The 57354-nt window shown below is 72.0% G+C and carries 48 protein-coding genes (2 of these 48 cut by a window edge); 18 read left to right on the top strand and 30 right to left on the bottom strand.

Annotated features, from left to right (window positions below; translation table 11 throughout):
- From AC1RSJ_RS01950 to AC1RSJ_RS01935, 4 genes are all read left to right on the top strand, one after another.
- A protein-coding gene (locus AC1RSJ_RS01950) for a hypothetical protein (RefSeq protein WP_493116636.1) crosses the window boundary here: on the top strand, positions 1-883 show its 3' portion. The gene continues 107 nt to the left of window position 1, outside the view; the window shows 883 of its 990 coding nt (coding positions 108-990); its start codon lies off the left edge, out of view; it ends in the stop codon at positions 881-883.
- 88 nt (positions 884-971) lie between these two features.
- The gene (locus tag AC1RSJ_RS01945) at positions 972-1430 is read left to right on the top strand and encodes a MarR family winged helix-turn-helix transcriptional regulator (RefSeq protein ID WP_493116635.1); all 459 of its coding nucleotides are present in this window, start codon (positions 972-974) and stop codon (positions 1428-1430) included.
- A complete protein-coding gene (locus tag AC1RSJ_RS01940; RefSeq protein ID WP_493116634.1) occupies positions 1427-5242 on the top strand; it encodes an ABC transporter ATP-binding protein in 3816 nt (1271 codons plus the stop codon). The genes AC1RSJ_RS01945 and AC1RSJ_RS01940 overlap by 4 nt, the downstream gene beginning before the upstream one ends.
- 88 nt (positions 5243-5330) lie before the next feature.
- Entirely contained in the window at positions 5331-6122 is a 792-nt protein-coding gene (locus AC1RSJ_RS01935; RefSeq protein ID WP_493116633.1) for a sugar phosphate isomerase/epimerase family protein, read from the top strand.
- 12 nt (positions 6123-6134) lie between these two features.
- Here the strand turns inward: AC1RSJ_RS01935 and AC1RSJ_RS01930 are convergent, their stop codons facing one another.
- Positions 6135-8978, bottom strand: a complete 2844-nt coding sequence (locus tag AC1RSJ_RS01930; RefSeq protein WP_493116632.1) for a DUF8487 domain-containing protein — start codon at positions 8976-8978, stop codon at positions 6135-6137.
- Between the two features lie 189 nt (positions 8979-9167).
- On the opposite strand from AC1RSJ_RS01930, the gene AC1RSJ_RS01925 reads away from it, so the two are divergent.
- A complete protein-coding gene (locus tag AC1RSJ_RS01925; protein WP_493116631.1) occupies positions 9168-10991 on the top strand; it encodes a glycoside hydrolase family 32 protein in 1824 nt (607 codons plus the stop codon).
- Between the two features lie 6 nt (positions 10992-10997).
- On the opposite strand, the gene AC1RSJ_RS01920 is transcribed toward AC1RSJ_RS01925, so the two are convergent.
- Complete coding sequence (locus AC1RSJ_RS01920; protein ID WP_493116630.1) at positions 10998-11576, bottom strand: GNAT family N-acetyltransferase; 579 nt, start codon at positions 11574-11576, stop codon at positions 10998-11000.
- A 54-nt stretch (positions 11577-11630) separates the two neighbouring features.
- A complete protein-coding gene (locus AC1RSJ_RS01915) occupies positions 11631-12068 on the bottom strand; it encodes a BLUF domain-containing protein (protein WP_493116629.1) in 438 nt (145 codons plus the stop codon).
- A 156-nt stretch (positions 12069-12224) separates the two neighbouring features.
- Here AC1RSJ_RS01915 and AC1RSJ_RS01910 point away from each other — a divergent pair, with 156 nt between their 5' ends.
- Positions 12225-12821, top strand: coding sequence for a dihydrofolate reductase family protein (locus tag AC1RSJ_RS01910; protein ID WP_493116628.1), 597 nt, complete (start codon positions 12225-12227; stop codon positions 12819-12821).
- Positions 12822-12851: 30 nt separating this feature from the next.
- On the opposite strand, the gene AC1RSJ_RS01905 is transcribed toward AC1RSJ_RS01910, so the two are convergent.
- The gene (locus tag AC1RSJ_RS01905; protein ID WP_493116627.1) at positions 12852-13934 is read right to left on the bottom strand and encodes a DNA glycosylase AlkZ-like family protein; all 1083 of its coding nucleotides are present in this window, start codon (positions 13932-13934) and stop codon (positions 12852-12854) included.
- A 119-nt stretch (positions 13935-14053) separates the two neighbouring features.
- Between AC1RSJ_RS01905 and AC1RSJ_RS01900 the strand changes: the two genes are divergently transcribed.
- Positions 14054-14443: a hypothetical protein gene (locus tag AC1RSJ_RS01900; RefSeq protein ID WP_493116626.1), complete on the top strand. Its 390-nt coding sequence runs from the start codon at positions 14054-14056 to the stop codon at positions 14441-14443.
- 490 nt (positions 14444-14933) lie between these two features.
- On the opposite strand, the gene AC1RSJ_RS01895 is transcribed toward AC1RSJ_RS01900, so the two are convergent.
- From AC1RSJ_RS01895 to AC1RSJ_RS01885, 3 genes are all read right to left on the bottom strand, one after another.
- Positions 14934-16454 carry an alpha-N-arabinofuranosidase gene (locus tag AC1RSJ_RS01895; RefSeq protein ID WP_493116625.1) on the bottom strand — a complete coding sequence of 507 codons (1521 nt, stop codon included), beginning with the start codon at positions 16452-16454 and terminating at the stop codon, positions 14934-14936.
- Positions 16455-16493: 39 nt separating this feature from the next.
- Complete coding sequence (locus AC1RSJ_RS01890; protein WP_493116624.1) at positions 16494-18035, bottom strand: alpha-L-fucosidase; 1542 nt, start codon at positions 18033-18035, stop codon at positions 16494-16496.
- Between the two features lie 133 nt (positions 18036-18168).
- The gene (locus tag AC1RSJ_RS01885) at positions 18169-19011 is read right to left on the bottom strand and encodes a helix-turn-helix transcriptional regulator (RefSeq protein ID WP_493116623.1); all 843 of its coding nucleotides are present in this window, start codon (positions 19009-19011) and stop codon (positions 18169-18171) included.
- A gap of 154 nt (positions 19012-19165) precedes the next feature.
- Here AC1RSJ_RS01885 and AC1RSJ_RS01880 point away from each other — a divergent pair, with 154 nt between their 5' ends.
- A complete protein-coding gene (locus tag AC1RSJ_RS01880; RefSeq protein WP_493116622.1) occupies positions 19166-20101 on the top strand; it encodes an SDR family oxidoreductase in 936 nt (311 codons plus the stop codon).
- Positions 20102-20122: 21 nt separating this feature from the next.
- Here the strand turns inward: AC1RSJ_RS01880 and AC1RSJ_RS01875 are convergent, their stop codons facing one another.
- The 4 genes from AC1RSJ_RS01875 to AC1RSJ_RS01860 are packed head-to-tail and all read right to left on the bottom strand — an operon-like array spanning position 20123 to position 25588.
- Positions 20123-22408 carry a beta-xylosidase/alpha-l-arabinosidase gene (locus AC1RSJ_RS01875; RefSeq protein WP_493116621.1) on the bottom strand — a complete coding sequence of 762 codons (2286 nt, stop codon included), beginning with the start codon at positions 22406-22408 and terminating at the stop codon, positions 20123-20125.
- Positions 22405-23286, bottom strand: coding sequence for a carbohydrate ABC transporter permease (locus AC1RSJ_RS01870; protein WP_493116620.1), 882 nt, complete (start codon positions 23284-23286; stop codon positions 22405-22407). The genes AC1RSJ_RS01875 and AC1RSJ_RS01870 overlap by 4 nt, the downstream gene beginning before the upstream one ends.
- Positions 23286-24290, bottom strand: a complete 1005-nt coding sequence (locus tag AC1RSJ_RS01865) for a carbohydrate ABC transporter permease (protein ID WP_493116619.1) — start codon at positions 24288-24290, stop codon at positions 23286-23288. The genes AC1RSJ_RS01870 and AC1RSJ_RS01865 overlap by 1 nt, the downstream gene beginning before the upstream one ends.
- Before the next feature lie 14 nt (positions 24291-24304).
- The gene (locus AC1RSJ_RS01860; RefSeq protein ID WP_493116618.1) at positions 24305-25588 is read right to left on the bottom strand and encodes an ABC transporter substrate-binding protein; all 1284 of its coding nucleotides are present in this window, start codon (positions 25586-25588) and stop codon (positions 24305-24307) included.
- 181 nt (positions 25589-25769) lie between these two features.
- Between AC1RSJ_RS01860 and AC1RSJ_RS01855 the strand changes: the two genes are divergently transcribed.
- The gene (locus tag AC1RSJ_RS01855) at positions 25770-26771 is read left to right on the top strand and encodes a LacI family DNA-binding transcriptional regulator (RefSeq protein WP_493116617.1); all 1002 of its coding nucleotides are present in this window, start codon (positions 25770-25772) and stop codon (positions 26769-26771) included.
- Positions 26772-26807: 36 nt separating this feature from the next.
- Here AC1RSJ_RS01855 and AC1RSJ_RS01850 read toward each other — a convergent pair whose 3' ends face one another.
- Positions 26808-27434: a TetR/AcrR family transcriptional regulator gene (locus tag AC1RSJ_RS01850; protein ID WP_493116616.1), complete on the bottom strand. Its 627-nt coding sequence runs from the start codon at positions 27432-27434 to the stop codon at positions 26808-26810.
- An 81-nt stretch (positions 27435-27515) separates the two neighbouring features.
- On the opposite strand from AC1RSJ_RS01850, the gene AC1RSJ_RS01845 reads away from it, so the two are divergent.
- The 4 genes from AC1RSJ_RS01845 (at position 27516) to AC1RSJ_RS01830 (ending at position 31319) form a co-directional block, all read left to right on the top strand.
- Positions 27516-28763, top strand: a complete 1248-nt coding sequence (locus tag AC1RSJ_RS01845; protein ID WP_493116615.1) for an epoxide hydrolase family protein — start codon at positions 27516-27518, stop codon at positions 28761-28763.
- A 135-nt stretch (positions 28764-28898) separates the two neighbouring features.
- Positions 28899-29144 (top strand): BatC protein, encoded by a 246-nt coding sequence (locus AC1RSJ_RS01840; RefSeq protein ID WP_493116614.1) that lies wholly within the window; start codon positions 28899-28901, stop codon positions 29142-29144.
- Between the two features lie 7 nt (positions 29145-29151).
- Entirely contained in the window at positions 29152-30396 is a 1245-nt protein-coding gene (locus AC1RSJ_RS01835) for a cupin domain-containing protein (RefSeq protein ID WP_493116613.1), read from the top strand.
- Positions 30393-31319 (top strand): ferredoxin family protein, encoded by a 927-nt coding sequence (locus AC1RSJ_RS01830; protein WP_493116612.1) that lies wholly within the window; start codon positions 30393-30395, stop codon positions 31317-31319. The genes AC1RSJ_RS01835 and AC1RSJ_RS01830 overlap by 4 nt, the downstream gene beginning before the upstream one ends.
- On the opposite strand, the gene AC1RSJ_RS01825 is transcribed toward AC1RSJ_RS01830, so the two are convergent.
- A complete protein-coding gene (locus AC1RSJ_RS01825) occupies positions 31316-31963 on the bottom strand; it encodes a TetR/AcrR family transcriptional regulator C-terminal domain-containing protein (protein ID WP_493116611.1) in 648 nt (215 codons plus the stop codon). The genes AC1RSJ_RS01830 and AC1RSJ_RS01825 overlap by 4 nt on opposite strands.
- A 97-nt stretch (positions 31964-32060) precedes the next feature.
- Between AC1RSJ_RS01825 and AC1RSJ_RS01820 the strand changes: the two genes are divergently transcribed.
- Complete coding sequence (locus AC1RSJ_RS01820) at positions 32061-33542, top strand: MFS transporter (protein ID WP_493116610.1); 1482 nt, start codon at positions 32061-32063, stop codon at positions 33540-33542.
- 148 nt (positions 33543-33690) lie between these two features.
- Here the strand turns inward: AC1RSJ_RS01820 and AC1RSJ_RS01815 are convergent, their stop codons facing one another.
- The 5 genes from AC1RSJ_RS01815 to AC1RSJ_RS01795 all read right to left on the bottom strand — a co-directional run bounded on the left by AC1RSJ_RS01815 (position 33691) and on the right by AC1RSJ_RS01795 (position 35467).
- Entirely contained in the window at positions 33691-34152 is a 462-nt protein-coding gene (locus tag AC1RSJ_RS01815; RefSeq protein ID WP_493116609.1) for a BLUF domain-containing protein, read from the bottom strand.
- Positions 34149-34388 (bottom strand): hypothetical protein, encoded by a 240-nt coding sequence (locus AC1RSJ_RS01810; protein WP_493116608.1) that lies wholly within the window; start codon positions 34386-34388, stop codon positions 34149-34151. Before AC1RSJ_RS01810 ends, AC1RSJ_RS01815 begins: the two co-directional genes overlap by 4 nt.
- Before the next feature lie 19 nt (positions 34389-34407).
- Positions 34408-34683 (bottom strand): hypothetical protein, encoded by a 276-nt coding sequence (locus AC1RSJ_RS01805; RefSeq protein WP_493116607.1) that lies wholly within the window; start codon positions 34681-34683, stop codon positions 34408-34410.
- A gap of 95 nt (positions 34684-34778) precedes the next feature.
- On the bottom strand, positions 34779-35009 hold the full coding sequence (locus AC1RSJ_RS01800) for a hypothetical protein (protein ID WP_493116606.1): 231 nt from the start codon (positions 35007-35009) through the stop codon (positions 34779-34781).
- A 2-nt stretch (positions 35010-35011) separates the two neighbouring features.
- The gene (locus AC1RSJ_RS01795) at positions 35012-35467 is read right to left on the bottom strand and encodes an SRPBCC family protein (RefSeq protein WP_493116605.1); all 456 of its coding nucleotides are present in this window, start codon (positions 35465-35467) and stop codon (positions 35012-35014) included.
- Between the two features lie 256 nt (positions 35468-35723).
- Here AC1RSJ_RS01795 and AC1RSJ_RS01790 point away from each other — a divergent pair, with 256 nt between their 5' ends.
- Positions 35724-36671: an NAD(P)-dependent oxidoreductase gene (locus AC1RSJ_RS01790; protein WP_493116604.1), complete on the top strand. Its 948-nt coding sequence runs from the start codon at positions 35724-35726 to the stop codon at positions 36669-36671.
- A gap of 44 nt (positions 36672-36715) precedes the next feature.
- On the opposite strand, the gene AC1RSJ_RS01785 is transcribed toward AC1RSJ_RS01790, so the two are convergent.
- The 9 genes from AC1RSJ_RS01785 to AC1RSJ_RS01745 all read right to left on the bottom strand — a co-directional run bounded on the left by AC1RSJ_RS01785 (position 36716) and on the right by AC1RSJ_RS01745 (position 47899).
- On the bottom strand, positions 36716-37420 hold the full coding sequence (locus AC1RSJ_RS01785) for a response regulator (RefSeq protein ID WP_493116603.1): 705 nt from the start codon (positions 37418-37420) through the stop codon (positions 36716-36718).
- On the bottom strand, positions 37417-39951 hold the full coding sequence (locus tag AC1RSJ_RS01780) for a sensor histidine kinase (RefSeq protein WP_493116602.1): 2535 nt from the start codon (positions 39949-39951) through the stop codon (positions 37417-37419). The genes AC1RSJ_RS01785 and AC1RSJ_RS01780 overlap by 4 nt, the downstream gene beginning before the upstream one ends.
- Before the next feature lie 4 nt (positions 39952-39955).
- Positions 39956-40567 carry a potassium-transporting ATPase subunit KdpC gene (gene kdpC, locus AC1RSJ_RS01775; RefSeq protein WP_493116601.1) on the bottom strand — a complete coding sequence of 204 codons (612 nt, stop codon included), beginning with the start codon at positions 40565-40567 and terminating at the stop codon, positions 39956-39958.
- A 31-nt stretch (positions 40568-40598) separates the two neighbouring features.
- A complete protein-coding gene (kdpB, locus tag AC1RSJ_RS01770) occupies positions 40599-42755 on the bottom strand; it encodes a potassium-transporting ATPase subunit KdpB (protein ID WP_493116600.1) in 2157 nt (718 codons plus the stop codon).
- 2 nt (positions 42756-42757) lie between these two features.
- Positions 42758-44449 carry a potassium-transporting ATPase subunit KdpA gene (gene kdpA, locus AC1RSJ_RS01765; RefSeq protein WP_493116599.1) on the bottom strand — a complete coding sequence of 564 codons (1692 nt, stop codon included), beginning with the start codon at positions 44447-44449 and terminating at the stop codon, positions 42758-42760.
- The gene (locus AC1RSJ_RS01760; protein WP_493116598.1) at positions 44449-44538 is read right to left on the bottom strand and encodes a potassium-transporting ATPase subunit F; all 90 of its coding nucleotides are present in this window, start codon (positions 44536-44538) and stop codon (positions 44449-44451) included. Before AC1RSJ_RS01760 ends, kdpA begins: the two co-directional genes overlap by 1 nt.
- Before the next feature lie 271 nt (positions 44539-44809).
- Complete coding sequence (locus AC1RSJ_RS01755; RefSeq protein ID WP_493116597.1) at positions 44810-45607, bottom strand: carbohydrate ABC transporter permease; 798 nt, start codon at positions 45605-45607, stop codon at positions 44810-44812.
- 29 nt (positions 45608-45636) lie between these two features.
- Positions 45637-46563, bottom strand: a complete 927-nt coding sequence (locus AC1RSJ_RS01750) for a carbohydrate ABC transporter permease (protein WP_493116596.1) — start codon at positions 46561-46563, stop codon at positions 45637-45639.
- 67 nt (positions 46564-46630) lie between these two features.
- On the bottom strand, positions 46631-47899 hold the full coding sequence (locus AC1RSJ_RS01745; RefSeq protein ID WP_493116595.1) for an ABC transporter substrate-binding protein: 1269 nt from the start codon (positions 47897-47899) through the stop codon (positions 46631-46633).
- A 182-nt stretch (positions 47900-48081) separates the two neighbouring features.
- Here AC1RSJ_RS01745 and AC1RSJ_RS01740 point away from each other — a divergent pair, with 182 nt between their 5' ends.
- Genes AC1RSJ_RS01740 through AC1RSJ_RS01730 form a run of 3 tightly spaced genes read left to right on the top strand, consistent with a single transcriptional unit; the run spans position 48082 to position 51399 of the window.
- Complete coding sequence (locus tag AC1RSJ_RS01740) at positions 48082-49335, top strand: Gfo/Idh/MocA family protein (RefSeq protein WP_493116594.1); 1254 nt, start codon at positions 48082-48084, stop codon at positions 49333-49335.
- 19 nt (positions 49336-49354) lie between these two features.
- Entirely contained in the window at positions 49355-50359 is a 1005-nt protein-coding gene (locus AC1RSJ_RS01735; RefSeq protein ID WP_493116593.1) for a LacI family DNA-binding transcriptional regulator, read from the top strand.
- A 41-nt stretch (positions 50360-50400) separates the two neighbouring features.
- A complete protein-coding gene (locus AC1RSJ_RS01730) occupies positions 50401-51399 on the top strand; it encodes an endonuclease/exonuclease/phosphatase family protein (protein ID WP_493116592.1) in 999 nt (332 codons plus the stop codon).
- An 81-nt stretch (positions 51400-51480) separates the two neighbouring features.
- Here the strand turns inward: AC1RSJ_RS01730 and AC1RSJ_RS01725 are convergent, their stop codons facing one another.
- The 3 genes from AC1RSJ_RS01725 to AC1RSJ_RS01715 all read right to left on the bottom strand — a co-directional run.
- Positions 51481-52923, bottom strand: a complete 1443-nt coding sequence (locus AC1RSJ_RS01725; protein ID WP_493116591.1) for an arabinose isomerase — start codon at positions 52921-52923, stop codon at positions 51481-51483.
- Positions 52920-56954 (bottom strand): hypothetical protein, encoded by a 4035-nt coding sequence (locus tag AC1RSJ_RS01720; RefSeq protein ID WP_493116590.1) that lies wholly within the window; start codon positions 56952-56954, stop codon positions 52920-52922. Before AC1RSJ_RS01720 ends, AC1RSJ_RS01725 begins: the two co-directional genes overlap by 4 nt.
- Positions 56955-57039: 85 nt before the next feature.
- A protein-coding gene (locus tag AC1RSJ_RS01715) for an ATP-binding cassette domain-containing protein (RefSeq protein WP_493116589.1) crosses the window boundary here: on the bottom strand, positions 57040-57354 show its final stretch. 576 nt of this gene lie beyond the right edge of the window; only the last 315 of its 891 coding nucleotides appear in the window; its start codon lies beyond the right edge, outside the window; the stop codon is at positions 57040-57042.

The following is a 57354-nucleotide window of genomic DNA, read 5'->3' as shown; positions in this document are numbered from 1 at the left end:
AGGTCCGCCCTCGTCGCACGCGACCGCCACGCCCGACGACGGCCGTCTCGCCGCCGAGGAGTACGCGGGCCTCGCCGGCGCCGGCCGCACGCTCGAGCAGGTCGAGGCCGATCGCGGCATCAGCGTGCCGTGGGTGGTTCTCGCCAGCAGTGACCGGTCGGCGATGCTCTTCGTCGCCTACCCGGCGGCCGTCGAGGACGAGCCTGCCTGCGGCCACCACCTCGGCGCCGCCGTCACGGAGACGACCTCGAGCATCACGATCTCGATCCGGAGCACGCGCCCGAAGGACCGGATCGACTGCACCTCGCATCCGGTCATCGGCGGCGGCGGCCTCCTGCTCCGGTCGCCCATCGGCACGCGCACCCTGCTCCACGCGCCGGTCGACCGGCCGTGGAGCGCGAGCTCGTCGCCGATCGCGACGCGAGCCGCGCCATCCCCGGCTCCGACGCCGTCGCTGCCACCCGACTACGCCGGCCCGGCGACCTGCGACAGCCTGCTCGACCAGTCCACCCGCGATCGGATGACCGCGGATCACATCTACGACGAGGGGACGCCGTTCCGGGAGAAGGTGAAGCAGGAGCCGGAGCTGGCGCAGCTCTTCTCGATGCTGGAGTACGGCGGCATCGTGTGCCGACGCCTCGGCCGCGACACCGTCGGGTCGACGGCCTTCGCCTGGAGTCCGATCACCCCGGCCCAGGCCGCAGCCCAGCAGGCGCTGCTCGAGTCGCAGGGCGTCACCGGTGTCCAGGCGGGCGACGTCACGCGGTACTCGTCGCCGGACGGGATCGCCCAGTACGCCTTCGGCTCCGGCTGGTGGGTGCTGTCCTACGACAACGGCGCCGGGTCCGTCATCGACGACCTCATCGCGAACCACCCGGCCTGACCGGCGGGCGATCGACTTCGTGTGCTCGGCTGAGCGGCCGAGGCGGCGACCGATTGACTATGGCCGATAGCTATATAAGTTAGTTGATGTGAACGAAGCGGAGGTCCGCGCGCTGCACTCGCGGGTGCGCGCCATCCACAAGCTCGGCCGCGCGGCGACCCCGCCGATCGCGGGAGTCACCCCGGTCTCGGCGCGCACGCTCGGCGTGGTCGGCCGGTGCTCCCGCGCAGACGGCATCCGCCCCGGTGAGATCGCGGAGGAGCTCGGGATGACGTCCTCCAACGTCGCGGCGGCGCTGCGAGAGCTCGAGGCGGCCGGCTACGTGCGGCGCACCCGCGCCCTCGACGACGGACGCCACGTGCTCGTGCGGCTGACCGAGCTCGGCGGCGCCACGGTCCAGCGGGTGCGCGCACTCCGCGTCGACGCCCTGCGCGAGGCGATCGAGACCGCGCTCGCACCCGACGAGCAGGAGCGGCTCGCTGCGGTGATCCCGCTGCTGGAGCGCGTCGCCGCCGGGTACCCGACCGCACCGGCAAGCGCCCGATGACAGGGGCGGCGCGCGAGGGTCGGAAGCCGGGCTGGATCCGGCGCCTCTCCGCCTACGTGCTCCGCTACCGCGGCGGCCTCGCCATCGCGCTCGGCGCAGCACTGCTCGGCGGCGCCTGCCAGGTCGCGACCCCGCTCGTGGCGCGGCAGATCGTCGACCAGGTGATCGGCGCAGGCGCCGGCGGGCTCCCGGTCTGGATCGCGCTCCTGCTCGCCCTCGCCGCCGGCGCCTTCGTCATGACCGCGCTGCGCCGCTACAACGGCGGCCGGGTGGCGCTCCGCGTGCAGACGGATCTCCGCAACGACATGCACGCGCACCTCCAGCGCCTCGACTTCTCCACCCTCGACCGGATGCCGACCGGCCAGCTCGTGGCGCGGGCCTCCTCCGACTCCACGCTCGTGATGGCGGTGCTGAACTTCCTGCCGATCGTCAGCGGCAACCTCGTGATGCTCGCCCTGTCGCTGACCGTGATGATCGTGCTGTCACCGGTGCTGGCGCTGGTCGGTCTCGCGATCGTGCCGGCCCTGTTCCTGGTCTCGTACCGGATGCGGTCACGGGTGTTCCCGGCCACCTGGGATGCGCAGCAGCGCGAGGGCGAGCTCGTGCAGATCGTCGACGAGGACATCGCGGGCGTGCGGGTCGTGAAGGCGTTCGGCCAGGAGCACCGCGAGCTGGAGCGGCTCGGCCGATCGGCGGTCCGCCTGTACGGCTCGCAGATGCGGGCGACGCGCATCCAGGCTCGGTTCCAGCCGCTGCTGGAGACGATCCCGTCGTTCGGCCAGGTCGCGGTGCTCGCGCTCGGCGGCTGGCTCGCGATCGACGGGCAGATCACGCTGGGCACGTTCCTCGCCTTCTCGACCTACGTCGCGCAGATGCTCGCACCGGCGCGGCAGCTCGCCGGCATGCTCACGATCGTGCAGCAGGCGCGGGCCGGGATGGAGCGCATCACCCAGCTGCTCGACACCGCGCCCGACATCGCCGACGCCCCCGGTGCGCGTCGCCTGCCGGAGCTGCGCGGCGAGGTCGAGTTCGACGACGTCCGCTTCGGCTACGGCGACGCGGACGACGAGCGCCACCAGGTGCTGCGCGGCTTCTCGCTGCGCATCGCGCCGGGTGAGCGGGTGGCCCTGGTGGGGGCGAGCGGCAGCGGCAAGACGACCGCCGCGATGCTCGTCTCCCGCTTCTACGACCCGCAGCACGGCGTCGTGCGGGTGGACGGCTGCGACGTGCGCGACGCCGAGCTCGCCTCGCTCCGATCGCAGATCGCCGTCGTGTTCGAGGAGAGCTTCCTGTTCAGCGAGTCGGTGCGCGACAACATCGCGTACGGGCGACCGGGCGCGAGCGACGACGACATCCGCGCCGCCGCCCGCATCGCGCAGGCCGACGGCTTCATCGAGCGGCTGCCCCGCGGCTACGACACCCGGGTCGGCGAGCGCGGGCTCTCGCTCTCGGGCGGGCAGCGGCAGCGGATCGCGCTGGCCCGCGCGGTGCTGACGCGCCCGCGGCTGCTCATCCTCGACGACGCCACCAGCTCGGTCGACGTGCGCACCGAGGAGGCGATCCACCACGGCCTCCACGAGGTGCTCGACGACCGCACGGTGCTGCTCGTCGCGCACCGGCAGTCCACGCTGCTGCTCGCCGACCGGATCGCGCTCGTCGAGGGCGGCGTCGTCGCGGACCAGGGCTCGCACGAGGAGCTGCTGGGGCGGAATGCCTCCTACCGCGCGCTCGTCTCCGGCATGGACGACCACGCCGACGAGGAGCAGGACCACACCGTGGACGACGGCGTCACCGCCGCCGCCTGGGTGCGTCCCGCGGACTCGGGCAGCGGCTACGGCGCGCGACGGGCGGCGCCCGGCGCCCCGTCGCTCGGTCCCGGGCTCGGCGGCGGGGGCGGCGGAGTGCGCGGCTCGCTGGCCGCGACACCGCAGCTGATGGCGGGGGTGGACGCGCTGCCGCCGGTGCGGGACGTGCCGGACGTCGACGTCGAGGTGGAGGGCGGCCGGCAGCGGGAGTTCTCCCTCGGCGCGGTGATCCGCGGCATCCGGCGACCCCTGCTGCTGGGGCTGCTGCTCGTCGTGATCGACGCCGGCTGCGGGCTGCTCGGCCCGGTGCTCGTGAAGAACGGCGTCGACGGGGGCATCCAGGACGGCTCGATGCTGGTCGTGACACTCGCCGCGGCCGCCTTCCTCGTCGTGACGCTCGTCGACCTCGCCGACCAGATCGCGGAGACCTTCGTGATGGGCCGGGTCGCGCAGCGCGTGATGCTGACCCTGCGCATCCGCATCTTCGCCCAGCTGCAGCGGCTGTCGCTCGACTACTACGAGCGCGAGATGGCCGGGCGCATCATGACCCGGATGACGACCGACGTCGACCAGTTCGAGCAGCTGGTGCAGAACGGCCTGCTCAGCGCCCTCGTCGCCATCGTCACGTTCTTCGGCGTGGGTGCGGCCCTGGTGATCGTCAATCCCGAGCTCGGGCTCGCGACCCTGCTCGTGGTGATCCCGCTGGCCGTTGCGACCGTGCTCTTCCGGCGCCGCTCCGCCCGGCTGTACGAGCAGGCGCGCGAGCGGATCGCGATCGTCAACGCCGACTTCCAGGAGAGCCTCTCCGGCGTGCACGAGGCGCAGGCGTTCGCGCACGAGTCCGCGACGACCTCCCGGTTCCGCGAGCTCGGCGACCGGTACCTGCGGTCGCGGCTCGCGGCGCAGAAGCTCGTCGCGACCTACTTCCCGTTCGTGCAGTTCCTCTCGGCGGTGGCCGACGCGATCGTGCTCGGCCTCGGCGCGACGCTGATCCTCCGCGGCGAGCTGACGACGGGCGCCCTCGTCGCGTTCCTGCTCTACGTCGACCTGTTCTTCTCCCCCATCCAGCAGCTGTCGCAGGTGTTCGACTCGTGGCAGCAGACGACCGTGTCCGTGCGGCGGATCGCCGGTCTCATGCAGCTCGAGTCGCTCACGCCCGATGCCGAGCGTCCCGTCGAGTCGGGACGGCTGTCCGGTGCGCTCGCCCTCGCCGATGTGCGCTTCTCGTACCCGACCGCCCCCGAGCCCCCGGCGGAGTCGGAGCGGCGGGGGCCGGCGGACGCCCGGCTCGGCCCGACCGAGGACGCGGCCCTCCCGATCCCGGAGGCGATCTCGGGCATCGACCTGGATCTCCGCCCGCACGAGACGCTGGCGCTCGTCGGCGAGACGGGCGCCGGCAAGTCCACGGTGATGAAGCTCATCGCCCGGTTCTACGACGTCGACCGCGGGGCGGTGCTCGCCGACGGCCACGACCTCCGCTCGCTCGAGCTCGCCGCCTACCGCACCCAGCTCGGCTACGTGCCCCAGGAGGCGTTCCTGTTCAGCGGCACCGTGCGCGACAACATCGGCTATGGCCGACCGGACGCGTCGGACGCCGAGATCGAGGCCGCCGCCCGCGCCGTCGGGGCGCACGCCTTCATCGCCTCCCTCCCCGACGGCTACCTGTCGGCGATCTCGGAGCGCGGCCGCTCCCTCTCGGCCGGGCAGCGCCAGCTGATCGCGCTCGCGCGCGCGCAGCTCGTCGACCCGGCGATCCTGCTGCTCGACGAGGCGACCTCGAACCTCGACCTGGCGACCGAGTCCCGGGTGTCCGCCGCGATGCAGCGGGTCGCGGCGGGCCGGACCACCGTGCTCATCGCGCACCGGCTGCAGACCGCCCGGTCCGCCGACCGGATCGCCGTGCTCGACCGGGGCACGGTGCTCGAGCTGGGCTCCCACGAGGAGCTGCTCGAGCTCGACGGCCGCTATGCGTCGCTCTGGCGGGCGTACGAGCTCGCGGCGCGCTGAGGCGGGCGCCGGTCGCGGACGCCGCCGCATCCCCGTAGCGTCGACGACGATGGCCGGCACCGCGGCCGCCATCGCGAGGAGGACCTCCGTGACCGACGACCGCATCGCCATCCAGTCGTGGGCGCTGAACCGCACGCTGACCGATCCGGCGGGGGCGCTGGAGCTGCTCGCGCTGCCGGCCGAGCTGCGCCGCCGCGGCTACGGCGCCGTGCAGCTCTGTCATTTCCACCTGCCGAGCCGCGACGGCGGGTACCTCGCGGAGCTCCGCTCGGCACTCGCCGAGTCCGGCGTCCGCCTCGACGCGGTGCTCGTCGACGACGGCGATCTGACCCATCCGGACGAGGGCGACGAGTGGGAGGCGTGGGTCGCCGGCTGGCTCGCCGATGCGGCGGCGCTCGGCGCGACCCGTGCCCGCGTGATCGCCGGCAAGACCCGCGCCCCGGACGCGCTCGAGGTCAGCGCGCGCCGGCTCGACCGCCTCGCGGCGGGTGCCGTAGATGTCCGCGTCGTGATCGAGAACTGGTTCGCGGTGGCCGCGACCGCCGCGGACGTCTCGGCGATCCTCGATCCGCTGGAGGGCCGGATCGGCTTCCTCGCCGACCTCGCGAACTTCGCCGGCACCGACAAGTACGACGAGCTCGCGCGCGTGGCGCACTACGCCGAGACCTCGCACGCGAAGGCGCACTGGGACGGCGCCGAGGTCGACGAGGTCGACTACCGCCGCGCGATCGCCGCGCTCGAGGACGGCGGATACGCCGGCCCCTACGCGCTCGTCTACGACGGCGCCGACCCCGACGAGTGGGCGGGACTCGCGGCGCTCCGCGTGCTCGTCGAGGACCAGATCGCGGTCTCGACCGCGGCACGTGCGGCGGACGGCTGACGACGGGGCGCCTCAGCCGAGCAGGCCTCGCACCTCGTCCGGCGTCAGCTCCACCTGGGGCGCGAACGCCTCGCTCGCGAGGTGGGCGACGAGGCTCGCCCGCAGCCGGCGCGCCACGATCCGCTCCTCGAGGTCGCTCACCACGTCGATCGTGCTGAGCAGCAGCCGCCCGGCGCCGACGCGGGCCTCGACGACCAGACCGAGCCGCCGCGCGTCGAACCAGCTGTCGATCACCTGCACGATCGGCTGGAGCACGGGGATGCCGCTGAGGTCGAGCGCCTTCGCCTGCTGGGCGAGCTCCCACCACTGCCAGTTCGTGTGCGCATCCGTCGGGAAGTCCGCGAACACCGGATGCGCCGGGTCGCAGAGCACGCCGAGCGTGTGCGGCGCCTGGCCGGCCGTCCACGACGTGTTCCAGAACACCGGCGAGAAGCCGAACTCGACCGGCGAGACGACGGCGTCCGACGGCGGCGCGAGCAGGACGGTGCGGCCCTCGGCGAGCGCGGCGAGGGCGTCGTCGACGTCGCGGGTGACGACGACCTCGGGGCTCGCGAGCCGGGTGTCGTCGACGGCCGGGTAGACCCACAGCTCCCAGTCGTTCTCGTGGACCACACCGCCCGGCTCCCGCACCGCGAGCACCAGGCGGACGCGCTGCGCCCGCTCGAGCGGCGGCAGCTGCGCCGAGATCGAGCCGTACGCCCGCTCGTTGCCGAGGTCGACGTTCCCGGCGTGCACGGTGCCGGCGGCGAGCTCCGCACCGGCGTCGTCGACCACCGCCCAGGTCACCTCGGCGTCGACCGCGGCCGGTCCGAAGTGCGCGATCCGGACGTCCGCGGTGATCGGCTCCGACGCGCGCCAGGTGCGCTTCGGCAGCAGCGCGAGCGGCACGGTCGACGAGAAGAACCGCGAGAACTCGGCGGCCTCGACGTAGCCCTTCTCCTCCCAGAACGCGTCGACCACGCCGACCGGCGCAGTGCCCTGGCCGGGGAAGTCGTTGAGGCCGAGCAGCTGGATGCCGCCGAAGCCCGGCGTGCGCAGCGCCGACTCCACCTCCTCCTTGTACGCGAGCACCTGCAGCCGCCCGGAGGCGTGGAGGAAGTCCGCGGCCTGGTGGCCCATGCCGCCCTGCTCGAGGAAGTCGCGGGCGATCTCGAAGTTGCGCGGCTTCATGAACCCGGTGTACTTCTCGATCTCGGCGAAGCTCAGGTACGCGCACCACTGGCCGGCCTCGTGCGTCACGATCGGGCGCGGGGTGCGCTCGACCCAGGCCGAGTAGTCGGTCGTCGTCTCCGGGCTGCGGCCGTTGATCCGCGAGTCCAGCCCCTCGCCCCAGGCCTGCACGCGCGGTCCGGGGATGCAGTCGTAGTCGTTGACGGCGAGCGCGGGCCATCCCGCGCCGCTCGTGTAGAGACGCCGGCCGTCGCGGCGCCGCCAGTAGGCGACCCACTCGTCGAGGATCTCGGTGTCGCGGCCGGACGGCTCGTTGCCGTGCGCCATGAGGAGGAACGAGGGGTGGTCGCCGTACTCGGCGATGATGCGCTGCGACTCCTCGTAGAGGAACGCGTCGACGTCGCCGCCCTCGCCGATCGTCGCGCCCTGGTTCGCCCAGATCGGCGACTCGATCTGCAGGTACACGCCGGCCCGGTCCGCCGCGTCGAACGCCGCCGCCGGCGGGCACCAGGAGTGGAAGCGCACGTGGTTCAGGCCGAACGCCTGGCAGGTCGCGAAGATGCGCGCCCAGCTCGCCTCGTCGGTGGCCGGGTACCCGGTGAGCGGGAAGACGCAGCACTCGAGCGTGCCGCGGAGGAAGACCTCGCGGCCGTTGACCCGGATGCGCGTGCCGACGGCCTCCACCGAGCGGAGGCCGAACCGCGTCACCTGCTCGTCGCGGGAGGGCCCGGCTGCCGTCGCCGCCTCGTAGATCGCGGTCAGCTCGTACAGGAACGGATCGAACTCGTCCCAGAGCCGCGCGTCGGCGCCGAGCGGCACCTCGATGTCGAAGTGGGTGCTCGTCGACGGGCGCCCGCGGGTGAACTTCTCCGACGGCATGTCGATCGGCACCGTCACGGTCGGCGGCGTCGTCTGAACCGGATCGGTCAGCGGCCGGACGGCGAGCGTCAGCGTGCCGTCCGCGCCGTGCAGCGAGTCGGCCGTCGCCGTGCCGCGCACCCGGATCGTCCGGGCCACGGCATCCGGATGCACCTGGAGCGCGCTGAGCCGTGCCGGCTCGACGGCCGTGACCGTCAGGGCGCCGATGACGCCGTTCCAGCCGCCCTGGGTGTGGTCGGAGACGCTGTGCGCGTTCGGTCCGACGTCGACGATCATCGAGTTGTCGATCCGGAGCGTGAGGCGGTGGATGCCCGGGGCGAGCGCCGGGAGCACGTGGCGATGCGGCGTCGTGAGGCTGCGATCCGACCCGATCCGCACGCCGTCGAGCCAGACCGTCGACTCCCAGTGCACCCGCTCGAGCGAGAGGAGCAGCGCGCGGGCGTCGAACCCGTGGCCGATCTCGATCTCGCGCTGATACCAGATCCACCCGACGTAGACGAGCTCCGGCTGCAGCCAGAACGGGATCTTGAAGGCGCCCGGCTCGCGGTAGGGCGCGTAGCGCTCCTCGTCGTAGAAGCCGTTCGAGCGTCCGCCGCCGACCCACTCGGTCGACGCGTCGGGGGGCGAGCCGAGCCCCTGCGTCTGCGCCGAGCCCGGCAGCGAGAGCGTCGCCGCATCCGTCCGCTCTGCGAGGTCGACGCCGGCCCAGCCGTCGCGCTCGCCCCGGCGGTCTGGATCGGGCACCGCGGTCCAGGCGCCGCTGAGGTCGAGGGTCGGGGCTGCGGCGACGATGCTCGGCGTTGACACGCTGCGATTCTGACGCCCGAGGGTTGCGGCATCCATGGGTCGGACGACGGCCGACCTGGACGAATCGACGACCCGCGAACGTCTCCGGTGCGCTGATCTCGCCGCGGTCGGTTGTGAGCCGGAGACCGGCACGCCAGACTCTCCGGGTCCGGGTCGACTGCTCCGGGCCGCCGTCTGCAAAGGAGCATCGTGGTCGGTCAGCCGTCCGCCGGACCCGAGCCGGCGCCCGCGCCGCAGCCCGGCCGCCCGATCCTCGATCCGGGCGCCGCCGACTGGGCGGCCTGGTCCGTCGACGGCACCGCGTTCGGCGAAGCTCCTCGCACCGACCTCGACGACGACGCGGGCTTCCCGCCGGGCGCCGTGGTGATCAGCAGCCGGGGCAAGCGGCCCGGCGATCGCGGCCGCCTCCGGTCCGCGCCGTTCGTCGTCACGACCCCGGTGCTCGAGTTCCTCGTCGCCGGCGGCGACTACGAGTTCTCGACGGCGGTGAACCTGCTCGTCGACGGCCGGGTCGTCGAGAGCGAGACCGGGCGCCGCGCCGAGCGCGCGCATCCCGCCGCGCTCGACCTGTCCGCGCATATCGGCGCCACCGCGCAGGTGGAGATCGTGGACGAGGCGATCGGCGAGCGCGAGCGCGAGTGGGGCTGGATCAGCGTCGCCGGCCTCCGCCAGACCGACGCGTCCGAGGCCGATCTGACCCGTGCACCCCTGTATCGCGAGGCACTCCGGCCGCAGCTGCACTTCACCGCCCGGCAGTGGGCGATGCGCCGCCACGAGCCGGCCGAGCGCGAGGAGGGCTGGCTCAACGACCTCAACGGCCTGGTGTGGTTCGACGGCGAGTTCCACCTCTTCGCCCAGCGCTGGAACAAGTGCTGGATCCACGCCGTCAGTGCGGACCTCGTGCACTGGACGGAGCTCGAGCCGGCGTTCTTCGAGGAGGCGCTGGAGACCGGCGTGCAGTCGGGCAGCTGCGTCGTCGACGTCGACAACAGCTCCGGGCTCGGCGATGGGGTGACCCCGCCGATGGTCGCGTTCTGGTCGCGGAACGACAACCGCACGCAGTGCGTCTCGTACAGCCTCGACCGCGGGCGCACCTGGTCGCACTGGCCCGGCAACCCGCTGATGGAGTTCCCGGAGCGCGATCCGATGGTCTTCCGCGATCACGCGCGCGGACGCTGGACGATGGTGCTCTACGGCGACGAGCGCTACCACTTCCTCGTCTCCGACGACCTGCTGCACTGGCGGGCCACCGGCGCCACGATCGACGACAGCTTCGAGTGCCCCGACTTCTTCGAGCTGCCGATCGAGGGCGAGGACGCGACGCGCTGGGTGCTGGTGCGGGGCGACGGGCGCTACTCGATCGGCGTCTTCGACGGCGACGGCTTCCTCGAGGAGACCGGGCAGCTGCAGCCGGACGTCGGCGCGAGCTTCTACGCGACCCAGAGCTGGGCCGCCGGCCCGGGTCCGGCCGCCCGCCGGGTGCAGGTGGCGTGGATGCGCGGCTCGCGCTTCCCGCAGATGCCGTTCAGCCAGCAGGTCAGCCTGCCGTGCGAGCTCACGCTGCACCGCACGGCGGACGGCCTCCGCCTGCAGCGGGCGCCGATCGCCGAGTTGGACTCGCTCGTCGAGGGCGAGGAGGTCTGGATGGATCGCGCCCTCGCCGACGGCGGGATCTGGGCGCCCGGCACCACCGCGTCGCAGGTCCGCGTGCGGGTGGAGTTCGAGCTCGACCCGGGCGCGGAGCTCGAGCTGCAGGTGCACGGCTCCCGCGTCACCGCGCGCGGCGCCGAGCTGGGCGGCGACGCCGGCGCGGGTGCGACGACGACGCCGATCCGCCACCTCGACGTGGTGATCGACGTCGCCTCGATCGAGGTGTTCGCGAACCACGGCGAGCTGTCCGCGACGACGGCCCGGTTCTCCGGCCGTCCCGGTGTCGCACTGACGGTGCGCGGCGGGTCGGCGCGCGTGCGTCGGCTGTCGATCGCCGCACTGTCGTCCATCTGGGCGGGCTGATCGACCTCAGGCCGGCGCGATCGTCGTCCGCATCACCGTCTTGCTCGTGCCGATGTGGCGCTCGAACACGAACCCGGCCTCCTCGAACATGCTCCGCGTGACGTTGTGGAGGAACGACGACGACGTCCGCTTGCCCGGCTCGAGCTGATTCGGGAACGACACCACCTCGCCGCCGCCCGCCTGCGCGATGAGGTCGAGCGCGCCGTGGAGCGCCTCGAGGGCGACGCCCTGGCGGCGATGGTCGCGGTCGACGAAGAAGCACGTGATGCGCCACGGCGCCGGACGGGTCTCCCCCGCGTCGTACTGCTTGCGGTGGTAGATGCCCGGCAGCTCGGCGGGGCTGCCGTACTGGCACCAGGCGATCGCCTGATCCCCGTCGAAGACGAGCGCCGCGTGGGCGACGCCCTCGTCGACCAGCCGGCGCTTGAAGGTCGCGCGGTCGTAGTCGTCCTTCACCGTCTCCACGGTGTCACCGTGGAAGTAGCTGCAGTAGCAGCCGCCCCAGACCCCGTTGTGCTTCTCGGCGAGTGCGAGCCAGGCGGGGAAGGTCTCCGGAGTGAGCGCTCTGATGACGTGGTCGGCCATGCGCACAGCATGGACCCGCCCGCCGACGTCCGATAGGCCGCTGTACTCGACCGGCTAGCTGCTCGTGCTGACCTGGCGGGACTCGTACCAGCGGATGAGCGTCCGCAGCGTCGGGAGGAAGGTCGAATAGCTGTCGATCGGGGACGTGAAGGCGTCGCCGAGCTCGGCGAGGTGGCCCGATCGGTCGGCGTCGCCCTGGTGAGGGACGCTGCCGAACTCCATGGTCCAGCTCGGGAACTGCCTGCTCTCGATCGGATAGCTGATGAGCACCTTCACGTCCGTGTGCCGTGCGTCGTCGGTGATCCGCGTCATCAGCGCGTCGACCGTGTCATCCGGGCCCTCGATCAGCTGCAGGAAATAGCCCGATCGGTGCAGCAGCAGACCGGTGATGTCGAGGCGCGCGTTGTTCGCCTGACTCGTCTCGACCACCGCGGCGATGTCCGACGGAGTGAGACCGGGAGCGGCGGCACTGAAGTAGAGAGTCGATTGCACTGCTCCCCAGCCTGCATGCCGGGATCGGCGAGCACAAGCCGGTGCGGGAACCGGACCCTGCGCACACGACTCCCAGAACCTCCGGAACGAATATCCGTCGCGCTGTCGGATCCGGTCTGGACCGTTCGTAGCCCTGGTGAGAGAAAGGACTTCACCATGAAGCTCACCATCAGCCTCCAGGTCACCCTCGACGGCGTCGCGCAGGCGAACGGCGGCAACAACGAGGAGACCGACCCCGGATTCACCCGCGGCGGCTGGGCGCTGCCGCTCGGCGACGAGGAGGGCACGCAGTACATCCTCGACACCTGGCGTCGGCCCGACGCGTTCCTCATGGGACGCCGCACCTTCGTCTCGTTCGCGGAGTACTGGGGCTCGCGCAGCGACGACGGCGGCTTCGGCGAGGCGATCAGCTCGAAGCCGAAGTACGTGGTGTCGAACACGCTGACCGATCCGTCGTGGGAGGGCTCGACGGTGCTGTCCGGCGACATCGCCGCCGCGATCCGCGAGCTGAAGTCGCGTCCGGGCGGCGAGCTGCTGCTGGTCGGCAGCGCCCGCGTCGCGCGGTGGCTGCTGGAGCACGAGCTGGTCGACGAGATCAACCTGGTGCAGTTCCCGGTGATCGTCGGCGAGGGGACGCGGCTCTTCCCCGAGACCGGCACCGACTTCGGCCTCGAGCTGCTGGAGTCGAAGGTGTTCGCGACCGGCGTCGTCGGGCTCACCTACCGGGTGGCGGGTCGTCCGCAGTACGCGTGAGCGGCCGGGGCGGGGCGTGCGCGAGAGCGGCTACACGAGCTCCCGCCCCGACGCCGTCGCCAGGTCGGCGATCGCGGTCCGCAGCGAGTCGACGCCGACGCGCTGGGCCGCATCCTCGTCGAGCCAGGTGACCTCGACCTTCGACCGGACGATCTTCCACACGCCCGCCATGCGACCCTCCACGAGCACGAGGTTCGCGCCGCGCGTCGCGTGCGCGCGATGCTCCGGCGGCACGATCCGCGGGTCGGACGTCCCGGCGCCGAGCACCCACTGATCGGAGCCCGGCACCAGGACCACTGCCTCCTCGGGCGGCGCCCGCCGGATCTCATCCGCCTGACTCGCCAGGCACAGCGCGGTCTCGCCCTCGATCTCGAACCGCTCGACCTCGTCGCCGAGCCCGTCCAGCCACCGCTCGATGCGACGACGACCGGCACTCAGCCCCTCCCCGAGCCAGTACTGCAGCCGATCGGGCGTGCACGGACCGTAGGCGCCGAGGTAGTCGCGGATGGCCTCCGGTCCGGCGTCGTCGAGGTCGAGGAGCCCCGTCCAGCCCGGGATGGTCTCGAGCGAGCGGAAACTGGTCGCTCCCTCGGACGGGCTGAAGCACAGGTCGCCCTGCCACCCGAGCGGCTTGAGCAGCGTCTGCGAGCCATCCCCCAGGGCCGACCTCAGATGCGCGTACGCCGGATCCGCCGCGACAGCATCCGCCAGCGCCTCCTGCGTGAGCGGACCGGATCGCAGCGCCTCCCGGACCGTCGCGCGCAGGCGCGGCCAGTCGTCCGGTTCGAGTCCGTAATAGCTCCGCCAGCTCGCGAGCTCCCATTGGCGCCCGGCGCACCGCACCGCGAGGTGGACGGCGGCCGACCTCGGGGTCATCAGGTGCGTGCTGCCGCGGAAGGCGTACGTCGAGAAGATCAGCCCCTCCTCGATCGCCGCCGCGACATCGCCGTCGGCGGATTCGGCGAGGCGGAGCCGGATCGCGGTCGCCGCGTCGCCGGACCAGGACGGGATGGCGACGAGCCGGTCGACGACCTCCTCCACCGCCGCGGCGCGAGGCCCGGCGAGGAAGTGACGGCGCAGCCGCCAGCCGAGGACGGACGTCCAGGTCACCATGCCGGGATCCTAGGAGGGACGTGCGACCTCGGGGCTCGGCGCGAGACCGCGCGCTCGCGTAGGCGAGCTCGACGACAGTACGTTTCGATGAGAACCGTTGCGATGACGGAGGAGCATCGATGCCGACGCTGGACGACGTGGCCCGGATCGCCGCGGACCTCCCGGGCAGCGAGGAGCGTCCATCCGGCGGCGGACTCGCCTGGTTCGTGCGGCGCAAGCCGTACGCATGGGAGGTCATGCCGTGGCCGAGCCAGGAGGACTCCGTGCGCGCGATCGTGGCCGGCGAGCCGTGCCTCGGCGTGACGCTGGCGGACGACGAGGACGCCGTCGCGCTCGCGCAGATGCGGCCGGACGTCTTCGTCGCCGCCGCGAGGAAGTGGGGCGGTCCGAAGATCATCATTCGACTCGGCCCGGCGCCGGCGGATCACCTCGCCGAGCTCGTGATCGAGTCGTGGCGGCTGCAGGCGCCGAAGTACCTGCGCCGGGAGCTCGACGCGCCCGAGGAGTGACGCGCCAGGACAGCCGGGCGGCGTGGCATACGACACCGAGCCACTCGGCTCGCCCGTGCCAGTGTGCGGCGACCCCACGGGCCCGGGAGTGACCTGGGAGACCGCTCGGTCCACTGTGGTCCCCCGTCCGCCTCGCGGATAGATTCGCCCGCGGCGGTTTTCCCCCGAACTCGCCATGTCCCCCGGACCCGGCCTCGTCCCCCCACGAGCGCACGGCGGACATCGGTGTCCGGGGCGCTCGCCCCGGACACCGTCTTCCAGCATGGGAGACGCCCGCACGGCCGGTCATTCCCGATGCTTCGTACGGACGTCCCCAGAGGCGAGACCGGAGACCCGAACTCCGTGCCTCGCCCGGTGGCATCGGCGGCCCGCAACCCGAATGCGTCCGCCGACGGCACCAGGCTAGGCACGGCGACGACGGCCTCAGCGGTCAGTCGGCCATCTCCCAGGATGCCTCACCGGCGTCGGCGTCGGGCCTGCGTTCGGGCTCCTAGGCCGAGGGAGCCAGCTCCAGCGAGATCGTCGCGAACGAGTGCGGCGGCAGCGTCACGCGCACCACTCCCGCGTCGATGGTCGTGTCGAGCGGTCGGGGCGCCACGGCATCCGGATGCTCGACGTCGTTGAAGGCGCCGACCGCGTCCCCGGTGAGCACGCGGCCTTCCGCCGACAGCGCGACCACGCCGCGGAGGTCGAGCTCGACGTCGAGCGGACCGGCGAGCCCGAGGTGCGTGAGCGAGATCAGAGCGTGGCCGTCGCGCACGCTCGCCGAGAGCGACACCGCCGGCGTGCCCGCCAGCCCCTCGGCGTCCGGCGACGCGAGCAGGTGCGCCGGGACGCTCGTCGCGTCGTGGTGGCCCTTGTTCATCTCGAACACGTGGTAGCTCGGGGTGAGCACGAGGTTGCCGTCGTCGTCCGTGAGCAGCATCGCCTGCAGCACGTCGATCGTCTGGGCGATGTTCGCCATGGTGAGCCGGGCGGCGTGGCGATGGAACACGTCGAAGTGCAGCCCGGCGACGACCGCGTCGCGCATCGTGTTCTGCTGGAACAGGAACCACGGATTCGTGTCGGGCTCCGCGTTCCACCAGGTGCCCCACTCGTCGCAGACCAGCCCGATCCGGCGCTCGGGGTCGTAGGCGTCCATGACCGCCTCGTGGCCGCGGATGATCCGCTCCATGTCGAGCGCCTTCTCGACCGTGCCCCAGTACGCCGCGTCATCGAATCCGGTCGCTGGACGGGTGTTGATGCCCGGTCCGGAATGCGTGTAGTAGTGGAACGAGATCCCCTGGAAGACGCGGCTCGGGTCCCGCTTGTCGAGCGTGGTGAGGGCCTTCATCAGGGCCTCGGTCCACAGCACGTCGTCCTCGTTCGCCCCGGCGGCGATCCGGTACAGCGTGTTGCCGTCCTCGTCGTGGAGGTAGGTCGCGTACCGGCGCGCGAGCTCGGCGTAGCCCTGCGCGCTCATGTTGCCGCCGCAGCCCCAGGCCTCGTTGCCGATGCCCCAGAACGGGATGGTCCAGGGCTCCTCCCGGCCGTTGGCCCGCCGCTCGCGCACGACCGGGCTGTCACCGCGGCGGGTCAGGTACTCGACCCACTCCGACATCTCCTGCACCGTGCCGCTGCCGACGTTCCCGTTCATATACGGCTCGGCGCCGAGCAGCTCGGTGAGCTGCAGGAACTCGTGCGTGCCGAAGGAGTTGTCCTCCTCGACACCGCCCCAGTTCACGTTGACGCGACGCGGGCGCTCCGCGCGCGGGCCGATGCCGTCACGCCAGTGGTACCCGTCGGCGTAGCAGCCGCCCGGCCACCGCAGGTTCGGGATGTCGAGCCGGCGCAGCGCCTCCACGACATCCGCGCGGATGCCGCCGATGTTCGGGATGTCGGAGTCCTCACCCACCCAGAAGCCGCCGTAGATGCAGCGGCCGAGATGCTCGGCGAAGTGGCCGTAGAGGTGCCGGCTGATGGTGGGGCCGACGACGTCGAGGTCGATGGCGGCGCGGGCGGTGGCGGTCATCGGAGTCCGATCTGCGTGTCCGGTGCGAACATGGCGAGGTCAGCCGTGCAGCACGTCGTGGCGCGGTGCGACGGGCGTCGGGGCGAGGTGGAAGCGGATCACCCTGGTGTCGTCGGGGTGACCGCCGAGGTCGACGGTGAGCGCCTCCGGGGCCCGATCCCACGCGACCTCGGCGTCGCTGCCGAGCACGCTGACGCGGTCGATCGTGCGGGTGAGCAGCTGCGAGGTCGCGGCGAGCGAGCGGATGCGCGCGACGCCGCCCTCCGGCGCCCCGAGCAGGATCGCGTAGAGGTAGTCGCCGGTGACGTCGTGGCGCATGGTGAAGCGGATGTCGTCACCGGTGAACGCGGCCCGGTCGCCGTCGACGAACGAGCCGGCCTGCACCGCCGTCGGGCCCTCCCCGGGAACCGTCCACGGGCGGGTGCCGTAGATCGCCTCGCCGTTGCGGGTGAGCCACTCGCCGATCTGCTCGAGCATCCGGCGCTCCGGCTCGGCGATGGTGCCGTCGGGCTTCGGCCCGATGTTCAGCAGCAGCACGCCGTTCTTGGCCACCACATCAGCCAGCTCGCCGATGAGGTCGTCGACGCGCTTGTAGTCGTGGCCCTCGACCCAGCACCAGGCCGACTTCGAGACGGAGGTGTCGTTCTGCCAGACGACGGGCTCGATGGCACCCATCGCACCGCGCTCGATGTCGTAGACCGCGGACCCGTCGGCGAACGCGTGCCACTTGTAGTTGATGACGACCCCGCGCCCCCACTCGGCCGCGCGGTTGTAGTAGTACGCCGCGAGCCGGCGCACGTACGGCTCGAACGCCGGCTGCTCGATCCACCAGTCGAACCAGAGCACCTGCGGGCGGTAGCGGTCGATGACCTCGACCGTGCGGAGCAGCCAGTCCTCGAGGAACCGCTCGTTCGGCGCGATCTCCTCGCGCTGCGCCGGGCCGTAGAAGTCCGCGTAGGCCGGATCGCGCACATCCGAGTCGAACCGCGAGCCGCCGTTCATGAAGAACCAGTGCTCGGCCCGATGGGATGACGCTCCGGGCACCATCCACGCGCGGTCGACCGCGGCGGCGAGCTCGCCGAACACGTCCCGCTGCGGACCCATTCGCGACGCAGACCAGCGCGAGCGCGCCGTGTCGTACATCGCGAAGCCGTCGTGGTGCTCGGCGACGGGCACGACGAACTGCGCGCCCGCCCGGCGGAAGAGCGCCGCCCAGTCGTCGGGATCGAACTCCGACATCGTGAACGACGGGATGAAGTCCTTGTAGCCGAACTCGGCGTGCTCGCCGTAGGTCGCTCGGTGATGGTCGAACTCGCGCCGGCTCTCGAGATACATGTTGCGCGAGTACCACTCGTCGGAGAATCCGGGCACGGAGTACACGCCCCAGTGGAGGAAGACGCCGAACTTCGCGTCCTGATACCAGCGCGGCACCTCGTACCCGCGGAGCGAGTCCCAGGTGGCGTCGAACGGCCCGGCGGCGATGACCGCGTCGACCCGGGCCAGCTCGGCGGTGTTGTCCGACACGTCGACCGCCGGCGGCAGCGAGGTCGGATCGAGGCGCGGGAGATGTGCGGAGGTCACTGCGCTGGGGTCCTCTCAGGACGGCGACGACGTCGTCGGGGTCGAGACGCGACAAGTCTGGCAGGTCGTGGCCGCGGCGACCTCACGCGCTCCGCGGCCTGACGCGTCCGCTTCCGCGTCCGTCGCACGGTGGTCAGCCGAGGCGCTGGCTGCCGATCACGTCGAGCAGCCGCAGCTTCTCGGAGCTCTCGCTTCCGGGGATGGCGGTGTACACCATGAGCAGATGGCTCTGCACCGGGTCCACGAGCGTCTGGCACGTCAGCTCGAGCTCGCCGAGCTCCGGATGCAGGAACCGCTTCGTCTCGCGTGGACGGATGCCGACCTCCTGCCGCTCCCAGAGCTCGCAGAACTCGGCGCTCGTCGACCGGAGCGACTCGGCCAGCCGCGCAGCCCGGGAGCCCGCACCGCGCTTCGCCGCGACCTCTCGCAGGCCCGACGCGAACATCCGAGAGAGGTAGGCGTGGTCCTCCTCGGCGTAGAGCCGCCGCGATCCCGGCTCCGCGAACCAGCGCCAGCCGAGGCTGCGGGCCGGGCCTCGGAGGCTGGCGGTGTCACCGGTGAGCGCGATGCCGAGGCGCGTCTGCCGGAGGGTCTCGCCGAGCTCGGTGACGATCTCCGCCGGGGTGTCCTCGAGCCGATCGAGGATGCGCAGCAGCCCCGGGCTGATGTGGTCGTCGGTGACGTCCCGCACCGGCGGATGGTGACCGCCGAGCAGGAAGAGGTGATCGCGTTCGGCCGGCGCGAGGTGGAGGCCGAGCGCGATCGCCGCGAGCATCTGCTCGGACGGTTGCGGTCCCACCCCGCGCTCGATCCGCGCGTAGTAGTCCACCGACATGCTGCACAGCGCGGCGACCTCCTCGCGGCGGAGGCCGCTGGTCCGCCGTCGACGACCCCGTGGCATCCCGACGTCCTCCGGCTGGAGCGCGCCGCGTCGCGCGCGGAGGAAGGCCGCGAGTCCTGGCCGATCGAGGTCCACGCCGCTCTCCTTCGTGTCCCGTCCATCGTGCAGGCACCCCTGCCCTTCAGCCACGCCCTGTCGATCCGCCCCTCGCAGCCGCGGACTGACGAGTCCTGGCTGTTGCGGACGGCGACCGCGATGGTGACTGCGACAGACCGAGCCAGGAGGACCCATGCCCAGACAGAACGACATCAGCATCCCGGATCTCACCGGGGTGCGAGCCCTGATCACCGGCGCGAGCGACGGGATCGGACTCCGGATCGCGGCCCGGCTCGCGGCGGCCGGCGCCGAGCTCGTGCTCCCCGTCCGCAATCCCGGGAAGGGCACAGCGGCGGCCGACCGCATCCGCGAGACCGCCCCGGCCGCGGCGATCGCCCTGCCGGCGCTGGACCTCGCGTCGCTCGACTCGGTCGCGGCGCTCGGCGAGACGCTCCGGGCGGCGGGCGAGCCGATCCAAATCCTCATCGCGAACGCGGGACTGATGGAGCCGCCGTCGAGGCAGGTGACCGCGGACGGGTTCGAGGTGCAGTTCGGCACCAACCACCTCGGGCACGTCGCCCTCGTCGCGCAGCTCCTCCCGCTGCTCAGGGCCGGCCGAGCGCGGATCGTCTCGCAGACCTCCATCGCCGCGCGGTCGGGGTCCATCAACTGGGACGACCCGAACTGGGAGCGCGGCTACGACGTCGGGAAGGCGTACGCGCAGTCGAAGATCGCCATCGGGCTCTTCGGGGTCGAGCTGCGGCGCCGGAGCGAGGCCGCCGGATGGGGTCTCACCAGCGTCGTCGCCCACCCGGGAGTGGCGCCGACCAGTCTGCTGGCCGCGCGACCTGAGATCGGCCGCACGACCGACACCATCGGGGTGCGGATCATCCGGACGCTCTCCCGCCGCGGCATCCTCCTCGGCACGCCGGAGAGCGCCGCACTTCCCGCCGTGCTGGCCGCCACCGCGGCGGTACCCGCCTCCGGCGACATGTACGGACCGACCGGCCCCGGACGGGTCGGCGGCGCGCCGGGCACGCAGCCGCTCTTCGCTCCGCTTCGCGACGCGGACAGCGCGGCGAGGATGTGGGACCTCTCGCAGCGGCTCGCCGGCGTGTCGTTCGCGTGAGCGCGCGGGGCGTCGGCGCGCTCAGACGACGGCGACGCGCTCGATCCGCACGTCCACCTGCCGGCGGTCCGCCGACGTCACGACGTGCACGGGACCGGTCACCTCGATCGTCGCTCCGGCTTCTCGCACCTCGCACGACGGGCCGACCCAGAGCTCGACGACGCCCGGCTCCACGATGCGGACGAGGTCCCGGCCGCTGAACGCGAGCCGGGTGGTCGGCACGTCGTAGACCAGCTCCGCCTCCTCCCCGGGCTCGAGCAGCACTCGCCGATAGGCGAGCAGCTGCGCGACCGGACGAGTCACGCTCCCGACGACGTCGTGCGCGTACACCTGCACGAGATCCACGCCGGCACGATCGCCGGTGTTGCGCACGCGGACGCGCACCTCGAAGGCGCCCCCCGCCGGCACCGACTCCGTGGCGACGATGACCGAGCGCTCGAAGGTGGTGTAGGTCAACCCGAACCCGAAGGGCCGGACCGGGGCCGGGTCGAGCGCGCTGACCTCGTTCGGTCCGCTCAGCGGCGGATGCAGGTACGACGCGGGCTGGGCGCCCGACGATCGCGGCAGCGACACGGGCAGGTGCCCGGTCGGTGCGGCCGATCCGGCGAGCACCCGCGCGATGGCCCGTCCGCCCTCCTCACCCGGGAAGAAGGACTGGATCACGGCGGCCGGTGCCTGCGGGCTGTCGAGCGCCCAATCGAGCACGTACGGACGCCCGGTCGTGAGCACGAGGACGACCCGGGTGCCGGTCGCGACCACCGCCTCAACCAGCTGCCGCTGGACACCGGGGAGGTCGAGGGAGTCCACATCGTTCCCCTCGCCGACGGTGCCGCGGCCGAACAGCCCCGCCTGATCGCCGACCACGACGATCGCGACGTCCGCGGAGGCTGCGAGGTCGACCGCCTCCGCGAATCCACTCCGGTCGTCGCCCTCGACATCGCAGCCGAGCGAGAAGTCCACCTGCGATGACGGCAGCTCGGCCCGGACGGCTTCCAGGACGCTCGGGATCTCGAATCCCAGCGGCGTGCCCGGGTGGTGCGCGAGCACGTGGTTCGCGAACGAGTAGCACCCCATGAGCGCCTCCGGACGTGCGGCATTGGGGCCGATCACCGCGATGCGGGCCGCCGCCGCCCCGCCGAGCGGCAGCACGCCGTCGTTCGACAGCAGCACCAGCGACTCCTCCGCGAGCCGGCGCGCGACCTCGCGATGCTCAGCGCGGTCGAGGTCGACCGCCTCGGGCGGGGCGTCGAACGCCGCGTCCAGCAGGCCGAGCTCCTCTTTCTGCGACAGCACGCGCGTGACCGCGCGATCCACCAGCTGGACCGGCGTCGTCGCTGCGGCGAGTCGCTGCAGCAGCGGCCCGGTGAAGGCGTCGCCGGTCGGCAGCTCGACGTCGATCCCGGCTCGGAGCGCCAGATCGGCGGCCTCTCCGTCATCCGCGGCGACGCGGTGCATCAGCGTCAGGAAGGGGACGGCGAAGTAGTCCGAGACGACGACGCCGTCGAACCCCCACCCCTCGCGGAGCAGTCCGGTCAGCCACTCGGCGGTCGCCGCCACGGGCAGGCCGTCGATCTCGGCGTAGGAGTTCATGACCGACCGGGCGCCGCCGTCGCGGACGGCCATCTCGAACGGCGGCAGGAAGACGTCGGCCAGCTCGCGCGGGCCGGCGTGCACCGGCGCGTGATTCCGGCCGGACTGCGAGGCCGAGTAGCCCAGGAAGTGCTTGAGCGTCGCGTGCACTCCAGCCGACTGGAGCCCTCGGACATAGGCCGTGCCGATCGTGCCGACGACGTACGGGTCCTCCGCGATGCACTCGTCGACCCGTCCCCACCGCACGTCGCGGATCACATCGAGCACCGGGGCGAGCCCCTGGTGGATGCCGAGCTCGCGCATCGAGCCGCCGATGAGGGCGGCCATCTCCGCGACGAGGTCGGGGTCGAAGGACGCCCCCCAGGCCAGCGGGGTCGGGAAGGTCGCCGCCGTCCACGCGGCCAGGCCGGTCAGGCACTCCTCGTGCACGATCGCGGGGATGCCGAGTCGCGTCTCGGTGACGAGTCGGCGCTGCTCCTCCCAGAGCCAGCGGGCGCGCTCGACGGGATCGACGGGACGAGTGCCGTAGACCCTCGTCAGGTGGCCGAGGCCGTATCTCGTCGCATCCGTGTACGCCGTGCTGGTCGCCATCTCCCCGGCCATGGGCGCGACGACCTCTCCGCCCTGATCGACCCAGTAGCCGACGAGCTGGGCGACCTTCTCCTCCGGGGTCATCGTGCCGACGAGCGCGAGCACGCGGTCCGACGGGGCGGTCATCCCTTCACCGCGCCAGTGAGCCCGCCGACGATGCGACGCTCGAACACGCTGAAGAACAGCAGCGCCGGCACCATCGAGAGGGCGGTGAAGGCGAGCACGCGCGCGGTGTCGACGGAGTACTGCGACGAGAACTGCTGCACGCCCAGCGGCAGCGTGAAGGTGTCCGGATCGTTGAGGATGAACAGCGGCAGCAGGTAGCCGTTCCAGCTGCCGACGAACGCGAGGATGCCGACGGTGACCACGCCGGGCAGCGCGAGCGGGATCACCATCCGCCAGAAGAAGCCGAGGCGGCTCGTGCCGTCGAGCTCAGCGGCCTCCTGCATCTCCATCGGGATGGCCCGGAGGAACGGCACGAGGATGATCACCGTGGTCGGCAGCGCGAAGGCGATCTGCGGCAGGATCACGCCCGCGAGGGTGTTCGTCAGGCCGAGGGTCTTCACCACGATGTAGAGCGGCGTGATCGCCACGGTCACGGGGAACATGAGTCCGGCGGCGAACAGCGCGTAGAGCGCACCGCGGCCGCGGAACGGATACCGGGCGATCGCGAAGCTGACCATGAGACCGAGCGCGACGACTCCGGTCGTGGTCAGCACGGCCACGATCGCTGAGTTCGCGACCAGCCGCCAGAACACGTCGCCGGTCAGCACGTCGAGATAGTTGCGGCCTTCCCACGGCGACGGGAACCCGGCCGGATCGACGGTGATCTGCGCGTTGGTGCGGAAGCCGCCGAGCACGATGTAGGCGACGGGCGCGAGCATGAGCACGATGACGACGATCGCGAGGGCGTAGACGACGGCGTTCGACCGGCGGCTGTGCGCCAGCGCCGGTCCGCGTCCGCGTCCGCGGAGGGCCGGCGAGGAGATCGCGGTGACGGCCATCAGCGGCCCTTTCCGGTGACGGCGCCCTCGGTGTCCCGGCGCAGCACGAAGCGCTGGTACAGCAGGGCGACCACGAGCGAGACGAGGAAGAGCACCACCGCGACGGCGTTGCCGTAGCCGTAGCTGCCGGCGTTGCGGCCGTTGACGACCAGGTAGGTGGCCATGGTCGACGTGCCCGCGGTCGAGGCGACGTACTGCCCCCACACGATGTAGACGAGGTCGAACAGCTGCAGCGAGCCGATGATCGACAGGAAGGCCCAGATCCGCAGCGTCGGACCCAGCAGCGGCAGCGTGACCCAGCGCTGGATCTGCCAGAACGAGGCGCCGTCGATCGCCGCCGCCTCCGACAGCTCCTCGGGGATGCCCTGGAGACCGGCCAGGAAGAGGATGACCGCGAATCCGACGTACTTCCAGGTGATGATCCCCATCAGCGTCCAGATCGCGCTGCCGGGATCGGCGAGCCAGTCGTGCGTGAGCGAGCCGAGCCCGATCTTCTCCAGCAGGCCGTTGAGCGCTCCCGAGGTCTGCAGGATGAGCGACCAGCCGGTGCCGACCACGACCTCGGAGATGACGTAGGGCACGAAGATCAGCACCCGGATGACCGAGCGCCCGCGCAGGGGCCGGTTCAGCAGCAGCGCGAGCAGCACCGCGACCGGTCCCTGCAGCACGAGCGAGAGCACCACGATGATCGCGTTGTGCTGCAGCGCCTCGAGGAAGCTCTTGTCCTGCACGATCGTGAGGTAGTTCTGCAGCCCGACGAAGTCCGTGGGGATGCCGTAGCCGTTCCACCGGAAGAAGCCGTAGAAGGCGGCCGCTGCGATCGGCAGGATCACGAAGGCGAGGAACACGATCACGGCGGGCACGGTGAGCACGGCGATCTCGGCTCGTCCTCGCCATCGGCTCTGGCGTCGACGCGGCGCCGGGAGCGACGTGGTGACCACGCCGCTCCCGGATGCCGAGCCGGCCGCTGACGTCCTGGCGGACGTCGGTGCGCTCACGCTCATGGTGCTGGTGGACCTCAGCCCTTCTTGGCGGCGTCGGTCGTCGCGGAGACGATCCCGGCCGCGTCGCCCTTGCCGGCGAGCAGATCGACCACGGCGACGTTCATCGCGTTGCCGACGTTCTGGCCGTAGACGGTGTCGAGCCACTGCGACACGTAGGGGGCGTCGTTGTAGGCGGACAGCACGTCCTTCAGGTACGGCTCGGTCACCACGCCCTGGGCCTCGGTGTTGACGGGAGGCGAGTTGAAGGCCTTGTAGTAGGACTCCTGCTGCGGCGCCGTGGCGATGAACTCGAGGAAGTCGACGCACTGCTTCGGCGCCGTGGCGGAGCAGGAGTAGCCGTCGACTCCGCCGAGGATCGATCCCGGCTTGCCGTCACCGCCCGACACCTCCGGGAACGGGAACCAGCCGAGGTCCGGCAGCGGCTTCTCGTCCGGCGTCAGCGACGCGATCACACCCGGATCCCACGCGCCCATGAGCTCCATCGCGGCCTTGTGGTTCGCGAGCAGGCCGGCCGAGCTGCCGGCGCCCTGCTGCGCCGGCGTGGTCAGGAAGCCCTGGTTGAAGGGGTCGGTGTCGGCGAACGACTGGAGGTCCTTGCCCGCCTTCACCCAGCAGCCGTCTGTGAACTCCTTCGACTTCGCCGCCTTCTCGATGACGGTGGGCGAGCACTCACGGAGGGCGAAGTTGTAGTACCAGTGCGCGGCGGGCCAGGCGTCCTTCGCGCCGAGTGCGACCGGCTCGATGCCGGCGCTCTTCAGCTTCGGCACCGCATCGTCGAGCTCGTCCATCGTCGTCGGCGTCGACGAGATGCCGGCCTGCTCGAACAGGTCCTTGCTGTACCAGATGCCGCTCGGCAGCACGGAGAGCGGCATGGCGTAGATCTTGCCGTCGATGGAATCGGCGCCGAACGACGCCTCCGGGATGGCCTTCTTGGTCGCCGCCGAGAGGTCGCCGGTGATGTCCTTGAGCTGACCCGCGGCCTGCATCGCCGCCATCTTGCCGCCGCCGCGCTGCAGGAAGATGTCGGGCGCGTCACCCGAGTTCATGGCGGTCTGCAGCTTGCCGTCGAAGTCCTCGTTCTGGACGGTCTGCACCTTGATGGCGACGTCCGGGTTCTTCTTCTCGAACTCGGCGGCCGCATCCTTCCAGAACTGCAGGCCGGGACCGGTGGTCGAGTTCTGCCAGAGGGTCATGGTGACCTTGCCTCCGTCGTCACCCGATCCGGAGCTGCAGCCGGCCAGGGCCGTGACGCCGGCGATCGCGGCGACCGCAGCCACCAGCAGGGGTCGTGATCTCACAGTTGCACCCGTTCTCTTCATTGAGGCACCGCGCCGCGGTGGGGCTCGTGGTGTTCCGCTCCGGCTGTGACGGGCGGCGTCCGTCGAGTCCGGACACCATGAGGGTGACTTCGGCGTCGGAAAGTGTCAAACGTTTTCCATAACGTTTTCGAAGGGGCCGCTCCGGGTCTACATTCCCCTCATGACCCGACGCGCGACCATCGCCGACGTGGCCGCGGCAGCCGGCGTCTCGATGGCGACCGTGTCGAAGGCGGTCAACGGGAGGTACGGCGTCCGGAGCGACACGCAGGCGCGCATCCTGCGCATCGCCGAGGAGCTCGGCTATCAGTCGAGCCTCGTCGCGAGCAGCATGCGCTCGACACGGGCACCGGCGATCGGGGTCCTCGTCGCGGCCTTCGAGCCGTTCAGCGCCGAGATCCTCAAGGGCGTGGGCGCCGGACTGCGCAACAGCGGGTTCGAGCTGCTCGCCTACAGCCCGTCGGATCGCTCGGACCGAGCAGGTTGGGAGCAGCGGTCCCTGTCGCGGCTCTCCGGCAGCCTCATCGGCGGGGCGATCCTGGTGACGCCGACGGTCGTCGACGCACGGACGGAGGTCCCGGTCGTCGCGATCGACCCGCACTCGGGTCCGGCCGGCGTTCCGACCGTCGAGTCCGACAGCTTCGGCGGCGCACGAGTCGCGACGAGCCACCTCATCGAACTGGGTCACCGCCGCATCGCCTTCGTCGCGGGACGCCCCGACCTCCGCTCATCGCAGCTCCGCGAGGCGGGCTACCGGCGCGCCCTCGAGGACGCGGGGCTGCGCTACGACCCGGACCTGGTCCGCGTCGGCGAGTACGAACTCGAGTCGTCCCGGCGACCCGCCTCGGTGCTGCTCGATCTGCCGGACCGGCCGACCGCCGTGTTCGCCGCCAACGATCTCTCCGCGATCACCACCATCGAGGTCGCGCGCGCCCACGGCCTCCGCGTGCCCGATGACCTGTCGGTCATCGGCTTCGACGACATCCCGGAGGCCGCCCGTCGATCGCCGGGACTGACGACGATCCGCCAGTCCATGATCACCATGGGCGCACGGGCGGCGGAGCTCCTGCTCGATCTGCTCGCCGGCCGGGAACCGCCGGAGACCCGGATCACCCTGCCGACGCGGCTCGTCCTCCGGGGCACGACGGCACCGCTCGACCGCTGACCCGCACGAGCGTCCTGACGGCGGCCCGGCGTACTCTCAGCTCTCCGCGCCTGAGGCCTCGACCGTGCACGCGAGTTCCGCCGCGCGCGCGACGGGGACTCCCAGCAGAAGCAGGCTGGTGACTGCGGCCGCGCGGACGCCGTCACGGTCGCCGAGTCCTGCGCCGTCCGCGATCGAGAACACGGCGCTGTAGGCGAGCTGGCTCAGAACCCCGGCGGCGAGGTGGTCCCCGAACGCGCCGGCACGCTGGCCGCGTCGCACCAGGTCGGCGAGCGCGGTGTCGGCGGGCTCGAGCGCGGCGTGGATCTCATCGCCGTACTCACCGCGTCGCAGCGCCAGAAGCACCCGGTAGCGGCGGGTCAGCGGCCAGACGCGGGCGACGAACCGCGCCCAGGCCTCGTCAGCGGCTCGGTGCGGGGCGTCGAGCCCTCCCACGATGTCGGAGATCTCGCCGGCGGCCCGCCGGGTGATCGCGCGCACCAGGTCGGCCCGCGCCGGGAAATGGCCGTAGACCGTGCGTCGCACCACACCGGCAGCGGACGCGACCTCGCCCATCCCCGCGTCGGCGTCCTCGCCGAGCACGCGCATGGCCACATCGAGGATGCGTTCGCGTGTCTCCTGCATCGCCCGATGCCGGGCGCTGTCAGCTGCCATGACGTACATCGTTGCACATGCGTGTGCAACCATGTACGCTCGCCTTCGTTGCACAGTCATGTGCAACGAAATGAACTGGAGGAGGTAGCCGTGACCGCGTCATCCGAGGCCGTCCGACCGTTCCGCATCGAGGTCGCCGAGGAGGAGATCGTCGAGCTGCGCCGGCGGCTCTCCGCCACGCGGTGGCCGGATCCCGAGACCGTGCCGGACTGGTCGCAGGGGGTACGCCTCGACGCGGCGCGGGACCTGGTCGACACCTGGCAGCACCGGTACGACTGGCGCCGATTCGAGACCCGCGTCAACCGCTACCCGCAGTTCCTGACCGAGATCGACGGGCTCGACATCCACTTCCTGCACGTCCGGTCGGAGAACCCCGGAGCGCTGCCGATCCTGCTGACCCACGGCTGGCCGGGATCGTTCATCGACTTCCTCCGGATGATCGACCCGCTGACCGACCCGGCCGCCCACGGCGGCGACCCGGCCGACTCCTTCGACGTCGTGATCCCGTCGCTGCCCGGCTTCGCGTTCTCGGGCAAGCCGACCAGCACCGGGTGGGACGTGTCGCGGATCGCAGCCGCCTGGACCTCGCTCATGCACCGACTCGGCTACCGGCGCTGGGCTGCCCATGGCGGCGACTGGGGCTCGGTCGTCACCACTGAGCTCGGCGCGCAGCGCGCACCCGGCCTCATCGGCATCCACCTCAACACCCAGTACGCCGTGCCGGCGGACCTCCCCGAGTCCCCGACGCGCGAGGAGCGGCGTGCGCTCGACAGCCTCGCGCTCTACGCCGGCGGGCTCGGCGGCGCGAACCATATCCAGGGCACCAGACCCGAGACCCTCGGCTTCGCCCTCGCCGACTCGCCGGCCGGCCACGCCGCCTGGATCTACGACAAGTACCAGTCCAAGACCGACAACGCGGGCGTCGCAGAGCAGGCGATCGACCGGGACACGATCCTCGACCAGATCTCCCTCGCCTGGTTCACCGACAGCTCGGCGTCGTCCGCCCGCATCTACTGGGAGAACGCCACGACCACGATGTCCGGGCCACGGCTGGAGATCCCCGTCGCGGCGACCGTGTTCCCGAAGGACATCCCACGGCTGCCCCGTCACTGGATCGAGGCCGCGTATCCGGACCTCATCCACTACGCCGAGGTCGAGCGCGGCGGCCATTTCGCCGCCCTCGAGCAGCCCGAGGCCCTGGTCGGGGAGCTCCGCGTCGGTCTCCGCTCGCTCCGGGACGGCCGTCCGAGCCGCGCGGGCGCGTCAGCCGATCACGGTCGCGTGCGGGTCGCCGAGACCTCGAGCGAACCCGAGGACGACAGCGGCCGACAGCACTGACCGGCGATCCGGCGGGCGACCTGACCACGCTCGAAGCCGCCCGATGGGAGCTGGCGGTGAGCGCGCCGCGTCGCCGGTGCCAGGTCGTAGCGTGAGCGGAGGCGCTGCATCGACGCAGGCGCGGACGGAGGAGCCATGGGCATCAACGACGACGACATCACGAGCACCGACTCGGGCGCGGGCGAGGGCCCGGCCGACGGCGGCGCGAACCCGAACGGCCACGACGGCGGCGCGGACGGCTCGGCGGGCGAAGGCACCGCCGACGGCGGCGCGAACCCCGACGGCCACGACGGCGGCGCCGACGGCTCGGCGGGCGAAGGCACCGCCGACGGCGGCGCGAACCCCGACGGCCACGACGGCGGCGCCGACGGCTCCGCCTGACCGCGGCGTGACCGACGACATCGGTGCAGCGCAGAGCGGGCCGGGCGACCGGCCCGCTCTGTCGCGCTGCATCGGCATCCCGACCGACGAGTTCGCCGCGGACTACTGGGGCCGGCGGGCGCTGCTCTCCCCCGCGATCGACCCCGTCGGCTTCGCCGACCTGTTCTCGCTCGACGCGGTCGACGAGCTGGTGTCGGAGCGCGGTCTCCGCACGCCGTTCATCCGGATGGCGAAGGAGGGCGCGGTGCTCTCGTCCGGATCGTTCACGGGGTCGGGCGGGTTCGGCGCGGAAGTGGCGGACCAGGTGTCCTCCGAGAAGGTGCTCGCGCAGTTCGCCGACGGCGCGACGATCGTGCTGCAGGGCCTGCATCGGATGTGGCCGCCGCTCCAGCGCTTCACCAGACAGCTGGTCGACGAGCTCGGCCACCCGGCGCAGGTCAACGCCTACGTGACGCCCGGCTCGAACCGCGGCTTCGACCCGCACTACGACGTGCACGACGTGTTCGTGCTGCAGATCGCGGGACGCAAGCGCTGGGTCATCCACGAGCCGGTGCACCGGGATCCCCTGCCCGATGAGCCGTGGAGCGGGCACGCCGACGCCGTGGCGGCCCGCGCGCTCGAGGAGCCGCTCATCGACACCGTGCTCGAGCCCGGCGACGCGCTCTACCTCCCTCGCGGGTTCATCCACTCCGCGACGGCGCTCGGCGGCACCACCGTGCACCTCACGATCGGCACACCCGCCTTCACCGGGACGGATCTCGCGCGCGAGCTCGTCGCTCGTGCCGTCCGCGCGCCGGCCGTGCGCGGATCGCTGCCGCTCGGCGTCGACGTGGGCGACCCCGAGGCGATCGCCGAGCAGGTCCGCGCCGCGGCGGAGGCCGTCATCGCCGAGCTCGGCCGACCGGACGGACCGGCCGCCGTCGCCGCCGCCCTCGGCAGACGATTCGGACGGATCACGCGCCCGGAGCCCGTCCGTCCGCTCGCGGCCGTGGAGCTCGCGGACTCGCTCCAGCCGACGAGCGCCGTCCGATGGCGCGCCGGCCTGCACTCCCGCATCGAGCGCGACCGCGACCGCATCGCCATCGCGCTCGACGGGCGGACGATCCGCCTTCCGTCCGCCGCGGACGACGCCGTCCGAGCGCTGGCGTCCGGCACCGCCGTGACGCCGCAGTCGCTGCCCGGGCTCGACGTCGACGACGCGATCGTCGTCGTCCGGCGGCTGCTGCGCGAGGGGGTGCTCGTCCCGGCGTGACGTCGCTCGATCCCCACCTCTCGCACGCGGACGGCGGGCCGCGCTGCAGCACCGCGTCGTCGCTCGTCGGCGAGAGCGTCGCCGCCACTGCCTCCCTCGGCCGCCGCTGGCTGCTCGTGGAGATCGCCGGCGCCTGGGGATGGAGCGCGTTCCTCGACTCCCCCGTCATCGACCGCGCGCTCGCCCGGCGGATCGTCGCCCGTGCGGAGGCCGCCGGCATGCGGATCGCCGCGATCCGGCGGCCCGGTCGCGACCGCGGCACCGCGCGCTGGCGGTGGATGATCGTCGACACGGTGCCCGGCGAGGAGGCCATCCACCGCGGGGAGTGCGCCGCTCCGGAGGAGCTGCTCGAGCTGCCGCTCGACGGGTCGACGGGCGTGCGCGACGACGCGCCCGTGTTCGCCGTCTGCGCGAACGGACGGCACGACGAGTGCTGCGCCGTCCGCGGCCGTCGAGTCGCCGCGGAGCTGGCGGAGTGGTACCCCGAGCAGACGTGGGAGTGCTCGCACATCGGCGGCGACCGCTTCGCCGCGACGATGCTGCTCTTTCCGCACGGCCTCAACTACGGCCGCGCCGACCACCACGACGCGCCCGCGATCGCGGCTCGCTACCTCGACGGCCGCATCGCGCTCGAGGGCTTCCGCGGGCGCACGAGCCAGGAGCGGCCGGTCCAGGCCGCGGACTGGGCCGCACGGACGCAGCTCGGCGACGACCGGATCGACGCCTTCCGCCCGATCTCCGTCCGTCAGCACGACGGCGGGTGGACGGTCGAGCTGGCCGACGGTGCCAGCGTCGTCAGCGTCGAGGTCGTGCCGTCGACCGGACCGGAGCTCGTCACGACCTGCACGGCGACGGCGGAAGTGCCCGTGCTGCATTTCGCGGCGATCGATCTCGGGATCCGGCCCGGCATCCCGGCCGATTAGTGCGGAGGTCGACGGACGGCATCCGGGCCGCCAGAACGCACTCGGTCCGTGCGCGGCGATCCGATCAGCAGCCTGAGCCCATCCGCGAAGAGCTCATCGGCGCCATGGCTGCCGAAATAGGACGTCACCCCGGCCGCGACCAGGGGGAACCGCTGTCGGAACTCCTCCTGGAGCTCAGCGGACGGCGGAGTGTCGCCCTGCTCCGCGAACGCGTGACCGAGGGTGAACCGGGTGGCCGCCAGCACCAGCAGCCAGGCGCGCTGCGGCTCCTCGCCGGCCTCGACGAGGCGCCGGATCGCGGTCTCCGTGAACTCGGCTCGGAGCAGCGAGTCGTGCGCCCCTGAGACGATGCGTGCGCCGTCGCGATGCCGGAGCATCGCGCGGCGCAGCGCATCGAGACTGCGCAGCAGCCAGTCCCGCCAGGATGCGACCCCGTCGAAGGATCCGAGGGCGGTCAGCGCCTCCGCCATGATCGCGTCGGACAGCGCGTCGACCAGAGCCGCCTTGTTGGCGACGTGCCAGTAGAGCGTGGGCGCCTGGACGCCGAGCCGCGTCGCCAGGGCCCTGAGGCTCAGTCCGTCGAGCCCGTGTTCGTCGGTGAGGCGCAGCGCCTCCGCGAGCACCTGCTCTCGATCCAGTGCCACGGCACTCCTCCCGCCTTCCTGCGAGCAACGGCTTGCGCTGCCACTCTAACAGTGTTAGACATGCGATGTCTCTAACACCGTAAGAGAGGGGTCGGCGATGTCCGACACGACCACCACCACCCGCCGCACGCCGGCGACGCTCCGCGAGGCCTGGGTCGCGCTCACCGGCCTCTCGGCCGTCTTCCTGTTCGAGATGCTCGACAACTCGATCCTCAACGTCGCCCTCCCGACCATCGGCCGCGAGGTGCGGGCCTCCGCGACGGAGCTGCAATGGGTCACCGGCGCCTACTCCGTCGTCTTCGGCGGGCTCATGCTGCTGTTCGGCGCCATCGCCGACCGGTTCGGGCGCCGCCGCGTGATGACCGTGGGGCTCGTGCTCCTGGGCGTCGCCTCGCTGGCGACCGCGTTCGTCACCACCCCGGGCGAGCTGATCGCCGTCCGCGGCGCGATGGGCGTCGCCGCGGCGATGACCACGCCGGGCTCGATCGCACTCGCGTTCCGCCTCTTCGGCGACGAGAGCCTGCGCGTCCGCGCCATCAGCCTCATCTCCATGGTCGGCATCGTCGGGCTCGCCATCGGCCCGACCGCCGGCGGCCTCGTGCTCGCCGTCGCTCCGTGGCAGGTGCTGCTGCTCGTCAACGTGCCGGTGTCGGCGCTCGCGCTGCTGGGAATCCGCAAGGGCATCCCGGCCGACGACCCGGCCGAGCTGCACCGCGATCCGCTCGACATCGTCGGCGCACTCGTCGGCACGATCACCATCGTGGTCGCGCTCGTGACCCCGACCCTCTTCGTCGACCTCGGCGTCGGCTCGGCCTGGTCGTGGACGGCGGTCGCGGCGGCGATCGCCGGCGGCGTCGCGTTCGTGCTCCGCGAGCGCTCGGCGCGGCATCCGCTGCTCGACCTCGCCCTCATCGCGCGCCCGCTCGTGTCGAGCGGCCTCGCCTACAAGGCCGCCACCGGCATCGTCATGGCCGGGATGAGCTACCTCATCACGCTCCAGCTGCAGCTCGACTACGGATGGCCGCCCGCCCTCGCCGCCGTCGGGATGCTGCCGCAGGTGGTCGTCCTGATCGCGTTGAGCCCGTTCGTCGACCGCATCGTCACCCGGCTCGGGTTCGACACCACCGCCTGGCTCAGCGCCGGCTCGGTGGTCGCGGGCTTCGTCGTCTACGGCGCCCTGAATCGCGAGGGCTACGCGTGGATCGCCGTCGCGCTCGTGCTGGTCGCCGCCGGCATCCGTGTGAACGGCGTCGTCGCGGGCAACAACGTGCTGCGCGGCCTGCCGCAGAACCGCACCTCGATCGGCGCCGCGCTCGTCGACACCTCCCAGGAGGTCGCCACCGGGGTCGGGATCGCGGTCACGGGCACCGTGCTCGCAGCCCTGTTCACCGGCGTGCTCGCCGCCGGGAACTGGACCGCACAGCAGGCCTCCGAGTTCCACGACGCGGTCACCATCGCGTCGCTCAGCCTGTCCGCCGCCGCCGCCGCACTCGTCATCTGGGGCTTCGTGCGCACGCGCGGCGCGGCGGAGCCGCACGACGCGGACGGCGCGACACCCGAGACCCCCGACGCCGCCTGAGGCGTCGTCAGCGAGATGCGTCCGACGCGTCCGGCGACGCCCCCGAGCCGGAGGTCGATCGTCGAACCGCTCGGCGCTTCGACACCCGTATCGACGGCGGATCGTGAACTTGCCGGCACGGTTCGGTCGCGCCGGATCCCGCGACCCGTCAGACTCGCGGCACCGCGGTGGCGCCGGCTCGCACCCGGAACCAGAGGCTCAGCTCCCGAGCCGCCCTCGCGGTCGCCGTCAGGTCGTCGCGCTGATCGAGATCGTCGAAGGTGTCGCGATATCCCTCCGGGGCCGGACCCGTCGACGGCTCGATCGGCTCGTAGCCCATCGACCACTCCGCGAATCGCCGACGGTCGATCCGCTCGTCGAGCATCACCCGCACGTCGGAATGTCTGGGATCGCGGCGGATCCTCTCCAGCACCGCCTCCACGGCATCAGGGGCCCCCTCGAGCACCTGCACGAATCGACTGGCACGGTAGAGCAGCATCCCCGTGATCGCCGCTCGCTCGTTCGCGTCCCGACTCTGAGCGAGCAGGGGCGCCAACTGGCTCTCATCGAAGCGGGTACTGGCGCGACTCGTGTACAGCACCGTCAGGAGCAGCGGTTCCTCGAGGTTCACGATCTGCCTTCCGCCACTCGGACTTCGTGATGACGAACCTCCACCGCGTGCGCCGCCGAGTCGAGGTCCGGGAACAGACCGATCTCGTGGGACCGTCCGTCGTACGCTCCGAACCCGCCATCGAGGTGACGGTCCACGTAGCCGAGGAACTCGCCCGACCGACTGCCGACCTGGAAATCCGGCGCGACCCGGGACCACACGATCCCGTCCGGATCCGTTCGGACCGAGTCGCTCATCGATCCGCTCCGCGGACGGTCAACTGATCGCGCCCCGCCGCAACGCGACGATCGACGCCTGGACCCCTTCGACGAAGCGCTCAGGAGCCGGATCCGGACGCGCATCCTCCACTTGGACCGCGAGCAGCTCGCTCGCCGGTCCGAGAAGGAGCTCCGCCTCCGAACCCTCGGGCGTGGGCACCCGGATCGTCGCCGCCCGCTCGGCGTTGGCCAGCTCGCGCGCGTACTCCAGCAGGGCTGCCGCGATCGCGTCGCCCGTCAGGAACGAGCCTCCGGTATAGCTCACCTGTCGCATGAGTTCACCATCGCCGGGATGGCGGAGACAGGATGTGCGACCCGCACTGACTTGGAGGTGGTCCCCAGCAACACCGCCACGAGCACCTGCTCGGCTCAGGCGATCTCGCCGGCGGCGATGGCGTCCGCGTACTTGCGCAGATCCGGACCGGGCTCGAAGTCGATGAACCGGTCCTTCAGGCGCGCGTTCAGCTCCGCGAACGCCTCATCCGACGAGATGCCGTCGCGGCCCGTCAGCTCACTCACCGCGTCGCGCAGGACCGCGTCGGCATCCGCGATGATCTTCGCGCGCGCCTCGTCGTTCCAGCGCACCTCGTCGATCCTCATGGTCAGGCCTGCACGTCGCCGCGCCAGGACCCGTCGGCGGAGCCCTTCGCCTCGATGTAGTCCTTGAACTTCCCGAGCTCCGACTTCACTGCGTGGTCGTCGACGCCCACCGCGGCGCCGAGCTTCTCGACGAGGCCCTGCGGGTCCCAGTCGATCTGCGCCGCGACGCGGGTCTTCGTGTCGTCGAGCTTGTGGAAGGTGACGACCCCGGCGTGATCGACCTGGCCGCCGGTGGAGGTCCAGGCGACCCGCTCGTCCGGGTGCTGCTCGGTGATCTCGGTCGCGAACTCGCGCACCTGCCCGCCGACCCGCACCTTCCACGTCGTGTGGGTGTCGGTGTCCTGATGGAGCGACTCGATGCGGTCGAGGATCTTCGGGAACTCCTCGAACTGGGTCCACTGGTTGTAGACGGCGCTCAGCGGGGCGTCGATGTCGATGGTCTCGATGATCTGTGTCATGCGAGCGACGGTACGCAGGTGCGCTCCCGCCGGAGGAGGCTGCCGGGTGGTGCCCAGGCGCGCGCGGTGCGGGCCGGGTGCTGCGTGTGAACCGCGTCCGGCAGGGCGCGAGGCGCCTACGGTCGGCCCACCACGAAGGGATCGGGATGACCAGGATGCGCGCGTCCGTGCACGGCGCCGCCGCCGGCGTGCTCGCCACGCTGCCGAGGAGCGTCGTGCTCGGGGCCGCGCTCGCCTCGCTCCGCCGGCGCCGGACATGACCCGCTCCCCCGCCGCGGACGGGCCGGACGTGCTCGTGGTCGGCGCCGGACGCATGGGGCTGCCGATCGCGCAGCGGCTGCGCGACGCGGGATGGCGGGTCCGGGTGCTCGAGACGGCATCCGATCGGCGCGAGGCGTCGCGCGACGCCGGGCTCGATGCCGCCGCCGATCTCGCGGAGGTCGGTCCGCTCCCGTCGAGGACCGTCATCGTGACCGTGCTGCCAGGATCCCGCGAGGTCGAGAGGGCGCTGGCGGGCACGGGCGGTCTGCTCGAGCAGCTGTCTGGCGACGGGCTCTGGCTCGATCTCAGCAGCGGGGATCCCGCCATCCTCGACCGTCTCGCCGACGGGGCGGAGCGCCTCGGCGTCGCCGTGGTCGCGGCGCCGATGCGCGGCGGCCCGGACGATGCCGCGGCCGGAACGCTCGGCTTCTACCTGGGCGGCGCCGACGGCGCGGTCGAGCGTGCGCGTCCGCTCCTCCTCGCACTGGGAGCAGCTGACGACCTCCGGCCCGTGGCCGTGGATCCGGCGGGGGCGCTGACCGCCAAGCTCATCGCGAACGGCCTCTGGTTCACGCAGGTCGTCGCCGTCGCCGAGGCCTTCGAGCTCGCGCGGGCCTCGGGCCTCGACCGAGAGGCGATGCGGCAGCTGCTGGTCTGGGGTCCGGCGGACAGCCGCTTCCTGCGGGAGTACGCGCCGCGGCTGCTGGCCGGCGACTACCTCGACTCGTTCGGGATCGACGGCGTCGCCGCCGAGCTGCAGACCCTGATCCGCGTGACGCGTGCTGCGGGACTGGTGTCGCCGATCCTGGATGCGACCGCCGACGTGCACGACCGAACCCTCGAGCGCTACGGCCCAGGCGGCGGCGAGATGCTCTCCGCGCGCTGGATCACCGAGCAGCGTGCCGAGGATGCCGAGCCGATCCTGAGCCCCCGACCCCGGTGACCGGGTGCATCGTCGAGGGGGTGCCCGCGCGGAGCGCCTCTCCGCTAGGGCTCGTCGGCCGGATCGAGCACGATCCGGTACCCCATCCCCGCCTCCGTGAGCAGGTGCTCGGGGGCGGTCGGGTCCTGCTCGAGCTTGCGGCGAAGCTGCGACATGTAGAGGCGGAGATACCCGGTGTCCCGGGTGTGCGCCTGGCCCCAGATGGTGCTGAGGATCGTCTGCCGGGTGACGAGCGAGCCGGGGTTGCGGATGAGCAGCTCGAGGAACTGCCACTCGGTCGGCGTCAGCCGCACCACGCGCGTCTCCCCGGCGATCCGCCGGGTCACGCTGCGTGAGGAGAGGTCGACCGTCACGTCGCCGAACGTGACCGCGGGGACGGACTCGGCGTGCGGGACGCGGCGGGTGAGCGCGCGGACCCGGGCGAGGAGCTCGTCGATCGAGAACGGCTTGGTGACGTAGTCGTCCGCCCCGGCGTCGAGCGCCTCCACCTTGTCCGCGGCGCCGGTGCGGCCGGAGACGACGAGGATCGGCACCTGCGACCAGCCGCGGATGGCCTGGATGACCTCGACGCCGTCGAGCTTCGGCATTCCGAGGTCGAGCATCACGAGGTCCGGCAGGTGGTCCACGGCAGCTGAGATCGCCTCCGCGCCGTTCCCCGCGGTGACGATGTCATAGCCGCGGGCGCCGAGCGTGATGCGGAGCGCACGCAGGATCTGCGGGTCGTCATCGGCGATGAGGATGCTCGTCATGTCTCCGCCTCGGCACCCGCGCCCGCGCCGGCCGGAGCGACCGCCGGCAGCGAGACCACCATCGTCAGGCCGCCTCCCGGGGTGTCCTCGGGGGTGAGCGTGCCGCCCATCCCCTCGACGAAGCCCTTCGACAGCGCGAGGCCGAGACCGAGGCCGGTGCTGTTGTCGGTGTCGCCGAGCCGCTGGAAGGGCACGAACACATCATCGCGCCGCTCGGCCGGGATGCCGGGACCGTGGTCGACGACGCGGATCTCGACGGCGCCCCCGAAGCCGCTGGTCGTGAGGCGGACCGGCCGGTCGGGCGGCGAGTGCCGGACGGCGTTGACGAGCAGGTTGACGATCACGCGCTGCAGCAGCACGGGGTCGGCGCGGACGCCCGGGACCTCCGGATCGAGGTCGACCTCGACCTGGCCGGGACCGAGATCGAGCTCGTCGAGCGCCGGGGCGATCGCGTCCGCCGGGTCGATGTCGCCAGCGGAGACGGCCAGGACGCCGGCCTGGAGCCGGCTCACGTCGAGCAGGTCGGTGACGAGCGCCGCGAGCGTGCCGAGGCTCTCGTCGGCGGTGAGCAGCAGCTCCTCGCGATCGCCGCCGTCGAGCGCGTCGCCGGCCGCGCGGAGTCCGCTGACGGCGGCGATCGCGGCCGCGAGCGGACGACGGAGGTCGTGGCTCAGCGCCGACAGCAGGGCGCTCCGGACCCGGTCGGTCGCGGCGAGGGGCGCCACCTCGCTCGCGACCTCCGCGAGGTCGCGGTGGTCGATGACGGCCTGCAGCTGGGCCGCGATCACCGCGAGCAGCCGGCGCTCGGAGGCGGCGAGATCCCTGCCGTAGAGCTCGAGCCGAGCGCGGTCGCCGACCGTGACGGTGGCCGGCGTGCGGGCGGGCTCGATCTCCCCGCTGCTCGCCACGACGCCGTCGTCGACGTGCCCGCCGTGGTCCGCGTCGTCGACGACCCGCGCGCCGTCGAGCCGGAACGCCTCGCGCGTGCGGTCGACGAGCGCCTGCAGCGCATCCTGCCCCCGCAGCACGTTGCCCGCGATCGTCTGCAGCATCTCCGACTCGGCGGCGGACCGCCGGGCGGCACGGCTCTCGCGCGCGGCGCGGTCGACGATGACGCTGACGAGGATCGCGATGACGACGTAGAGCACGATCGCGAGAAGGTGGGTCGGCCGCGCGATGGTGATGGTGTTGTAGGGCTCGACGAAGAGGAAGTCGAGCGTGACGCCGGAGAGCACGGCGGCCATGAGCGCGGGCCAGATGCCGCCGGTGAGCGCCACGACGACGACGAGCAGCTGGTAGCTGAGCACATCGCTCGTGATCGAGTCCGGCGACCGGAAGGTCAGCAGCAGCAGGGTGAGCAGCGGTCCGCCGAGCAGCGCGAGCACGAAGCCCGCGATCCGCCGCCGCAGGGTCAGCGCGCCGCCGAGCGGCGGGAGCGTGAACCGGCCGCCGGCCGCGCCGTGGTTGACGATGTGCACGTCGATGTTGCCGGCCTCGCGGATGACGGTGGCGCCGATGCCGGGTCCGGTGAGCAGGGCGGCGAGACGGCTGCGGCGGCTGACGCCGATGACGAGCTGGGTGGCGTTGACCGAGCGGGCGAAGTCCACGAGCGCACGCGGGATGTCCGCGCCGACGACCTGGTGGAAGGTGCCGCCGAGCTTCTCGACCAGGTCGAGCTGCTGGGCGAGCGCCGCCGGGTTCGGCCCGCTGAGCCCGTCCTGGCTGCTGACGTGGACCGCGAGGAGCTCCCCGCCGCCGGACCGGGCCGCGATCCGCGCGCCGCGACGGAGCAGCGTCTCGCCCTCAGGCCCTCCGGTGAGCGAGACGACGACGCGCTCGCGCGCCTCCCAGGTCGCGTCGATGCCGTGCTCGTCGCGATAGGTCTTCAGCGCCTGGTCGACCTCATCCGCCAGCCACAGCAGCGCGAGCTCGCGCAGCGCGGTGAGGTTGCCGAGCCGGAAGTAGTTCGACAGCGCCGCATCGACGCGCTCCGCCGGATAGACGAAGCCGCCCGACAGCCGGTCTCGGAGGGCCTGGGGGGCGAGGTCGACGACCTCGATCTGGTCGGCGCTGCGCAGCACCTCGTCGGGCACGGTCTCCCGCTGGGGGACCCCGGTGATCTGCTCCACCACGTCGTTGAGCGACTCGATGTGCTGGATGTTGACGGTCGTGATGACGGAGATGCCGGCGTCGAGCAGCTCCTCGACGTCCTGCCAGCGCTTGTCGTGCCGAGACCCCGGCGCGTTCGTGTGGGCGTACTCGTCGACGAGGGCGAGGTCCGGATGCCGTGCCAGCACCGCGTCGACGTCCATCTCGTCGAGCTCGACGCCGCGGTGCTCGATGCGTCGACGCTCGACCACCTCGAGTCCCTCGGCCACGCGGGCAGTCGCCGCCCGGCCGTGGGTCTCGAGCACGGCGACGACCACGTCCTTCGACTCGTCGCGGAGGCGCCGGCCCTCCTCCAGCATCGTGTAGGTCTTGCCGACGCCGGGGGCGGCGCCGAGCAGGATGCGCAGCCGCCCCCGGATCATGTGCTCAGTCCGCCAGCGCGTCGAGCGCGGCGTTGACCTGGAGGACGTTCACTGTCGGCTCGCCGAGATAGCCCGCGTCACGCCCCCGGCTGTACCGCGCGATGACCTTCTCGACCTCGTCGGCGGAGATGCCGCGCGCGTCGGCGATGCGGTCCACCTGGATGGCCGCGTACTCGGGGCTGATCTGCGGGTCGAGCCCGGATGCGGAGGCGGTGACGGCGTCGACGGGCACCTGGTCCTCACTCACGCCGTCGAACTCGGCGACCTGCTGCTTCCGCTCGGCGATGGCCTTGATCAGGTCGGCGTTCTCCGGGCCGTGATTCGAGCCGGAGGACGCGCCGCCATCGTAGCCATCGCCGGCCGCCGAGGGTCGAGGCTGCAGGTACTCGGGCAGCGGATCACCGTCCTTCGTGCTGAACGACTGGCCGATCAGCGACGAGCCGACGGTCTTCCCGTTCTGCCGGATGAGCGACCCGTTCGCCTGGGCGGGCAGGATCAGCTGGCCGACACCGGTGATCACGAGCGTGTAGACGATGCCGAGCACGACGGTCAGCAGCGCCATCGCGCGGACGGCGACCCACACGGTGCGTCCGGTGGATCGGGTGGAGGCGTTCATGTTCTCTCTCTCGTTCTTCGGGACGCGCGGCTCAGAAGCCGGGGATGAGGCGCACGAGCAGGTCGATGAGCCAGATCCCGATGAAGGGCGCGACGATGCCGCCGACCCCGTAGACGAGCAGGTTGCGCCCGAGGGTCTTCGACGCGTTCAGCGCGCGGTAGCGGACGCCGCGGAGGGCGAGCGGCACGAGCAGCACGATCACGATCGCGTTGAAGATGACCGCCGACAGCACGGCCGACGCCGGCGAGTGCAGCTGCATGATGTTCAGCGCCGCCAGCCCGGGGAACACGCCCATGAACATCGCCGGGATGATCGCGAAGTACTTGGCGATGTCGTTGGCGATCGAGAACGTGGTGAGGGCTCCGCGGGTGATGAGCAGCTGCTTGCCGATGCGGACGATGTCGATGAGCTTCGTCGGGTCGCTGTCGAGGTCGACCATGTTGCCGGCCTCCTTCGCGGCCGACGTGCCGGAGTTCATCGCGACGCCGACATCCGCCTGCGCGAGCGCGGGGGCGTCGTTCGTGCCGTCGCCGGTCATCGCGACGAGGCTGCCGCCCTCCTGCTCCGTGCGGATCAGGGCCAGCTTGTCCTCCGGCGTCGCCTCGGCGAGGAAGTCGTCCACACCGGCCTCGGCCGCGATCGCCTTCGCCGTGAGCGGGTTGTCGCCGGTGATCATGACGGTGCGGATGCCCATGGCGCGGAGCTCGGCGAACCGCTCGACGAGTCCGTCCTTCACGACGTCCTTGAGGTGCACGACGCCGAGGATGCGCCCTTCGCCGGACGCGGTCCGGGTCGCGACGACGAGCGGGGTGCCGCCCGACTGCGAGATGCGGGTCACGATCCGGTCCAGCTCCGCACGGACGGCTGGGCTCGTCGACGCCTCACCCACCCACTCCGTGACCGCCGACGTCGCTCCCTTCCGGATCGCACCGCCGTCCGGGAGGTCGAGGCCGCTCATCCGCGTCTGAGCCGTGAACGGCATCACCTGTGCGCCGGCGGGCGCATCGACGGGACCGCCGGCGAGCTCGACGACGCTGGAGCCCTCGGGGGTCGGATCCGCGAGGGACGACAGACGCGCGGCGTCGCGCAGCTCGTGGGCGGACACGCCCGAGAGCGGAGCGAACTCGCTCGCCCGTCGGTTGCCGTAGGTGATGGTGCCGGTCTTGTCCAGGAGCAGGGTCGTGACGTCGCCGGCCGCCTCGACGGCGCGGCCGGACATGGCGAGCACGTTGCGCTGCACGAGCCGGTCCATGCCGGCGATGCCGATCGCGCTGAGGAGCGCGCCGATGGTCGTCGGGATCAGGCAGACGAGCAGTGCGATGAGCACGGTGATGCTGACGGGCTTCGCCGCGTACGACGCGATCGGGTTCAGCGTGAGGGCGACGACGACGAAGATGATCGTCAGCGACGCGAGCAGGATCGACAGGGCGATCTCGTTGGGCGTCTTCTGGCGGGAGGCGCCCTCGACGAGCGCGATCATCCGGTCGACGAACGTCTCGCCGGGCTTCGAGGTGATGCGCACGACGACGCGATCCGAGAGCAGCCGGGTGCCGCCGGTGACGGCGCTGCGGTCGCCGCCGGACTCGCGGATCACGGGGGCGGACTCGCCGGTGATCGCCGACTCGTCGACGCTGGCGATGCCCTGGACGATGTCGCCGTCGCCGGGCACGAGCTCGCCGGCCGAGACGACCACGACGTCGCCGAGTCGCAGGTCGGCGGAGGAGACCTCCTCGATCCGCGCGCCGGTCGCGCCCGCATCGGCATCCGGACGGTAGTCGGCGACCCGGCGGGCGACCGTGCTCGTCCTCGTCTGGCGGAGCGTGTCGGCCTGCGCCTTGCCGCGCCCTTCCGCGACCGCCTCCGCGAGGTTCGCGAACAGCACGGTCAGCCAGAGCCAGACGGCGATGCCCCAGGTGAAGGATCCGGGCACGGCGGTGCCGCCCGACTCGGCAGGCCCGCCGAGGAACGGCTCCGCGATCGCCAGGGCCGTGGTGAGCAGCGCGCCGACCCAGACGATGAACATGACGGGGTTGCGCCACTGGAGGCGCGGATCGAGCTTGCGGAACGCGCCCGGGAGCGAGGAGACGAGCTGCGACCACGAGAACGCGCCGCGGGGCGCGCGGTCGTCGGACTGCGGGGCGGCGGGCGCCGGACTCGGCGCGCCGGTCGGAGTGAGGGTGGTGGACATGATCAGGACAGCCCTTCCGCCAGGGGACCCAGCGTGAGAACGGGGAAGAAGGTGAGCGCGGTGACGAGGATCGTCGTCGCGACGAGCAGGCCGACGAACTGCGGGCGATGGGTGGGCAGGGTGCCCGCGGTGGCCGGTGCCTTGTCCTGCTGCGCGAGGGATCCGGCCAGCGCCAGCACGAACACGATCGGCAGGAACCGGCCGAGCAGCATCGCGACCGCGAGCGCGGTGTTCATCCAGGGCGTGTTCGCCGTGAGCCCCGCGAACGCCGAGCCGTTGTTGTTCGACGCCGAGGTGAAGGCGTACAGCACCTCGGAGAGGCCGTGCACGCCGGGGTTCCAGATGCTGGTCTTCTCGACATCCGCACGGACCGCCGGGATGGCGAAGCTCAGCGCCGTGCCGAGCAGCACGAGCGCCGGCGTGATGAGGATGTAGATGCTCGCGAGCTTGATCTCGCGGGGCCCGATCTTCTTGCCGAGGTACTCGGGGGTGCGTCCGATCAGCAGGCCGGCGACGAACACCGCGATCACGGCCAGCATGAGCATCCCGTACAGCCCGGACCCGACACCGCCGGGGGCGACCTCGCCGAGCATCATGTTCAGCATCGGCAGCATGCCGCCGAGCGCCGTGTACGAGTCGTGCATCGAGTTGACGGCGCCGGTCGACGTGCCGGTGCTCGTCGTGCCGAACAGCGTCGACCCGAGGATGCCGAAGCGGGTCTCCTTGCCCTCCATCGCGCCGCCGGCGAGCTGCGGCGCGGTGCCGTGGCCGCCGAGCTCGAGCGCGCTGAGGATGACCAGCGAGGCGAGGAACAGCAGGCCCATCACCGCGAGGATCGCGGCGCCCTGGCGGCGGTCGCCGACGATCGTGCCGAACGTGCGCGGCAGCGAGAACGGGATGATCAGCATGAGCACGACCTGGAGCAGGTTCGTCCACGCGGTCGGGTTCTCGAACGGGTGCGCGGAGTTCGCGTTGAAGAAGCCGCCGCCGTTGGTGCCGAGCAGCTTGATCGCCTCCTGCGAGGCGACCGGCCCGCCGGGGAGACTCTGGGTGCCGCCGGCGATCGTCGTCACATCCGTGAACCCGTTGAAGTTCTGGATGACGCCGCCGACCATGAGCACGATCGCGGCGACCACCGAAAGCGGCAGCAGGATGCGGAACGTGCCGCGGATCAGGTCGACCCAGAAGTTGCCGATCGTGCCGGACCTCCGGTACGCGAGCCCTCGGACCAGCGCGACGGCGACGGCGATCCCGACGGCAGCGGACACGAAGTTCTGCACCGCGAGGCCGGCGAGCTGGACCGTGTAGCCGAGCGTGAGCTCCGGCGAGTACGACTGCCAGTTCGTGTTGGTGACGAAGGAGATCGCCGTGTTGAACGAGAGGTGCTCGGACGGCGCCGCGAGGCCGAGCGAGTAGGGCAGCCACTGCTGCACCCGCTGCAGCAGGTAGACGATCAGCACGCCGACGAGCGAGAACGCGAGCACGGCCCGCAGGTACGCCGGCCAGGACTGCTCGGCGCGGCTGTCGACGCCGAGCACGCGGTAGATGCCGCGCTCGAGACGCAGATCCTTGGAGCCGGTGTAGACGCGCGCCATGTAGTCGCCGAACGGGCGGTGCAGCACGCCGAGCACGAGGACGACCGTCAGCAGGGAGAGGACGCCGAACAGGATCGCCGGGGCGGACGTGTCGGGCATCAGAACCGCTCCGGCTTCACCAGGGCGATGACGAGATAGACGATGGCGGCGACACCCAGCGCGGCGGCGATCAGCTCGAAGACGATCACAGCTTCTCCACCGCCGTTCCGACGAGGGCGACGATCACGAACAGGGCGATCGCGCCGAGCACGTAGACGACGTCGAGCACAGCAGGACTCCGATCCGGGAGAGGACGAGCATCCCGATCGGGAGGCCGGGCGCACGAGGCGCGAGTCCGATGGAACACTCCCGCGGCACCGCCGGCGGCCGTCCTAACGGAAGCCATACGGCCCGCGGCGGAAGCCTCACGGCATCCCTACGCGGAGGGGGGCTCCCGCGCACCGCCGCCCGGGGGGCGGCCTACTTCTCCGCGCCGACCAGCCCGCGGACGAAGTACTTCTGCAGGAAGAGGTAGGCCACCACGACCGGCACCACCGCGATGAGCGACGCCGCCGTCGCCGCCGGGAGGTTGCTGGTCTGCAGGGAGAAGAACGAGGCGATCGCCGGTGCGATGGTCCTCGTCGACGGATCGGTCAGGATGTAGCCGGACATCGCGTACTCGTTCCAGACGCCGACGCCGGTGATGATCGCCACCGTGGCCGTCACCGGACGCAGCATCGGGATCACGACCTGGAGCAGCAGCTGGAATCGGTTCGCGCCGTCGATGAGGGCGGCCTCCTCGACCGAGATCGGCAGGGTGCGCATGAACGAGGCGTAGAGGAAGATGCTCAGCGGCAGTCCCCCGGTGACCATCACGAGGATCTCGCCCCAGTACGTGTTCAGCGCCCCCAGGTCCGCCAGCAGGCTGTACAGCGGAACGAGGATGCTCAGCGCCGGCACCATCATCAGCCCGACGATGAGCGCCAGGATGCCGCGGTTGAGACCCGACGCCCGTCTGGCGAGCGGGTATGCCGCGAACGCGCCGATCAGGCAGACCAGCAGCGTCGAGACGATCGCGATGACCGCGCTGTTGCCCATGGCGCGGAGGATGCCGGCCTGCTCGATCGCGGCTCCGAAGTTCGCCCAGTCGACCGAGCCGAACGGGAACGAGAGCTGCGGCGACAGGTCGGTCTTCGACTTCAGTGACGTCGTGAGGGCGACGTAGAACGGCACCAGCTGGATGAGGACGACGACGAGCACGAACGCGCCGATCGCCATGCCGACCAGGCGGCGGGGAAGTGCGGCATTCACAGCTGCTCCAGTCGTCGACGGTTGAGTGCGGCGTTCGCGACGACGGTCAGCACCGCGATGATGAGGAAGAGGGCGACGCCCATCGCCGCGGAGTAGCCCGCGGCCTGGTTCGCGAAGTACGTCTTGCCGATCAGCGTCGACACCGACGCGGTCGAGGTCCCCGGGCCGCCGCCCGTGAGGATCTGGATGACGTCGAACAGCTTCAAGCCGCCGATGAGGTTCAGCACCACGCTGGTCGCGAAGGCCGGCTGCAGGAGCGGCAGCACCACGAATCGGAACCGCTGGCCGGCGGAGGCCCCGTCGAGCGTCGCCGCCTCGATGTACTCGGGCGAGATGGACTGGAGCCCCGCGAGGTAGATGATCATCGACGTGCCGACGAACTGGATCGTGTTGACGGCCACGATGATCGATACCCCGGCGCCCGGGTTCGCCAGCCACGCCTGCCGTTGCCCGCCGAACGCGACCACGATGTCGTTCAGCGTGCCGTTGTTGTACTGGAACAGCAGGTAGTAGAAGGTGCCCATCACGATCGGGGAGACCAGCACCGGCAGGTAGATGATCGTGCGAGCCACGGCGCGCCCCCGCATCTTCCGATCCAGTGCGAGCGCCAGGCCGAGGCCGAGGACCTGCTGCAGGACGGTGGAGCCGATGCCGTAGACGAACGTCACGCCCAGCACGGATCGGAAGGTCTCATCCGTGAACAGCCGGGCGTAGTTGTCCAGGCCCACCCAGGCGCTCTCGGGGCTGTAGCCGTCCCAGTCCGTGAACGACAGGGAGAGCCCGCGGAACAGCGGGTAGATGGTGAACACCCCGAACAGCACCAGCGCGGGCAGGTAGAGCAGGTTCACGCTCGCGCCCCGGAACGCGCGCCGGCGGGGCGCGCGGGGCAGTGCGGCGGTTCTCGCCGGAGCGGCGGCGGTCATCGGGTCTCCTCCTCGTCGAGGCCGGGCGCGGGAGGCCGTTGATCCGGCCGCCCGCGCCCGGTCGGTGCTACTTGGACTGCTTGTACAACGTGGCGAAGTCGCCGGCCATCTTCTCCGTGCCCTGAGCCGGGCTGGTCTGCCCGGCGATGACGCCATCGGCGGTCGTCACGACGGTGTCCCACATGCCGTTCGGCAGCGAGACGCGGTCGAAGAACGGGTGCAGCGGCACTGCGCCGGACTTGACGTACTCCTCGTACGGCGCCGTCAGCGGTCCGAGGTCCGCCGTCGCGTCGGTCAGCCCAGGGGGGTTCCCGACCGCCTTCGCCAGCGCGGTCATGTTCTCCGGCTGCGCGAGGAACGCCAGGTACTGCTTCGCGACGTCGAGGTGCTTCCCGGCCTTCGACGCGCCGAAGGCGGTGTCCTCGCCGCCGATCAGGTACGGGTCGCCGTTCCCGGTGACGGGAGGCACCGGGATGTACGTCAGCTTCGCGTCGGGTGCGTACTTCCAGGCGGAGTTGATGAGCGAGTTGCTCGACAGCGCGAACGCGCCCTTGCCCTCGGCCAGGGCGCGTGCCATGTCGTCACCGGTAGCGGACGTGTAGTCCGGGTTGGTCCACCCGTCGGTGCGCATCGTGTTCAGCACATCGAGGAGATCCTGGTAGGCCCCGTCCTGGAACTCGCCGGCGGAGAACTCGTCGAGCTGCTTGTCGCTGAACGCGCCCGGAGCGAGCCAGTCGATCACGTTGCCGGCGGAGCCGTCCTTCGAGCCGGCGAGGTAGAACGGCGTCACCCCGGCCGCCTTCACCTTCGACGCGGCCGCTTCGACGCCGGACCAGGTGTCCAGCGTCGCGGGGTCGACACCGGCCTGCTCGAGCACGGTCGTGTTCACGATCAGCCCCGACGTGGCGGCGGTGACGGGAAGGGCGTAGAAGTGCCCCGACCCGTCCTTCATCGCCGGTGCGAGCACCTCGTTGAAGTTCTTCGCCCACTTCTCCTCGTCCAGCGGCGCGAGGAACGACCCGTATCGCAGCAGCGACCATCCGTGGGTAGCCCACAGGTCGGGGGCGTTGCGGGCCGCGAGGCGGACCTTCATCTGGGACTCGTAGTCGTTGCCGCCGGTCTTCAGGTCGATGGTGACACCGGGGTGCTGCTTCTCGAACGCGGCGGTCTGGGTCTTCAGCACGGCGTAGAGGGGCGAGTCCGACGACTGCGCCGTCTGGAACTCCAGGGTCTGATCGCCGGATCCGGAACCGGATGCGCTGCATCCGGACAGTGCAGCCGCGACCGTGACCGCGGCGCCGGCCGCAACGAGCGCGGCGAGGGAACGTGACTTCATCGTCGTCTTCTCCAGGGGAGTCGGAAGCGGCCAACCGGCCGTGGTCGGGAAACTTACCCGAGTAAGTTCAGAACGGCAAGCCTCGCGATTGCAGGGTTGACGCGGGTAAGTCGTGATGTGAGACTGACCGACCGACGCGGTCACGCCGATGCGGCCGCGCGCACGACGAAGGGCCAAGATCCATGGCATTCACCCTCGGCATGGTCGGCGCGGGACAGTTCTCCGCCCACTTCGCCTCCCTGTTCCAGCTGCATCCGGGCATCTCGGCCGTGTACGCCACCGACGTCATCCCGGCGCGTGCCGAGAAGCTCGTCCGGGACGTCGGACTCGCCGGCACGTATCCCGACCTCGACGCGATGCTCGCCGATCCCGGCATCGACGCCGTCGCGATCTTCACCCAGCGGTGGACCCACGGTCCGCTCGTCGTCCGCGCCCTTCGGGCCGGCAAGCACGTCTACTCCGCCGTGCCGATGGCGGTCACCGCAGACGAGATCGCCGAGATCATCACCACCGTGGAGGAGACCGGGCTGACCTACATGATGGGCGAGACCAGCGAGTACAACCCGGCGACGGTCTTCGCGAGGAAGAAGGTCGCCGACGGCGCGTTCGGACGGGTCTTCTACCTCGAGGGCGACTACCTGCACGACATGGACCTCGGCTTCTACGACGCCTACCGCTTCAGCGGCGGCGACGACTGGCGCGCCACCGCCTCGTATCCCCCCATGTGGTACCCGACGCACTCCATCGGCGGGGTGCTGGGGGCGATCCCGCAGCACGCCACGAGCGTCAGCTGCATCGGCATGCGCGACCACCTGGACGACGGCGTGTTCGACGAGTCGGTCAGCATGTTCGGCAACGACTTCTCCAACATGACCGCGCTGTTCGAGCTCAGCGAGGGCGGGTCGATGCGCATCAACGAGTTCCGTCGCGTCGGATACCCCTCGCACCTGCGCGAGAGCCGATTCCGCTTCTTCGGCACCGACGGCAGCTTCGAGCAGCTGGCCACCACCTCGCTCTGGCAGGACAAGCACGGCGCCACCGACGTGTCCGAGCTCATCGCGACGAGGCCCACGCTCTCCGAGGACGACCCGCTGCTCGCCGATGTGTCGCCGGCGCTGCGCAGCGCGTTCGTCAGCGGCCATGCCCCAATCCACGACGACCTCACGGTCCGGCTCCCGGACAGCTTCGCGGTGGCCCCGAACGGGCATGAGGGCAGCCACCAGCTGCTCGCGGACGACTTCATCCACGCCGTCAGCACCCGCACCCTGCCGACCGTCAACGCCTGGGTCGCGGCCCGCTACACGCTCCCGGGGCAGGTCGCGCTCGAATCCGCACGTCGCGGCGGCGAGCGGCTCCCCATCCCCGACTTCGGCGACGCCCCGGTCCCGGTCGGCAGTCCGCTGCCCGCCGCCGTCGCACTCGACGCCGTACAGTGACCGCGAGGAGGCGGATCGCGTGAGCAATGACCCCCAGCTCGGTCGGAAGGCGACCCGGCGCGACGTCGCGCTTCGAGCGGGTGTCAGTGACGCGGTCGTCTCCTACGCGCTGAACGGCGGCGGGTCCGTGGCACCGGCGACCGCCCGCAGGGTCCTGCAGGCGGTCGCCGAGCTCGGCTACCAGCCGAACCTGTCCGCCAGAGCTCTCCGATCCGGATCCACGCGCACCTTCGCGCTCATCGCCCCTGGTGGTGAGAACCGGGTGTTCACCAATCCGTTCTTCACCGAGTTCGCCTCGGCCGTCGAGGACAGCGCGTCCGCCCGCGGGTACGCGCTCCAGATGTCCTCCACCGGCACGAGCTCCATGCTGCAGCGCGTCAGGGACTTCGCCGCCCGGCAGGTCGACGGAGTGCTCATCGTCCCCGGCGAGGCGGTCGAGCCCCAGCGCCTCGACGCCGTCGGCGTGCCGTGGCTCCAGCTGAACATGGCCCGTCCGGTGGCCGGGGTCCACAGCATCGGCCCCGACCTGCTCGCCGGAGCCATCACGGCCGTGCGCCATCTCCTCGACCACGGGCACCGCGACATCGCGTTCCTCGGAGAGACCTTCGAGACCCCGCCGGAGCTCCGCCATGTCGGCTGGCTCCAGGCGTGCGAGCAAGCCGGCGTCGACTCGCGCGTCGCCATCGCCACCCCGTTCACCCGCGAGGGCGGCTACGCCTCCGGGAGGCTGCTGACGCAGCTCGCCAACCGCCCGACCGCGGTGTTCGCCGCGTCGGACATGATCGCCCTCGGCCTGCTGCGCGCCCTCCACGAGGCCGGCCTGCGAGTGCCCGAGGATGTCGCGGTGGTCTCCTTCGACGGATCGTGGGAGGCCGAGTACGCGTGGCCGTCGCTGACGTCGCTGCGGCAGCCCATCGAGAAGATGGCGGAGGCCTCCGTGTCGCGGCTGCTCGACCTCGGCGAACCCCGCCACGAGAGCTTCGTCGGCGAGCTGGTGCTCCGTCACTCCTGCGGCCCCCACTGACCGCAGAACGGCGATCCGCCGGAACCGGCGATGATGGTCGCGTGGACACCGGAGTCACGACCACCCTGACGGTCTTCGCCTTCAATCTCTGGCATGGCGCGACGCGCGTCCCGGACGGGGTGGCGCACGCCGCCGCGGTGATCCGGGAGGTCGGCGCCGACATCGCGCTGCTGCCGGAACGCGGTGAGGCGACGACGGCCATCGCGCACGCGCTCGGTTGGGTGCCGACCGGCGAACACGCGGCGACGGACACCGATACCGGTGTGATCTCGCGCCTGCCGATCATCGAGCGGGCGCCGGTCGGCGAGCGCTGGACGAAGGTCGTCGTCGATGTCGACGGCACCGAGGCGGCCGTCTACGGCGGCCACCTGGAGTACCGCTGGTACGCCGAGAACCTGCCACGCGGCTACGGCGCGGGCGGCCCGTCGGCAGGGACCCCGCCGGCGTGGTCGGCCTGGGGCCGGCTCGACGGCCCGGTCACCGACGTCGACGCGATCCTCGCCGTCGATGCGCGTTCCGGCCGGGTCGAGAGCGCGCGCGAGCTCGTCACGGACGCCGCGGCCGAGCGGGCACGGGGTCGGCTGGTCGTCGTCGGCGGCGACTTCAACGAGCCGTCGGCCCGGGACTGGACGAGTGCGACCGCCGACCGGGCCGACCATCACGGCGCGGTCGTGCCGTGGCCCACCACCCGCGTGCTCGAGGATGCAGGACTCGTCGATGCCTGGCGGGCCGCGCACCCGGATCCCGTCACCCACCCCGGGTACACCTGGCCCGCCGGAGCGTCTGCAGCAGACCTCGCCGACCTCACCTGGTCGGCCGAGGCCGACGAGCGCGACCGGATCGACTTCGTCCTCTTCGCGCCCGATCGCCGCCTCGAGCTGACGGAGGTGCACGTGGTCGGGCCCCGCACCTCCGTCGTGCGCGGCGCCCGCGTGATCGACGAGAGCGCGGACGACATCGTCGAGACCCGCGCTGTCTGGCCGAGCGATCACCGCGGCGTGCTCACCCGCTTCGATGTGACCGGTCCGCCGGTCGCCTGAGGCAGACCGACTCACCCGCGCGCGAGCTCCTCTGCTGCACGACGTGCCGGGGCACGTCGCACGGCCGCCGGCAGTCCGCGCTCAGACCCGGCGGAACGGAACCCCGAGGAGGTCGGCGACGGCGCGGTAGTCGGACGCGCGGTGCCCGATCGACAGCGACCAATGGTGGCCGATGCCGGTCTGGCTCCACTCGTCGACCCACTCCCCCGGGTCGCGGGCGAAGTCGACGCGCGACGTGGTGTTGCCGATCTCCAGCAGCGGGCCGGGTACGACCTCGCCCTCCGACGCGATGAGCGCGAGCGTGCCGTCGCGGTCCTGGCCGAGGCCGAGCAGGGTCACCGGGCCGTGCCGCACGTCGAACTCCACCGACACGCCCCAGCCGCGCTTGCCGTGATAGACCCCGAGACCGCGGAGCAGCGGGTCGCGGGCCGACACGGCGAGGTGCGCGGGACCGTCGTGCCCCATCTCGACCACGCCGGACTCGAAGTCGAGGGCCTGGATCTCGCAGAACGAGCCGCCGGCACCCGACACCTGGGTGATGAGCTGCGCCACCGTGGTGCGCAGCTCGTACTCGCCCGACGCGGGGATCCCGCGCGCGGTCAGCAGGGATGCGCCGAGGATCATGCCCGCGGCGAGGCGCTCGTGCTGCTCGCCGTCGAGCCCGCGGTGGTAGTAGGCGAGGCTGTCGAGCTCGAAGTCGTCGACGAGCCGGTCCAGGCCGACGGAGACCCGGGCGCCCCACGCGAAGTCCTCGTCGTCGACCGACGGGTCGACGTCGAAGATCTCGCGGGCGAGCGACACGCGGTCGTCGGCCTCCCGCGTCGTCACCGACTCCACGCGCTGGCGGAGGTCGTCGAACTCGAGCACCTCCACGTGCGAGCCGAACGTCGTCGGCAGCAGGGTGAGGTCGGTCGACACGTCGAGCATGCCCGGGTAGAGGTGCCCCATCAGACCGTGCCGCGCGCGGCGGAGTCGTGCCCGCACGTCGGCGGCCCGCACCCAGGCGCCGATGCGCTGCCACGCCGACTCCTGCCGCAGCCACCCGGACACCGACCGGAACGGGATGCCGGCGCGACGGAACACGTTGCCGATCTCCGGGATCGGGCACTGTCCGCAGAACGCCAGCCAGTCTCCCGTGCCGAACGCGGCGTGGTCCATCCGCTCGGCGGGCTGCAGGTCGATGACCAGCACCGGCGCACCGGTGCGCTGGGCGATGGGCAGCACCATCGAGGAGGTCAGGTACGTGGCGACGAACATCACGAGCAGGTCGCAGTCGGCCTCCCGCAGCCGCTCGGCGGCGACGCCGGCCTCCTGCGCGTCCGAGACGAACCCGGCGTCGACGATGTCGGCATCGAGCGCCCGGAACCGCTCGGCGACGTACGCCGCCGAGCGTTCCAGCTGCGGCAGGAGGTCGGGGAACTGCGGCCAGTAGGCGCCGAGCCCGCCCGAGACGAGCCCGATCCGGGTCGCGCGGCGCGTGCGGACGGGCAGCAGCTCGGCCGCCTCCGGTCGTGCGGTGGTCATCGGATCTCTCCTCCGGTCGCGGCGGCCGGACCGGCTGAGGCCGGGCGGCGCTCGAGGCGCACCGGGCCGTACAGGCCGGTGCGGAGCTGGGACGGCACGTGGAACGAGCTCTGCGTCGCCTCGGCGTAGCGCGGCCCGAGGGTGCCGAAGAGGGTGATGGCGATCTCGTGGCGCCCGGCGCCCGGCGCCGACAGGTCGAAGCGGTAGGGAGCGCAGAACGCGGACGCGACCCTCGCGCCGTCGACCTCGATCGCGACGGCGCCGCGGAGGCGCCCGAGGTCGAGGTGCAGCGCGTCGCCGTCGGTCTCGACCTCAGCGACGTACCGCACCGCGCCACTCCAGCTCGCGAGGCCCTGGTCCGACCAGTCCTCGAACCGGGCGGGCGCCGTCGCCGTGCGCACGACCAGCGGTCCCGCCCACGCCGCGCCGGCCGCGGCGAACGGCCGCGGCGGCAGCTCGACCCGCAGCAGGGCCGGTGCGTCCGGCACGACCGCCGGGCGGACGGTGCGGCCGTCGAGGATCGCGGGCACGCCGTCGACCTCCGCGGCGGCGGCATCCGCCGTCAGCTCGACCGATACGGTGCCGGCCGGAAGGAGCGCCTCGAAGACGGCCGGCCGGGGCTCCACCGAGACCGCGGCCTCGACGGCGACGGAGGGCTCGCCGAGCTCCGGCGGTCCCGTCAGCCAATGGGCAGCCGGCAGCGGGTGCGGCCGCCGCGCCGCGCGGGCGTGCGTGGTGCCGCCGCTCCGCTCCGGCAGCAGCACCACCGGGCCCGCGTCGGCGCCCACCGACCAGCTCCGGTCGCTCACCACCGCGACCGCGCCGTCGCCGGCGGCGAGCACGAGGTCGACGAAGAGCGGCGTCGTCGCGCGCACGTCCTCGGCGATCACGACCAGCTCGTGCGAGCCGGCCGGCACCGCGCCGAGCTCGTGTGTGAAGTACATCGGGATCTCGCCGAGACCGCCCTCGTAGTACTCGACCTTCTCCTGGCGTGCGACCGGCCGGCCGTCGAGCAGGACCGTGAGCGCGTTGGGCGCGCCCGTCACGATCCGGGCGGACGCGGCCGCGGCCGGGAGCTCGAACGCGCGGCGGAAGGTGGCCGTGCCGCCCTCGATGCCGCGGTCGCCGGCGCCGATGAACTCGGGCCGCGGAACTCGGCGACCGGCACGGTCGACGGCGAGCGCGACCGTGATCCGAGACGGAGCGCGGCCGCCCGCGGCGAGCGCGTCATCGCCCTCGATCGCGTACTCCAGCACGGCGACGCGCTCCGCGAGCCGGACCCGCACGGTCGTGTCGTACCCGTCGTCGTCCGCCTCGAGGGCGTGCCCGTCGACGCGGATGCGGGTGTGCAGCGGCGCCGAGACGGTGAGGTCGTACTCCCCCGGCTCCGGCACGCGCAGGATCGTGCGAAGCGCCACGATCTCGCCGGGTGCGGGCGCGGGATGCGAGAGCTGCTCCTCGGCGATGAAGCCCTTCGGGTCCTGCCGGGAGCCCGTGGCGCCGTCGCGGCCGGTGACGGCGGAGAACCGCTGGAGCGTCCACGCCGGCTCGGTCGCGAGCGGCTCGCCCGCGAGGATGCGCTCGGCGCGCGCGGCGTCGATCGGCTCGGGCGCGTCGGCCGCGGCCATCGGACCGGCCACGAGCACCTCCTGGCCGAAGGTCACCCGCACCGGCTCGCGCGTGTCGCCGTCGACGAGGTCGAGGCTCCAGAGCTCGAGCGGGACGTCGTCCGCGCTCGGAGGCAGTGCGAAATCGCCGCGGCGGTTGTCGAGCGTCGGCACGAGGGCCTGCGTCCACTGCACCGCGACCGCGTCGCCGGTCGCCGCGGCGCGCGGATCGCCGTCCGCCGGCGCCGCGTCGTCGCGTCGGCCGGCGCGCCAGACCACCAGGGTCATCGGCGCACCGCCGTCCACCTCCACGATCGAGTCGTCGCCGTCGTCGCGCACTCGGGCCGCGGTGCGCGCCCCGGTCGCCGGATCCCAGAGCTCGGCCTCGGCGACCGGCCCCGCGATGCGCAGCTCGATCGCGTCGGCGTAGCGCGCGGCGTCGAAGTCGATGTCGTCCCAGCCCGACGCGCCCTCGCCGGTCCGCAGCGGGAAGGCGGTCGCGTTGGGGAAGGCACCGGGCACGAGCGCGACGGCCGTGTCGCCGTCGCGGCGGACGCGCACCGCGGTCGGTGCGGTGGCGAAGCGCGGCGCGGACGCGATCGCGTGCACTGCGGCATCCGGATCGGCGACGACCTCGAGCCGCGGATGGGCGGCGAGCGCCGCGACCGCCTCGTCGGCCTCGGACACCGGAGCGGCGGCGGACGACCCGCTCCCCACGGCCTGCCGGGGGGCCGACCCGACGACGACCACGCGGCCGCCGACGTCGAGGAGCGCGGTGAGTCGACGTGCGACGTCGGCGGTCATCCGCTCCACGTCGGGCACGAGCACGGTGCGGAAGCCGAAGCCGTTCACCGCGAGCGCGCCGTCGATCGGCTCCGAGCGGACGAGCGAGTCGTCGTCGACCACGTCGAAGTCGATGCCGGCGCGGTCGAGCAGCCCGGGCTGCGCGCGGAACCAGTCGTTCTTGCCGGCGAGCCGCAGGTAGGCGCGCTGCGCCGCGTCGACGCCGTGGTGCTCGGCGCCGATGTCGCCTTCGCCGAAGTGGTCGACGGGGAGGGTCGGCGGCAGCTCGGCGGAGATCGAGCTCGCCGGGTAGAGCAGCGCGACATCGACCTCGTGCCGGCCCCAGGTCATGAGCGCGCACACGCGCGCCACCGCCCGCGCGAACTGCGGGTACACGTCCCAGTACGGCTGCCGGAAGTCCGTCGACGGCGGTGCCCACTCGAACCAGCCGGCGGCGAGCCCGTAGTAGCTGGCATGCGGGTTGTAGAGCGTGCCGCCGCTGCGGACGAACGGGATCAGCCAGTCCCAGATCTCCTCGAGCGTGCCGCCCCACCCGCTCGAGTGGAACGACTCGACCCAGACCCGGCCGTGGTCGTAGAGGTCGGCCATCGAGGAGTGCACGCGGGCGTCGCCCTCGTGGTCGCTGCCGACCGCGTCGAACCAGCGGTGCGTGGCGAAGTAGTCGCCGTAGAGCTGCAGACTCTGAGTCGGGATGCCGGCGCGCGCCGGATTGGTCTGGTCGGCGCCGAGCAGCATGCCGCGCTCGCGGTGCCATTCGCCCATCGGACGGAAGAAGGCCTCCTCGGCGAGCGTCGTGCGCACGCGGTGGTAGTCGGCCCGCACCCGCGCGGCGGCATCCGATCCCTCCTGCCACAGGGCGGGCATGACGTCGAGCAGGTCGTAGCCGGTCTCGGCGACGAAGCGGTCGGCGAACCCCGCCGACCAGGTCGGCATGGCGGGGAGCTCATCCTGGAAGCTGCCGACGATCGTGCTGCCGAGGTGCTCGGGAACCCGGCGCTGGTACTCGCCGTGCACGAAGTCCATGAGCCGGTCGACGGCGCTCCGGTCGAGGTAGTCGAACGCGGTCTCGCGCCAGGCGACGACGCGGACTCGGGCCGGCCGGGGCGCGTCGGCGATGCGGCCGTCGGCGTCGAGCCGCCAGCGCGGCCACCCGCCGTCGTCGTCGGGCTCGGTCGACCAGACGCCGAGCAGGTGCTCGCGCGGCTCCTGCGGCACCGTGCCGTCGGACGCGACCTCGACCACGTGCGTCGCGAGCCGGCGCCCGGCGCTCTCAGGGTGGGCGGCCGTGATGCGCCCCTGGATGTTCGCGCCCGAGAAGCCGATCTGGTCGTAGAACCACAGACGCATCCCGCGTGAGCGAGCCTCGTCGCAGGCGAAGCGGAACAGCTCCCACCAGCGCTCCGAGAACCACGCGGGGTCGTCGGGCATCGCGCCGTAGGTCGGCCCGGACGGCGCGAGGTTCATGAGCACGATGTCGAAGACGCCGCCCTCGGCGAAGCGCCGCAGCTGGTCGGCGACCCCCTCCTCGGTGATCGGGGCGCCGCTCCACCACCACAGCGGCGTCGGGCCGTACTCGGTGGGCGGGGTCTCGAAGCGCTGGACGAGCGCGGGATCGAACACGGGAGTCACTCTCCGGTCGGGGTGGTGGTCGGGGTGGTGGTCGGTGCCGGGTGGCGGGCGGGGAGGCGCATGCGGCCGCCGGCGGTCACGACGCCGCCGCCGTCTGCTCGACCGACCAGGGATCGCCGTCGGCGCCGGACTGCTCGAGCAGCACCCGCTGGGATTCCAGCAGACGGTGCCGCTCGGCGCGCCGGCGCTCCTGCGCGACCGGGTCGGGCACGGGCGTCGCCGCCTGCAGCCGCTGCGTGTACGGATGCTCCGGGTGGAGCGCGATCCGGTCGGCGTCGCCGAGCTCGACGATCTCGCCGCCGAGCAGCACCGCCGTGCGGTCGCTCATGTGCCGGACCACGCCGAGGTCGTGGCTGATGAAGAGGTAGGCGACGCCGGTGCGCTCCTGGAT

Source organism: Schumannella sp. GW821-FHT10F01 (assembly GCF_058809295.1).
This window is presented reverse-complemented; position numbering and strand designations above follow the sequence as displayed.

Coding starts and splice junctions, on each gene's coding strand:
- AC1RSJ_RS01940 (WP_493116634.1), top strand. CDS start 1,427: ATGACAGGGGCGGCGCGCGAGGGTCGGAAGCCGGGCTGGATCCGGCGC.
- AC1RSJ_RS01920 (WP_493116630.1), bottom strand. CDS start 11,576: ATGGCCGACCACGTCATCAGAGCGCTCACTCCGGAGACCTTCCCCGCC.
- AC1RSJ_RS01910 (WP_493116628.1), top strand. CDS start 12,225: ATGAAGCTCACCATCAGCCTCCAGGTCACCCTCGACGGCGTCGCGCAG.
- AC1RSJ_RS01905 (WP_493116627.1), bottom strand. CDS start 13,934: ATGGTGACCTGGACGTCCGTCCTCGGCTGGCGGCTGCGCCGTCACTTC.
- AC1RSJ_RS01900 (WP_493116626.1), top strand. CDS start 14,054: ATGCCGACGCTGGACGACGTGGCCCGGATCGCCGCGGACCTCCCGGGC.
- AC1RSJ_RS01895 (WP_493116625.1), bottom strand. CDS start 16,454: ATGACCGCCACCGCCCGCGCCGCCATCGACCTCGACGTCGTCGGCCCC.
- AC1RSJ_RS01880 (WP_493116622.1), top strand. CDS start 19,166: ATGCCCAGACAGAACGACATCAGCATCCCGGATCTCACCGGGGTGCGA.
- AC1RSJ_RS01875 (WP_493116621.1), bottom strand. CDS start 22,408: ATGACCGCCCCGTCGGACCGCGTGCTCGCGCTCGTCGGCACGATGACC.
- AC1RSJ_RS01870 (WP_493116620.1), bottom strand. CDS start 23,286: ATGGCCGTCACCGCGATCTCCTCGCCGGCCCTCCGCGGACGCGGACGC.
- AC1RSJ_RS01865 (WP_493116619.1), bottom strand. CDS start 24,290: ATGAGCGTGAGCGCACCGACGTCCGCCAGGACGTCAGCGGCCGGCTCG.
- AC1RSJ_RS01855 (WP_493116617.1), top strand. CDS start 25,770: ATGACCCGACGCGCGACCATCGCCGACGTGGCCGCGGCAGCCGGCGTC.
- AC1RSJ_RS01850 (WP_493116616.1), bottom strand. CDS start 27,434: ATGTACGTCATGGCAGCTGACAGCGCCCGGCATCGGGCGATGCAGGAG.
- AC1RSJ_RS01840 (WP_493116614.1), top strand. CDS start 28,899: ATGGGCATCAACGACGACGACATCACGAGCACCGACTCGGGCGCGGGC.
- AC1RSJ_RS01820 (WP_493116610.1), top strand. CDS start 32,061: ATGTCCGACACGACCACCACCACCCGCCGCACGCCGGCGACGCTCCGC.
- AC1RSJ_RS01810 (WP_493116608.1), bottom strand. CDS start 34,388: ATGAGCGACTCGGTCCGAACGGATCCGGACGGGATCGTGTGGTCCCGG.
- AC1RSJ_RS01805 (WP_493116607.1), bottom strand. CDS start 34,683: ATGCGACAGGTGAGCTATACCGGAGGCTCGTTCCTGACGGGCGACGCG.
- AC1RSJ_RS01800 (WP_493116606.1), bottom strand. CDS start 35,009: ATGAGGATCGACGAGGTGCGCTGGAACGACGAGGCGCGCGCGAAGATC.
- AC1RSJ_RS01795 (WP_493116605.1), bottom strand. CDS start 35,467: ATGACACAGATCATCGAGACCATCGACATCGACGCCCCGCTGAGCGCC.
- AC1RSJ_RS01790 (WP_493116604.1), top strand. CDS start 35,724: ATGACCCGCTCCCCCGCCGCGGACGGGCCGGACGTGCTCGTGGTCGGC.
- AC1RSJ_RS01785 (WP_493116603.1), bottom strand. CDS start 37,420: ATGACGAGCATCCTCATCGCCGATGACGACCCGCAGATCCTGCGTGCG.
- AC1RSJ_RS01780 (WP_493116602.1), bottom strand. CDS start 39,951: ATGATCCGGGGGCGGCTGCGCATCCTGCTCGGCGCCGCCCCCGGCGTC.
- kdpC (WP_493116601.1), bottom strand. CDS start 40,567: ATGAACGCCTCCACCCGATCCACCGGACGCACCGTGTGGGTCGCCGTC.
- kdpB (WP_493116600.1), bottom strand. CDS start 42,755: ATGTCCACCACCCTCACTCCGACCGGCGCGCCGAGTCCGGCGCCCGCC.
- kdpA (WP_493116599.1), bottom strand. CDS start 44,449: ATGCCCGACACGTCCGCCCCGGCGATCCTGTTCGGCGTCCTCTCCCTG.
- AC1RSJ_RS01755 (WP_493116597.1), bottom strand. CDS start 45,607: ATGGCGATCGGCGCGTTCGTGCTCGTCGTCGTCCTCATCCAGCTGGTG.
- AC1RSJ_RS01750 (WP_493116596.1), bottom strand. CDS start 46,563: ATGACCGCCGCCGCTCCGGCGAGAACCGCCGCACTGCCCCGCGCGCCC.
- AC1RSJ_RS01745 (WP_493116595.1), bottom strand. CDS start 47,899: ATGAAGTCACGTTCCCTCGCCGCGCTCGTTGCGGCCGGCGCCGCGGTC.
- AC1RSJ_RS01740 (WP_493116594.1), top strand. CDS start 48,082: ATGGCATTCACCCTCGGCATGGTCGGCGCGGGACAGTTCTCCGCCCAC.
- AC1RSJ_RS01725 (WP_493116591.1), bottom strand. CDS start 52,923: ATGACCACCGCACGACCGGAGGCGGCCGAGCTGCTGCCCGTCCGCACG.